This is a genomic window from Bacillus sp. OTU530 (assembly GCF_038440375.1).
Window position 1 is genome coordinate 57,672 of sequence record NZ_JASATP010000018.1, and the last position, 55,233, is coordinate 112,904.

Sequence of the window (55,233 nt, forward strand, 5' to 3'; positions counted from 1 at the left end):
TTGGAGGTGGAATGTAGTATGAATCAAGTTGAAACATCCTTAAATACAGGAGCACGCTCTCAAACACAAAAGAAAAAGATAAGGAAAAGATGGGAGTCTCCAATAGCCGGTTATCTTTTTATTTCTCCATGGTTAATAGGATTTTTGCTTTTGACACTCTGGCCAATGATTCAATCTGTATACTATTCCTTTACAGATTACTCCTTGTTAGAAGCCCCACATTGGGTAGGAGCTGCTAACTATGAAAAAATTTTTAATGAAGACAAACTATTTTTTAAATCGTTAGGTGTAACGTTATGGTTTGTTGCCTTGTCGGTTCCGTTAAAATTAGCATTTGCCTTGCTTGTAGCTATGTTTCTCAATCAAAAAATAAAAGGACTATCTATCTACCGGACAGCAATATACTTTCCTTCATTAATAGGATCCAGTATAGCGGTTGCGATTCTATGGGGCAATATCTTTGGAGGAGACGGATTAATTAATCATATTCTCAGTTTTATAGGTGTAACAGGTCCCAATTGGATTGGCAGTCCTAAAACAGCATTAGGAACATTGGTTCTTTTAGTGATTTGGCAATTTGGTTCTTCTATGGTTATTTTTTTAGCTGGACTAAAGCAAATCTCAACTGAATTGTATGAAGCCGCATCAGTAGATGGTGCCTCTAAAGTCAGACAGTTTTTCTCAATTACACTACCAATGCTCTCTCCGGTAATTCTCTTTAATCTCGTATTACAAGTGATCGGTTCTTTCCAAATGTTTACGCAAGCCTTCGTTATTACGAAAGGGGGGCCGGTTAACTCTACTTACATGTTTGCCCTCTATCTCTACGAAAAAGCGTTTGCGAGAATGGAAATGGGATATGCTTCAGCATTGGCATGGATTCTGTTAATCATTATCGGTATTGTAACCGCTATCATTTTTGCTTCATCTAGGTATTGGGTATTCTATGCGGAAGGGGGACGAAAAGGATGAAGAGTTATCTGAAAACAAGACAGATAGGGAAACATATATCATTAGCCATTTTTAGTTTTGTGATGATGTATCCTATATTTTGGTGGATAGGAGCTGCGTTCAAATCAAATAAAGAGTTAAGCTCTGCTAGTCTATTTCCGGCACATCCGACATGGAGTAACTTTACCGATGGCTGGAATGCGATCTCTGGATTTTCCTTTACTCATTTTTATATAAACACCTTTGAACTGATTTTAGGTGTTTTGTTTACAAGCATTATTTCTTCTAGTTTAGTCGCCTTTGGGTTTGCTCGGTTGGATTTTCCGTTACGTAACTTCTGGTTTTCGATTGTTCTGGTTACGTTAATGCTGCCGAGTCAGGTTACTTTAATCCCACAATACGCAATGTTTAATGCGTTTGGTTGGGTAGACACATACTTGCCTTTTATCGTTCCTCACTCCTTAGCGGGGGGAATTGGCGGTTCATTCTTTATCTTCCTTCTTGTTCAGTTTATTCGAGGCATTCCGCAAGAATTGGATGAAGCTGCAAAAATCGATGGCTGTTCGTGGTTCGGCATTTATTATCGCGTCATCCTTCCTTTATTGAAGCCGCCGCTTGTAACGGTAGCAATCTATTGCTTCTTATGGAATTGGGACGACTTTTTCGGACATCTCCTCTATATCAATTCCATTGACAAATATACAGTTGGATTGGCTTTGAAAATGTTTGTTGACGCGAATTCTTCTACTCCTTGGGGGCAAGTATTTGCGATGTCGCTTGTTTCCGTTATCCCTGCTGCTATCATCTTCTTTATCGCACAACGCCATATTGTGGAAGGGGTTGCAACGAGCGGCGTAAAAGGATAAAATTTTCAATAACTGGAAGGCTGCGGCTTCGCAGCTTTCTTTTGTGTTTATAGGGAAAGGTGAAAAAGATGATGCAAAACCCTTTTAAATATTATCGTATAGGCTCTCTATTTTTTGGAAGTTTTGCTGGTTTAATTATTATTTTATTCGGTATCGTAATTTGGATCAGCTATCATTATTCTGTAAAGGAAATGGTAAATAAAACATCTTATTATCAAGAGAGTATATTAAATGGATTAAATAAACAAATGGCAATCCAAGCTAGAGATATTGAAGAGATTTCATTAGCTGCTTCCCGAAATAACGGTATTCAAAAATATATTACAGGGATAGATGATGAATATACTCGTTTCCGCACGGCCATGGATATGACATCAGACTTATCCAATCTGGCCTATAGCATCCCCATTATCTATTCTGTTCAGATGTATCTAGATAATCCTCCGGCCTCTGAAATGCAAGGACCAATAACCTATAGTGATCTTCAAAACTTGCAAAATGAAAAATGGTATACATCTGTAATAGATTCCGATTTTTCATGGATTGGACAGCATACAATTACAACCTTTAGAGGGGATATTTCTGTGGTCAGCTTTGCGAGAAAGATTTATGATACGAATGGTGAATTCAAAGCCCTGCTCGTATTTAATATAAAAGCTGCAGATTTAGAAGCCCTTATTCAAGGTGAAGATCAAGCTAGCAATCGGATCCTCTTGGATTCAGGAGGAAGGCCCATTATTTCGACTGGTAATCTATCAGTAAAGGAATATTCGCAACTGATCGAAAAAATCGGTCTACTGTCTGGGAAGGTAGATAACCAATGGTCTATGAAGTATACCGATTCCTTCATCGTGTGGTCAAAACCATTTAATTCAGATTGGCTGATACTGCAGATTACACCATGGAATGACCTTACGAAGGAAAGCCGAATGATGGCAACGATCCTTCTCTCTATTGGAATAATCGCAATTGTAATCGCTCTCTTAATTACGCTATATCTATCAAAACAGTTTACAAAACCTATCCTTATTTTAACGAAGGGGATGAATGATTATCCTGCAACATTTCGGGAGGAACAGCTGCCATCTGACTATCATAATGAATTCGGATTATTGTTTCAAGGATACCGTCGGCTGATGAATCGGATTGAGGAGTTGTATCGTTCTTTAGAAGAGCAGCATCGCCGCCAACGGAAAGCAGAGATTTTAGCCCTGCAAGCGATGATTAATCCCCATTTTCTATACAACACCTTAGATCAAGTAAATTGGATGGCGATTGAGGCCGGTCAGGAACAGATAAGCCGTGTGTTGGAACTCATGGGAAAAATGTTTCGGATTGGGTTATCCAATGGTGAAAGTGTGATTCGAATTGAGGAGGAACTCACTCATTTGGAGTGCTATATGGAAATCCAACAAATCCGTTGGGGGGAAGGATTAACATTTACAACCGAGATACCCCATCATATTAAGGAATATTATATTCCTAAATTAACGTTCCAGCCCTTTGTTGAAAATGCCCTTATGCATGGATTTCACGGAAGAAGTACCGGTTCGATCAACATTGCGGCTTACGAGATCGAAGACGATCTGCTCTTTACCGTTTCAGATAATGGCGTAGGGATTCGAGCTGATGCGGAGATGAATAAGAAAAGAAAAACAGGCGGTTATGGAATGAGGAATGTAAGGGAGCGTATGGAATCATATTTTGGGCATCCGTATGGTATAGAGGTCGATAGTGAAGAAGGAAAGGGCACTGCTATATCCATTCGAATTCCAAAGCTGAGGGAAAAAAGTATCTAGGAGGGGGAATAGTCATGTGTAAGATTGTAATCATTGATGACGAGCGCCAAGTTCTTCAGGGGATGAAACGAGTCATACCTTGGGAAGAGCTTGAGGCAGAATGGGCCGGGGAAGCGATGGATGGAGAACAAGGGTTGGAATTGATTCGCGAGACACAGCCGGATATTGTCCTGACTGATATTTATATGCCGGTCATGAATGGACTAGAGATGATTGAGAAATTGCGACATGAAAATTTTCAAGGGAAAATTATCATTTTAAGCGGCTATTCTGATTTTGAATATGCCAGACATGCCCTTCGTCTCAATGTTCATGACTATCTCTCCAAGCCGGTTACTGTCCAGACAATCAGGGAAGTGCTACAATCCGCCATTTCCAAAGTAGAACAGGAAAATATGAAAAGGTATGAGCTTGCAGAGTTGGAAAAGAAGCTTATGCTCTATGAGCCATTTGTGGTGAAGGAATGGCTGAAGTCAGTAGCGACTGGTGTAGGAAATTTATCTCTTGAGAATATGAAGGAAATTACAAGTTATAAGCGCAAATGGGAGAACAATAAGCACGCCGTTATCGGTTTGCAAATTATAAAAAATGCAGCTGAGTCTGATGCTAGACTTACTGATTCCAATGGGACAAGGTTTTCTGTCCAGCGGATTGTTCATGAGTTGCTTCAGGAGGAAAGGCTGGAGTCCGAAATAATTGAACTTCACAGCCACCAAATTATTTTATGGCTTCATTTGGACCATAGCTTGACCTGTGAGAAGGCCATTTTACATTTACGAACATTTGGAAAGAAGATGATTCAACGTATGGAAGCGGAACTTGAACTTACCATTTCCGTTGGGATTGGGACAGTAAAGAACCATTGGCAGGAAATAGCGGATTCTACAGAGGAAGCCTTCTATGCATTATCAACCCAGGGTTCTGTTGCACTTTCGGGATTCAATCTGTTTGAATTTAAAAATAGAGGTGAGGATGCAGACGGGTTGAAGAATCGAGATCAGCTAATTCGCCCGATTCAATTTTATCAACAGCTCGTAGAAGCGATCCGTCATTCACAGGAGAAGGCAGCCTATGAAACAATTCAGGAGTATATAGACCGAATGCAAATGCAAGGAGTAATCTCGCCATCTTTGCTGCATCGTTTAGGTACGGAGATATGGGGGATTCTATCATACTCGCTATATGATGTTGGTATTTTCCTAGATGAGATCTTTCCAGAAATTAATCTTAAAAAAGAGATGGCAGTGATTCAAACACCGGAGGATTTTAAAAAATGGCTCATGAATAAAATTGAAGAGATTTGCGGAAATCGGCAATGGAATGAAAATTTAAAGCATAAGCAAGCTGTTGACTTTATGATTCAATATATTCATGAACACTTTAGTGAGAATATTACTTTGAACGATTTAGCGAATCAAGTCTATATTTCAAGAAATTATCTGAGCCAGATATTTAAAAAAGCAACAGGAGTCTCTTTTAATCAGTATCTTACGCAAGTTCGGATGGAGAAAGCGAAGGCTATGATATTGGAGGGAAAATACTTAATTTACGAAATCGCAGAAAAAGTAGGATTCAAGAATGTTCCTTATTTTAGTACTTTATTTAAAAAGCATACGGGTTTAAATCCAACTGAGTTAGTGAAATGAAAGCGTGTTCAACTTTGGTGATTATTGAAAGGAATTGTGCATTCTTCTTATATCTCACTCGATGAAAGCGTTTTATAATTTGGATAGATTCATTAATTTTCATTAGGGGGAGTCAGTAGATGAAAACAAAAAGCTCTTGGAAAAAATGGGGGGCCACTCTTGCAGCGCTATCTATGTCTATGACATTGCTCACGGCTTGTGGATCCAGCTCGTCAACAAAGGAACAAGCTTCTGCGGGTGGTAAGTCTGATGCTGTGAAATTAAGAGTTGTTTGGTGGGGAGCGCAAACTCGACATGATGCAACGAAAAAGGTATTAGAGCTTTATACAAAAAAACATCCAAATGTGACTTTTGTGTCTGAGTTTTCAGGCTGGGATGGTTATTGGGATAAACTGGCTACCCAAGCGGCGGGCAAAAATGCGCCGGATATTATCCAGATGGATGCGCAATATTTACAGGAATATGCGGGACGCAATCAATTGGCGGATTTATCATCTGGAATTGAAGTAAGTGACTTGGACAAAAACTTAGTGAATACAGGTAAATATAAGAATAAATTGTATGCGGTTCCATTAGGTAATAATGCAACTGGACTGGTTGTCAATAAACAAGCTTTGGAAAAGCTAGGAATTACGCCTCCTAAATCAGATTGGACATGGGATGACTTGTTCCAAATGGCAAGAGAAATTCAGACAAAGCTTCCTAAAGGGAAATATGCTCTTGCCGATTTCAGTGCTTCTCTTCTTGGTTCCCGTACTTTATATGAGGAATATCAGCTAGGACAAGGAAAGGGCCATTTAACTTCATCGAACGGCAAGGCTAATATTGACAAAGAGACTTGGTTGAAATGGAATAAGATTTTTTCTGACTTAAGAAAAGAGGGAGTTGTTCCTCCAGCTGAAGTAAGTGTTTCAGAAAAACAGTATGATCCAAAGCAAGATTTACTACTAAACGGAACTGTTTTAATAAAAGCAGCATTTGCGGCAGAGTATCCTTCCTATGAAGGTGTCACTCCAGGAGCTTATGACCTTGTGAAGGTACCAGACGGAAAGCAAGCAAGCGGATATTTGAAGCCATCCATGTTTTGGTCTGTTAGCTCTCAATCCAAAAATGTAGCGGAAGCCAAAAAGGTTATTGATTTCTTTATTAATGATAAAGAAGCTGGAGAAATCTTAGGAACTACACGAGGAATCCCTGTTTCTACAAAGGTGCTCGATGAGCTGACACCAAAATTCTCCCAAGCGGATCTAAAACAAGTAGATTTGATTAAAGCAACAGCACCGGATGCAAATCCATTCAATGGAGGACCAACAGGATTTGGAAATTTTGATAAAGAATTTACTAATGTGGAGCAAGAATACATCTTTGGACGGGAAAGTGCAAACCAAGCTTATCAAGATATATTGAACAAATGGGACGAAACGATAAAAGAGTAACAGAAGAAAGGGATCACCATGATAAGCTAAGTAGTTTAATTAGCAGACCAAATCGTATGTGATTTGGTCTTTGCTAATCTTTGTGATACCAATGAATATTACTTTTACGTATTTAAAGTGAAAGATGCAGGTTAGGTGAGGAAGTAATTAAAATGTCCTGCGCAATATTAAAATTATTTTACAAGAATTTTTTAGTGATAATACGCATTTGTAATACTACACATAATACGAGGAGGTTCATTATGGCATTTCAAGAAATAAGTTTCCAATCATTTAATCAAAAGGACACAATAAAAGCCTGGATTTACACCCCAATTCGTAAACCACGCGGGATTGTTCAGCTTGTACATGGTTTTGGTGAGCATTCGCGTCGATATCTGCATATGATATTAAAGCTGAATGAGGCAGGTTTTGTGGTTGCAGCAGACGATCATGTGGGACATGGAAAGACAGCGTATGATTCAGGTAACTGGAGTGATTGGGGCGATAAAGGTTATATGACAATGGCAGAAGATGAACATACGCTTCGTAAAATTGTGCAGGAACAATACCCCGATGTACCTTATTTTATGTATGGACATAGTATGGGATCCATGATTGTCAGGTGTTATGCCGCTGCCTATGGAGAAGGTATTGATGGTTTGATTTTATGCGGTACCTCGGGTGTGCTTCCAAAAGCAAATGCACTTGTCCCTGTTTTGAAAAAGCTGGTAGACGAAGGTAAGGGGGAGGAAATTGACTCTGCTTATCTAGAGGAGCTTTTGAGTTGGATGACAGAGCGTTGTGAAAATCCTACCACGGCAAATGACTGGATTTGTGGTGACCCTGACGTAGTTGCAGATCATGCAAACGATCCATTTAATAACTTTACAACACCGCCAAACATCCGTTCATTATACTATCTTGTTGTAATGATGGGAACTATTATTGGAACACAGTGGGCAGAAAAATTGCCAACATCAATTCCTGTTTACAATATTGCCGGAGATCAGGATCCAGTTGGTCAGTATGGAGAAGGTATTTATGCTGTATCTAATTGGTTAGCGGAAACAGGGCATAAGGTAAAAACAAAAGTTTATCCGGGATATAGGCATGAAATACATAACTATCGGGATATTAGGGATGAAGTTGAGGATGGAATGATAGATTTTATGAATGATATTATTGAGAAAAAATAGATCATTCTGCACTTTAGTCAAATTATTAAACGATTTATTAATTTTGTGAAAAATAACTAGAGCGACATTGAAACTGTAATTCAGTTTCAATGTCGCTTTTTTCTTACACTGTAAGAAAGTATAAATTTCCAGCTAGAAGAAAATTCGACGTAGTCGGAAATTTTAGGAACACAGTATAAGTGCAACTACGCCTCTGTCTAGGGCTCGCCAATCGGCGAGTTTTCTTTATGTTGTGTCGGAGTAGTAAGTTATTCTGCATTTGTAAAAAGGTAGTGGATTCAATGTATAATAAGGCACTTTATCTGTAAATTTTGAAAGAATTTATACATCCTTCGTATATACCCTTGTTTGTAAGCGCTTTATAATTGAGGTAAATCACTACATGCGAAGGTGTTGCAAAGATGAAAAGAGTCTTGCTGATGGGAATTTTGTTCGTCTGCCTGCTGATTGTTTTGGTTGGTTGTCAGGAAAAGAAGGATAAACCTTTAACAATTTTAGTTTTCTCTAGCGTTCTTCCAACAGAGGAAGCTAGATTGAAGGCAGATATAAATAGTGTATTTGAAAATGGCAGCCATGTTGATTTGCAGCTTTATCCCTTTACCATGGAAAAATGGGCGGCAGAGCTTTCCTCTAGGAATGGCGATATTTATGTAGCTAATGAAGAGACTATCACCCAAATGTTAAACAAAAAAGGGTTAACACCTTTGGACTCTGTTTACGAAGGAAAGGAACTTCCCAATAGTACAAAGTCGTATCAGGTAACCAATCAGGAGTCTGGAGAGGTTCATCTGTATGCTGTTCCGATTCGAAAGAATTTTTACCCCAAAAATGCAGAACGCACAAACAGCAAATTGCTGGCGATTCTTCCCGAGTTCAGCGGAAATAAGGAGAATGCCTTTCGAGTATTGAAGTATTTAGCTGATGAAAATTAGAAAGTAAGTATAAAGGAGGGACTTCTATGGAGCTTTCTGGATTTTATGGATTGATTTATAAAGCATGTGTTTGGATCATGAGATTGGCGTATGTAAACATTTTATGGATTGCGTTTACACTTCTAGGCTTAGTGATATTTGGGCTAGGCCCAGCTACTTCTGCTATGTTTTCTATTTCCCGTAAGTGGATAATGGGTGAAGAGAGTGTCCCGATATTTCGTACATTCCTAGCTCAATTTCGTGCCGATTTCAGAAAGATATTTTATGTATCGGCAATTCTCTTCTCTGTTGGTACCCTTTTAGTTGCAAACTTAATGTTTTTTACAAAAGGTGATGTACTGCTTTTGCAAATAGCCAAAGTCCTCACTGTTAATGTAGCAATCGTATACGGAATCATTTTAATATATATATTCCCAGTATTTTGCCATTTTGAGTTGAAGACACTCCAATATTTGAAGCAATCCTTTTTTATAGGCTTTTTGCATCCTGCATTTACTCTTTTCCTAGTGTTAGGGCTGCTAGGAATGGGATTTGTTTTTCTAAAAGTTCCGGGGTTAATGTTGTTTTTCAGTGGTAGCAGTTTTTCATTGTGGTTAACGTGGGGAGCTCACAAGGCTTTCAGAAAACTAGAGAGCAAGAAGGATCGTTTACGTGTGGCAGCACCATCTAAGCGTACTGCTTCATAATTTTGAAAGGGGTTACATTTATTAAGGATTTCGCTAGCATTTCATGAATGTCGATACTAAAAAGATGGGGGAAGGAAAGATGAAAACATTTTTGGACAAGGATTTTCTATTAACGAATTCTACAGGAGAAAAACTCTACCATAGCATCATGAAGGAGCTGCCGATTTTTGATTATCACTGTCATTTAAATCCGAAAGAAATATGGGACAATCAATCATTTGAAAACATAACGCAGCTTTGGCTGGCTGGTGATCACTATAAATGGCGTGCAATGCGTATCCATGGGGTGAGTGAGGAGTTTATCACAGGTGATGCCAGCGATTGGGAGAAATTTGAGGCATGGGCAGAAACCGTTCCGCATTTATTTGGAAATCCGTTATATCACTGGACGCACATGGAACTGAAAACTTTTTTTGGGATTGATCAGTTATTATCTCCAGAAACGGCTCACGCCATATGGGAGGAATGCAATGAAAAATTGCAAACACCAGATTTTAAGCCGCGGCGTTTTATTGAAAGATCGAATGTGCAATTTGTTGGAACAACAGATGATCCAGTTGATACGCTTGAATATCATCAATTATTACAGAACGATCCAACGTTTCATGTAGAAATTGTTCCAACATTCCGTCCAGATGGTGCCCTGTTTATTGAGAAACCGACCTTTCAAAATTGGCTCAAAAAATTAGAGAATGTTTCAAACATATCCATTCACTCTTTTAGTACATTACTCGAGGCATTACGGCAAAGAGTTGATGTTTTTACTGAGCATGGATGTTGTGCTTCTGACCATGATATTCCGCAAATGGTTTTTAAAGAGAGTACAAAGGATGATGTAGAAGAGATCTTTAAGAAACGTTTACGTCATGAAGAACTCACAGGCGAAGAGATTATGAGTTATCGATCCTATCTTCTTGTTGAATTAGGAAGAATGTATGCAGAAAAGCAATGGGTTATGCAATTGCATATGGGCGCGTTAAGAAATAATAACACTCTTATGCAGAGTTTAATAGGATCTGATGGTGGTTTCGATTCAATCGGAGATAACCTCATGGCTGAAGGATTGTCACGTTTCTTAGATGCTTTGGATAAGACTCGATCCTTACCGAGAACAGTACTATATAACTTAAATCCTCGTGACAATTATGTCTTGGGAACGATGATGGGAAACTTTTTTGAGGAGGGTATTCCAGGAAAAGTTCAGTTTGGTTCGGGCTGGTGGTTTAATGACCAAATGGACGGAATGGTTAGACAGACGAAGGACTTAGCAAACCTAGGAGCTCTGAGTCACTTTATTGGAATGACAACAGATTCACGCAGTCTTCTATCTTATATACGTCATGAATATTTCCGAAGAATTGTATGTAATATCCTTGGTGAGTGGGTTGAAGGTGGGCAGGTACCAAATAACAAATTAGTTCTGGAACAAATGGTTAAAAATATCGGTTTTTACAATGCAAAACAATATTTTCAAGAACGCTAAGAAAGGCTTATAGGAGGAGTGAAGAGAGCGCATGGGTATTCTACAAGATTTATTACGAGGTATTCCAGTACCAAAAATGGCAACAGTAAAGGTGAAGTTTGACGATACAAAAATTGATAAGCTTGAACAAGCCTTACTGGACAAGCTGCAGCAAGAGCATATTCAAAAGAAAATCCAGCCGGGGATGGAAATCGCGATAGCGGTAGGAAGCAGAGGACTTGATCGTCTTGTGGAAATTACCGCGGCAACAGTGCGCTTTCTGCAAGAATTGGGAGCCAAGCCTTTCATTGTGCCAAGCATGGGAAGCCACGGCGGTGCAACTGCTGAAGGTCAGCGTGAAGTATTAGCTCATCTTGGCGTGACTGAAGAAAGTGTGAATTGTGAGATTCGTTCTTCGATGGAGGTCGTGAAAATCGGGGAATTACCGAATGGACTGCCTGTCTATGTTGATCAATTTGCTTTTAAAGCAGACGGTATTGTCGTAATCAATCGTGTGAAACCGCATACTGCATTTCGGGGACCTGTTGAAAGTGGCATTATGAAAATGATCAGTATTGGTTTAGGAAAGCAAAAGGGTGCGGAAGCATGTCACCAATTAGGATTTAAGTATATGGCAGAAAATGTACCAGCGATGGCTAAAAAAATCATAGAAAAAACGCCGATCTTATTCGGAGTAGCGACGATAGAAAATGCTTTTGATAAAGTTGCACGGATTGAGGTACTGGCGGTAGAGGAAATTGAGGAAAAAGAAGTAGAACTGCAAAAACTAGCAAAACAATTATTGCCAAAACTGTACTTTGAACAATTGGATGTCCTTGTAATTGATCAGATCGGTAAAAATATTAGCGGTGATGGGATGGACCCTAATATTACGGGACGTTATCCAACACCGTATGCGCAAGGAGGACCAGATGTCAATAAGATGGCGGTGTTAGATTTAACACATGAAACAGAAGGAAATGCTAACGGCGTGGGAACAGCTGATTTTACAACGCAGCGTTTGGTAGACAAAATGGATTTAGAATTCACGTATGCAAACGGCTTAACTTCAACGGTTTGTGCTCCAACAAAAATTGCGACCACCTTAGCTAATGATAAAGAGGCAATTCAGGCATCTATTAAAACGTGTAATATCTTAGATTTTACAAAAGTAAAAATGGTTCGCATAAAAAACACATTAGAAATTAGTGAAATCGAGGTATCGGAAGCTTTACTTGAGGATGTGGTCAATCATCCGTATATGGAGCTTATATCCGATTTATATGAGCTACCATTCAATGAAAAAGGAAACTTATTTTGAGTGAAAAAGGGGGAGTAGGAGCATGAAACAGTTATTTGATTTATCTGGGAAAACAGCAGTTGCCATTGGGGGAAATAGTGTACTGGGGTCCTCAATTGTTAAAGGACTAGCAACACATGGGGCGAACATTGCAATCGTCGGGCGCAACTTGGAAAAGGCACAGGCGGTAGCTGGGGAAATAGAAGAAAATGGGGGAACTGCAAAGGCTTTTCAAGCCGATGTCAGCTCGCGTGATTCTTTAATCGGAGTGGCTAGTGAAATTGAACAATGGTCTGGTGGATGGGATATCCTTCTAAATGCACCAGGTAAAAATAGTACAACGCCTTTTTTTGAGCTTGAAATGGAAGAATGGGATGACATCATGGACGTGAACTTAAAAGGAATTGTACTCACTTGTCAGATTTTCGCGAAGAAAATGATTGAGCAAGAGCGAAAAGGAAGCATTATTAATATTTCATCCGTTTCTTCTACAACACCATTATCAAAAGTATTTACATATTCTGTATCAAAGGCTGGTCTTAATAGCGTGACGCAATATTTAGCACGTGAATTTGCCCCAAATGGAATTCGTGTAAACGCAATTATTCCAGGCTTTTTCCCTGCTGAACAAAACCGTAAAATCCTAAGCGCCGAAAGAGTCGAGTCTATTATGAACCATACACCTATGAAGCGTTTTGGTGCACCTGAGGAACTCCAAGGGGCAGCTGTTTGGTTAGCTTCAGAAGAGGCCTCCAGCTTTGTGACAGGGACTCTTATTCGCGTAGACGGCGGATTTGGAGGCATGACTATTTAACTGCAGGTTAAAAAGGAGAATTGAAATAAATAAGCTAACAGTAATTGCAACTAGGGATGGATATAGATTACTAGTAAAGAGGGGATGACACGATGTTGACAGAGAAATATGAAAAGCTAACGTCTATTCTCGGAGAAATGGGTTCTGTTGTTGTAGCATTCTCTGGGGGAGTAGATAGCACATTTTTATTAAAGGCAGCTGTTGACACGTTAGGAGCCGACCGTGTACTTGCCGTAACAGCTGATTCCGAAACTTATCCAACAAGTGAACTGGAGGAAGCAAAGCTACTGGCCGAAAAAATGGGAGCCAAGCATCAGGTGATTGAAACATCGGAACTAGCGATTCCTGGTTATACAGAAAACAATAAGAATCGATGCTACTTTTGTAAGAGCAGCTTATTCGATCATCTAATCCCGATTATGGAAGAAAAAGAGTTTCGGAATGTAGTATACGGAGTTATTGCTGATGATTTAAATGAACATCGGCCGGGCATGCAGGCCGCGAAGGAAAAAGGAATCCGCGGACCTTTGCAAGAAGCGAATTTGTTTAAGAAGGAAATTCGAGAGCTTTCACGTGAGTTAGATTTACCGACATGGGATAAACCTTCATTTGCATGCCTTTCCTCTAGGATTGCCTATGGGGAGTTGATTACGCAAGAGAAGCTGACTAAAGTTGAAAAGGCAGAAGGGTACTTAAAAGGCCTTCAGATTCGACAAGTACGGGTTCGAACACATCAAGATATTGCGAGAATTGAAGTAGAGTCAAATGATATGAAGGTTGTTTTAGAGTATCATGATGCTATTACAAAACAGCTTCAAAGCTATGGATATAAATATATTACCTTAGATTTAATTGGCTATCAGAGCGGCAGTATGAATAAGGTTTTATCGTAATAGTGTGGGGAAGACATTTACGGCAACCCAAAAAGAATGCATGTAAGTGGTGGATTAGCCAGATCCGTTCTTTGGCTGCAGATGTTGGCCGATATATGGAAGCAGAAATTTATATTTCAGAAAGCCATCACAGCGCTGCATGGGGAGGGCATGGAAAGCTTTAGTCGGTATTAGCAAAGTGAGCTCCTTTGAGGAAATTAAAGGAAACTATCCCACTGGGACAGGCTGTTATTCCAAATAAAGAACGCAGCGTAATCTGCAAAGAAATTTACGAGCGGTATGAACAATGAGCAAAGGATTTATCTAAGTATTTTTAGATAAGAAGGTGGGGAAGCCAAATGTTAGAGGATATTTTGGAGCAGGTTCAAAAAGGAACGTTGAGTATAGCGGAGGCAAAGGAACAATTAGCTACATTTGAGAATTTAGGTTTCGCAAAGGTTGATCATCATCGAAAAAAACGGCAGGGCTTCCCTGAAGTTGTGTTTGGTGAGGGAAAGACCGCAGAACAAATCATTTCTATTAGTCAGTCATTACGCTCTCGAAACAGCCAAGTGCTCATTACACGAATCTCAAAAGAGAAGGCTGAAATCGTGAAAAGGGCCTGTCTAGAATTTATCTACCATGAGACGGCACAAATCCTATTTTGGAGAGAAAACACTGCCAGCGAAGACACTTCACAAGGATATATTGCTGTCGTTTGTGCTGGAACCTCTGATTTAAAAGTAGCTGAAGAGGCTGCAATTACTGCTGAAGTATTAGGGAGCAAGGTAAAACGCATTTATGATGTAGGAGTTGCTGGGATTCACCGGTTGCTCAGTCATCTTGATGATATACAGCAAGCTACCGTCATCGTGGTAGTTGCCGGTATGGAAGGGGCACTTCCAAGTGTAGTTGGCGGGCTTGTCTCTGCTCCGGTAATTGCCGTTCCAACAAGTGTTGGATATGGTGCCAATTTTCAAGGGCTATCCGCTTTACTTACAATGTTAAATTCCTGTGCTTCAGGAATCAGTGTAGTCAATATCGATAATGGTTTTGGCGGAGGCTATAACGCCGCACTTATCCATCAACTTGCGCAAAAAGGAGCAAAAACGTATGAAAACACTATATTTTGATTGTTTTTCAGGAATTAGCGGGGATATGGTAATTGGAGCTCTTATCGATGCTGGTGCAGACCCGAACGTGCTCGTAGAAGAATTAAAAAAGCTTAATATTGAAGATGAGTATGAATTGAAGTGGAACAAGGTTGTGAAAAATGGGATAACCAGTACAAAATTTGATGTAGTGTTACTAGGGGAAAGTCATCATCATGGGCATCACCATGACCATGATCAAGGACATCATCATAGCCATGACCACGAGCACGGCCATCACCATGGGCATAACCACGAGCACGGCCATCACCATGGGCATAACCACGAGCACGGTCATCATCATGCCCATAGCCATGACCACGAGCATGGCCATCACCATGGGCATAGCCATGACCACGAGCACGGCCATCATCATGCACATAGCCATGAGCACGAACACGGTCATCATCATGAGCATAGCCATAACCACGAGCACAGTCATCACCACCATCATCGTGCGTATCAGGATATCGTAAAGCTTATTGAAACAGCTGGTTTTTCCGATCAAGTAAAGGATACAGCTTTAAAGATTTTTAAAAAAATTGGTGAAGCAGAAGGACATATTCATGGAATTTCACTAGAACACGTTCATTTTCATGAAGTCGGTGCCGTAGATTCGATTATTGATATCGTTGGAGCAGCTATTCTCATTCACCAATTAAATATATCCACAGTGAAATCAGCGCCAATTCCGGTAGGGACAGGGAAAATTCGTATTGATCATGGTATCTATCCAGTACCTGCACCTGCTACTTTAGAGATTTTGAAGAATGTACCGATTGAGCAATCCGATATTCGCTTTGAGCTTACTACTCCAACGGGGGCAGCGATTGTATCGGTGCTTGCGGAAGAATTTTGCGCTATTCCATCAATGAGAGTGAAGTCAATTGGATATGGTGCTGGGACAAAAACCTTTAAAAATCATCCTAATGTGCTTCGTGTCATCATTGGGGAATAATTATCACATTGTACGAGAGGGAGTATGCTAGATGGTTTCTCAACCGCCTCCAAATCAAGAACATCTCGATGATCAAATGATCAAAATGGAAGTAAACCTTGATGATGTTTCAGGAGAATGGCTTGGTTATGTAATGGATTTACTTTTCGAGTCTGGGGCAAATGATGTCTTCTATACCCCCATTTATATGAAAAAGAATAGACCAGGGGTTTTACTGCAGTTGCTTTGCTCTCGTGAAAAGCTAGCTAAGATGGAAGAAATACTATTCAAAGAGACTACTACACTCGGAGTCCGTTATTATCCGTTGACTGTTCACAGATTGGAAAGAGTGTTTAAAAAGGTTACAACAGAATGGGGAACGGTGACCGTGAAGGAGGGGATGCTCGCTGGACAAGTCGTGCAAAGAGCACCCGAGTTTGAGGAATGTAAACATATTGCCCGCCTTTATAATGTTCCTTTGAAAAAAGTGTATGAACAGGTCTGGAAGGCATTGGAATAAGAACAGGATTCTTGTTTCTGAAAAATAAAAAGGTGAGGAGGTGACTGATCTTAGCTTTATATCAGTACTATTGTTAGGGTTTATTTTAGGAATTAAGCATTCAATTGAACTAGATTGATACTTATTGCATGAAGGTCATCTTTTAGTCACGCTCTACGCTGACTGCCAAACAGTTTTATCCTGCGAATCCCTCCGTTTCTCTCCTTTTTGAACAAAAACAATCAATCATCTTACAAAAACACTTTTGTTAATTTTTTACCATAAAAATACAAATAAATAAATAATTTAACTAAAAATTTAAAATTTTCTAAAAATATATTTACAAAATTAGGAAAATGGATATATAATAAAATTCACAATAATGATCAATTTCTAACAAATGTAAACAATCCATTTTAGTGTGAGAGGGATTGAACATTATGATTCCAGAAAAAAGGCAGGATGCGATCCTAGGATTGCTGAAGTTGAGGAAGATGATCAGCGTAGAAGAGATTGCAAAAGAGCTGAATATCTCAGAAATGACGGCTCGCAGGGATTTAACCCGCATGGAAGAGAGCGGCCATCAGATTGTGAAGGTTCGGGGAGGCGCTAAGTTATTAGAAGATCCAGATGAAGCAGGTACAAACTACTTAAATAACCGATTTTATCAACAATGCCTGACATGCCGAAGAGAAAAAGAGGCGATTGGGAAAATGGCCGCCTCCTTAGTACAAGAGAATGAAACGATTTTAATTGATGCAGGTTCCACGACCTTCCACTTTGTAGGGTATTTAGGGGGAAAAGCTGTGACTGCAATTGTAACCGCTACCAATATTGCAGAAAAGTTGGAAGGGCAGGAAAGGGTCACAACCATTTTAACAGGGGGCATTTTCCGCTCAAAGACGACAACACTGATTAATCCGCTTCTGGCTCAAAGTTTGACACAAGTATATGCAGACAAGGTGTTTATGGGAGTTACCGGCATTTCGATGAGTCATGGTTTTATGTGCCATGATTTTTTGGAGGCGGATGTCAAAAAATTGCTTCTTCAGTCTGGCAAGGAGATTTATTGGCTCGCTGATTCTTCCAAGCTGAATAAAATGGGAACGATTCAAATTGCGGATTGGCAGCCGCATGATTATTTGATTACAGATGATGGTATCGAGGCTGACATAAAGGAGGAGCTTACATCCAAATGTCGTCTTCTTATTGCTACAAGGAGGTGAAGTACGAGTGAAAACAAATATAATCATTGGCCAGTCAGGAGGGCCGACACCAGTCATTAATATGACGTTAAGGGGAGTGGTAGAGGAAGCGTACTATGCAGAGAGTATCGATCAAATATATGGAATGAGACACGGCCTTGAAGGGATTCTTGGAAAAGGAATGATTTCCTTACACGAAAAAATGGAAGCGGTTACAAATTGGTCTGAACAGCCGGGAGCAATCCTTGGTGGATCAAGGTACGCACCGGATGAGACAGATTTCGAAAAGATTCTGTGTTTTCTTGAAGAAAAGAATATCGGGATTTTTTGTTATATTGGGGGAAACGGTTCTTCCCGTACAGTAGCAGAACTGCATCGCCGTGCGAAGAAAGCCGGCAAATCAATCCGCTTTGTCCATATTCCGAAAACGATTGACAATGATTTGTCTGGAACGGATCATACTCCCGGTTATGGGAGTGGGGCCAAGTTTTTATCCGAGACAGTCAAATGGATCGGCACAGACATGGCTTCCATGAGAACATACGACAAGATAGAAGTAATGGAAGTGATGGGAGGGAACTCAGGCTGGCTTGCTGCATCGAGTGCCTTGTATAAAGAGCATCAAGACGACTACCCGCAGCTTGTGTATTTACCGGATCAATCTATTCAGCTTACCAATATTTTAATCGATATTGAAAGAGTTTATGAACGAACAGGAAGCGTCATGGTGATCATTCCGGATCATCTTCATATTGCAGGTCTCTCTCTACATACACACGATCCTACCGGAAGGAGATATAACGGAGGCATTGGCTTTAGACTTGTTCAGCAAATCCAGGATTATCTTGGATTGAAGACGAGATTTACGGCTCCTTCGACCTTGTTTCGTACAAGTATCAATCTCGTTTCTGGCACGGATCGTTTAGAAGCGTACCAGCTCGGCAGACAGGCTGTCCGCTATGCTCTTGCCGGGTATTCCGGGGGAATGGTCGGACTGAACCGTTTGTCCAATGAACCGTATGAATGCACGATTCAATGGGTCGATCTATTGGAACATACAAGCCTCGAAAAACCGCTGCCTTCGCATTATTGGAATCGAGAGAAACATATGCCAACAAGGCAGTTTATTGAATACGCTTTTCCGCTTATTGATAGTGAGATTCCGCATTCCATTTCTTTATAACATCTAACTCAAGAATAAAGAGGGTAAAAGGAGTCGATGCTGCTCTACATGTTGCTGACGCAAATGTTCCCGATGGTATTGCTCAGCATCCCATATTTTTTATTAATTATCCGCACAGGGATGTATAACACTTACGGCGCCTTAATTTTGGCTTACACTTCATTTGCTCTCCCGTTTTTCCATTATTATGATTCGAGATTTTATTTCGACCATTCCTCGGGAGTTGGATGAGGCGGTAAAAATGGATGGCTGCGGGCCGCTGAGGATCTTTTTCAATATTATTATCCCGTCAAGCCATCCTGGCTTAATTGCGACAGGCGTGTATACGTTTATCCTCGCTTGGAATGAATTTTTGTTTGCAGTCGTTCTCACGAATACGATTGATGCGCGTCCGTTGACCATTGGAATCGGCACATTGATTGGTGAGTATTCGACCGAATGGAACCAACTGATGGCTTTATCTTTTATGGCAAGTGTTCCGCTCATTCTCGTATTCCTATTCCTTCAGAAGTATTTCCTTCAGGGACTCACGGCAGGAAGCGTAAAGTAGGCAACTCTTCTTCGCATAAGGAACAGTAAGTGTTGCCGTAGTACAGAATAGAAATGAATTCATTGTCCATGGTGAGAAGCTGGATGTTGGATGTAAAGAAATCAGCCCTATGCAAAAGAACCAGTGTAATTCTACTGGTTGTAAACAAACTCAATTAAATTTTCTTGGTGTCCCATAATACTTACTTGGGCAGATACAGGTGAACCCATCATTCTTAATTTTTCATAAGGATCTTTAGAGCTATTAATCTCTGTATAACGGTCATTAATCACTTTCACAAACTCCTCAAGCGTTCCTCTTACTTCCACTGGGGTATTTTTTGATTTTTGATCAGAAGTTTCTAAGTTAATTGACATTTCTACAACATATAACTTTTCTTCTGCTTTTAAGTCAATCCACTTATCCATTGTGAGTGTTTTCCAATTTTTTACCACCCCAGGCTTTTCTTCTTCCTTATCAAAAACCAACATATTATAACCATCTTTTGTTACATAGCCATCTATGCTCCAGATACCAATTTTTGATTTTTTTGTAACTTCTTCTAACTTTTGTAATGGAGATATGAGTTTTTTATTTATTGATTTTTTATCAGTTCGAGCAAAACCTTTGCTTACTGTCAATGCATTAAACAAGGTATCTCCAATCCATACTTGAGCTTCTAACTGTTTTTGTTTATTTCTTTTTTTACCAATATCAAGTTTAACACTTTTACCTTCAAGGGTTTCCTTTGCAAACTGTGCAGCTTCTATAGATTGAAATTGTTGTTTTCCGTTTTTATCAGTAATTTCCGGAGTATCAATTGTCATTAATTGTATAGTTTCTTCTTTACCCTTAATTAAAACCTTTATTGTATCTCCATCTTGAGCACTTATAACTTTTCCCGTTTTTAGTTTTTTAGGTTTTGTAAATGAGATACCCGAAACTTTATATATAGATTTTTTTGTCTTTTCTTTTACATGACTTACTTCTTTTGTAGCTAGTTCTTTCCCTAACACTTCATTAGAATTAAAAGCAACAAGCCCGAAAATTGTTAGTCCAAATAAAGTTGGCATAATTATTTTTTTCATCTTAAATACTCCTATAAGTTTTTTATATACAAAATTATTATATCATTAATTAAAATTACACATTAAAAAATCCAAAATTTTCCTTTAAAATACAAAAGAATCTCCTGTTTAGAAGGCAAAAAAGCAAGCGATGCTTTTAATAAGATAAAGAAAACTGGATGTTATATTTTTTATCAAGACAAAGAAATTGTATTAATACTTGAGACCGCAGGAAGTTTAAGGACGATAGACATAGTAAAGAAAAGTGACGATTATATAGATGATGTTTATGTAGTTGATACAGGTTTTAAATGGACATATGTTTGTACTCACGAAGAAAATTTTGGTCCCTATTTTTTCAGTTAGAGTAGGAAGTGCAACTTTTTATTGAACTAACAGGGGTTTTAGTGAAACAGGGAATTAATGATAAAATTTGATAGCAACCATAAGTTGTCGTGATTAAAAGCAAAATCATGTCGTGATAAAAAGGAGTGGAAACCCCACTCCTTTTCTTATTCCTTGTAATTGTTTAACAACATGTCTTTATTATTAATTCAAACCTCGAACTTCATTTCTCTTGTCTTTCAGTAAAAAGAGAATTACTGGTTCTTTTGCATTGTGCTAGTATGGGAGCAATCTCTAGGTGGAATTCTCAATGGGTTAAGGTAGTCAAGGTGGTTAGTTTAATGCAGGGATATTCCGGAAAAAGGGGATAGTGAAGTCTGTGAGGAGCTTCCGAGAGAGTAGCGTGGAAGTGGTGCAGCTGCTGAAAAAAGGACGATTTCAACAAGGGGGAGTCTGTCCAAAGCAAGATTGAATTCATATATAAATGATTTGGAGTAGTATCATAATTCTCAGCTGAAAAGGGTATTGAGATTCTGTGTCTCTAACAAATCATATTTGCACCAGAACTGCTATGACTAGCTAGAGGTCATTTTGTTCTAAGCAAAGACAATCGAGACAAATAGCCATGTTTAGTAGCTGCGCTAAAATAGTCGGTTCAGGACTATATTCATTATTATAATAAAAAGAGCGTATTCCAAAAAAGTTAGATTATCTCTTTTAGGTTGTTTTTCCAAGTTTTAGCTCGTCGAATTAGCTCACTTTCTATGGGCAAGCTAGAGCATATATAAGGTTCAATCCCATGATAAATGATGGGGTAATTTCTACTTTGCTCTGTTGATGTTTTCAAAAGTCATTCTCATTTCCATAGTAAGAAATAGGGAATATACATAAACAGCTTCTAATAAGCATAGGGTATTTTTCTTTAGATTTGCTAGATGTAATTTCATATCGGTTATCCTCCTTGTGTTGTGGCTAGTAGTGATACAAGTATCATACTATTGATTTTCCGAACGATGTGAGTTTATGTCAGGTTTTCTTTCATGATTCTTTCGCATCTCTTGCGGAGCAGATTAGATATTGGGAATAATTTTTCAGGATGTCGGATTCGTAACGGCATTTTGTGTCTAGAGGAATTGTTATTTAGGGTGAAGGAATGCCACTTTTTATATTCTTATACCTATCAATCCCTAGCTAGCCAGAGTGTAACAAAATCATGTGAGGATAGGGAAAGAGGGAAAAAGAATTAGATATGACAGTATAAATACAAGGAGATAAGTTACGAGGTCAAAAAATATGCCACATATTTATTCCTGCTAAAGTTAATTCGTGAATGAAGCAATATCTCAAGATAGGGCTTATAGCAGGTAGGGAAAGTAGCAAATAAGAGTGATCGATAACCCTTTTTATACCAAATTGGGAATTTTTCTACAGGGGGTCTTTTTAAAGACTAAAATGATTCTTGTTAATCTGAAAGAGTAATGCGAAATGAAGATCATGATCCATGATGTTGCGATAGAAAAAATTAAAAAGGCCACATGAGTAAACAACGTATTCTCCCTTTCTCCGGAGGCTGTTATGTGAAACACAGCAACTCCATCTAAGGGGAAGATGAGGGGGGAATGTGCATACAAGTTACTTTCGGCACCCTATGTAACACTACCGTCAAAAAAAATGGTCTGAATATAAAACTTTTAAAAAAAATCATTGAAATATAATGAAGTATGAGCTAAGATTAAATCAACTTAGGGTAATCGATAACCTTGATTACCGTATCAAAGAATATTAAGATTTCAACTGTAAGGAAGCTGCACTTCAACAGATAAGGGCAACTTTAAAAAAATAGTGACCAAAGAAGGTTACTGTGTTGTTTGCACGGAGGATATCGTGTTTGTAAATTTGTTGAATTTGTAAGCGTTGTCCATCTAATTATGAAATCAATAGAAAATGAAAGCAAGAAAAAAACTAAAAAAGCGAAAGCAATATTAATAGGAGATGAGTAGTTATGAGTAATCAGGATATTTTATGGGGAATCGCTCCAATCGGTTGGCGTAATGATGATATACCAGAGATTGGTGCAGAGAATACATTATCTCACCTGCTGGGCGACATTGTAGTAGCGGGTTTCCAGGGAACCGAAGTGGGTGGCTTTTTCCCAGAAGCAAAAGTGTTAAATAAAGAACTCAAACTTCGTAACTTAAAAATAGCAGGTCAATGGTTCAGCGCTTTTATCATTCGAGATGGAATTGAAGAGGTATCCACAGCGTTCCATAAGTATTGTCAATACTTGCAAGATGTCAATGCTGCAGTGGCGGTTGTATCTGAGCAAACATACAGTGTGCAGGGGACTGATAAAAATGTTTTTTCTGAAAAACCTTGCTTCACGGATGCTGAATGGAAAACTTTATGCGAAGGTTTAAATGAACTAGGAAAGATTGCAGAACAATACGGTTTAAAATTAGTGTTCCACCATCATATGGGAACAGGTGTCCAAACATTGGCAGAAATTGACCGCCTCATGGAAAACACGGATTCGAACCATGTGCATCTGTTATATGATACAGGTCATATCTACGTTTCTGACGGTGACTATATGACTCTATTAAACAAGCATATGGATCGCATTAAACATGTTCACTTTAAAGATACGAGAAGAAACGTGATGGAAGATTGCAAGAAGCAAGGCAAATCGTTCATGCAGTCCTTCTTAAGCGGCATGTTTACAGTACCGGGCGATGGCTGCATTGATTTTACAGAGCCGTATAAGAAATTGCTTGAGTGCGATTACAAAGGATGGATTGTAATTGAAGCTGAGCAGGATCCATCTGTCGCTCATCCATTGGAGTATGCATTGCTAACTCGGAAATATATAGATGAAAACCTGCTTATCCTTTCCAAAAGCGATAAGGCAGTAACTATTAAATAAAATTAGTGTAAGGGTAATAATAACACATGTGTACAAAACAAGGCCTCGCTATATGAGGGCGAGGCCTTCGTTACACTGTAAGAGCGTCTATTATGAATGACAGTAGAGTGTTCCCTCCAATAGAAAAAATGACAAGGTTTTCGAAAAATACCAAATTTCTGATCATTATACCATAAATGAGATGTAGAAATCGGTATAATATGCTTAAGGGAGGGAATGAAAGCGTTTACTAAAGCGGTATCATTTGCAAGATGACATTAGAAGCAAAAGTGAGCTTAACTTGTTCCTCGTTTGTTGTTGAGGTGGTAGACTTTGGAATCGAGAATTGATGGATAATAAAAATTTGTATTCGTTTTATGCATTTGTCTAGGAACTTTTAAATTGGGTAATGTGAAAAATAATAGAAGGGAAAGAATGATAATGATTTTGAAGAAGGCGCTAGAATTAACTAAGAGCATCGAGGACTATCGTTTGGATATGGACGAATTAGCGAAGAAGAAGGGTTTTTCTAATCCGGATGTAATAACAATCAGCCAGAAATTAGATCAGAAAATGTTAGCAGTTCAAAAAATTCTATATACAATTTGCACTCCGCAAACAGGTACACTTGATTATCAGAGTCACAAACATGGTTGAGACTTGTGAGTATTGCTTCTGATAATTTGATCGGAATTAGCAGTATTCATTTTTAACAAAGATTCCAGATTTATGAAGCTTCACTAAACAGAAGCAGACTATGATTTGATGAGATGAAGTAAAAAAGTATGTTTTGTGAAATTCTACAATTGCATAAAATACTCAATGTATTATGTTTAGAGTATTTATAATTACTACAAGTGATGGTATATGCAATGGTAGTTGCGCTCGTGGTGTCACCCGTAACGAATTATATACTTCGAAGTTATATTTACTCATGTATGCTCTGTTTTGGTGGAACCGAGACTGAATGAAGGTTTTACATTATCTTTTTTGCTATAGAGATAAAAAGCTTATACTGAAGTATAAAAATTAAAAAAGAATCTTAATTAGGTCTATGCGAGCCCTACAATACTAGTGAAATAATCAGAAAAGCGTTATGGAAAAAGTTTGCTTAGTAAAGGAGCTATATTAGGTGAGGTATGATTGAAAACAAATATAATCATTGGCCAGTCGGGAGGGCCGACATCAGTCATTAATATGACATCAAGAGGGGTGGGAGAGGAAGCGCACCATACAGAGAGTATCGATCAAATATATGAAATGAGACATGGCCTTGAAGGGATTCTTGGAAAAGGAAGGATTTCCTTATATAAAAAATGGAAGCGATTACAAATTAATCTGAACATCCGGGAGCAATCCTTGGTGGATCAAGGTACTCACCGGATGAGACAGATTTCGTATGTATATCGGTACGCGTTCCGTACGCTTGATTTTGGATATGCTTCAGCGATGGCGATCTTTATGCTGCTTGTGAGGGTGCTTGTATCCGTCGTTTATTTACGAGCATCCTTCGCGCAAAGGCCAGTATGATAAGTGTTTAAAAGAGTTTCACTACCCAACATGGGTGCAATCTCTGGGATGAAGGTAGCAGTAACAGTTAGCTTAACGCAAGACTGTCGGAATCTAGTGGATATCTTATAAGGTGGAAACAGTGAAGTATGTGAGGACTTTCAGAAACGATGGAGTGGAAGGGATGTATATGCTGAAAAAAGGAAAACTTCAACATTGAAAGATAGTTCGTACATAAATGAATCTAATGACTCTAAGTAATCTTTTGAATTTCAATTACCGTAATTGTTTTACAAAATTAAAATACTATAAAAAAGGCTCTTATCACAACGTCAGAATTTTTGAAGTGTATTCCGGTTGATGAACTACCATATTTAAAACTTGTGGTACTCATAGGTGAAAATGTAAAAGAAGAAGGTCTTTATACAGACTTTAAGAAGCGAATGGAAACCGCTAGTGATCAGCTGACTGTTGAATGGGTTGACTAGGAAGATGTGCAAGCAGGAAATACCAGGGGATAGTCCAAAAACATGCCGGGATTAACTATGCAGTGACGGAGTCGGTTTGAACCAGTTTTTTGATGTGACAAATAGTAGCGGGAAATTAAAAAAGAACCTGGACAGCTTTACCTGGTTCTTTTATATTGCACAAAAAAAGACACGACGATATAATTAGATTACGACTGAGTTTATTTAAATAGGCATAATTGTATCATTTTACAATTTAATTGTACCACACCGGTAAGCTCTTGTCAAATGTTTTTTCCCAATTTAATGGTTAGGAGAGATATTGAATGAGTTCTTTGGTTCTCAGTTTTCAGGAAATGGATAAAACACAGCTTTTGCTCGTTGGTGGAAAAGGGTTAAATTTAGGGGAATTATCAAAAATTCAAGGAATACAAGTACCAGAAGGATTTTGTGTTACGACAGTGGGATATCAAAAAGCCATCGAACAAAACGAAACGTTTCAAGCGTTGTTGGATCAACTAACACTGCTAAAAGTAGAGGATCGAGATCAAATTGGTGAAATCAGCAGGAAGATTCGACAAATCATTATGGAAGTAAAAATTCCTTCCGACGTTGTGAAAGCAGTTACTCACTATCTCTCCCAGTTTGGCGAGGAGCATGCTTATGCAGTACGTTCTAGTGCGACCGCTGAAGATTTACCACATGCCTCTTTTGCTGGTCAACAAGACACCTATTTAAATATCATCGGCAAAGAAGCAATCTTGCAGCATATCAGCAAATGCTGGGCTTCCTTATTTACGGATCGCGCGGTAATCTACCGTATGCAAAATGGATTTGACCACAGTCAAGTTTATTTATCCGTTATCGTTCAAAGGATGGTTTTCCCGCATGCTTCAGGGATATTATTTACCGCTGATCCGATTACATCTAACCGAAAGCTGCTATCAATCGATGCCAGTTTTGGACTTGGAGAAGCATTGGTCTCTGGCTTGGTATCTGCCGATTGCTATAAGGTGAAAGAGAATAAAATCGTCGATCAGATGATAGCAACCAAAAAATTAGCTATCTATGGACGAAACGAAGGCGGAACAGAGACACACGACATCGCTCCTGATCAGCAAGAGAAGCAAACACTTACTGACCAACAAATTTTACAACTGGCACGCATCGGACGACAAATCGAAACTTATTTTAGCTGTCCGCAAGATATTGAATGGTGTTTGGTTGATGATACGTTTTATATTGTCCAGAGTCGGCCAATCACTACTCTTTTCCCCATCCCTGAAGCGAATGATCAAGAAAACCACGTGTATATATCTGTCGGCCATCAGCAAATGATGACAGATGCTATGAAACCATTGGGATTGTCTTTTTTCCTGTTAACGACTCCTGCACCCATGCGGAAAGCCGGTGGAAGGTTGTTTGTTGATGTCACACATCAACTGGCTTCACCCGTCAGTAGAAACAATTTATTAAATGCGATGGGTCAACACGATCCGCTCCTCAAAGACGCACTTATGAACATCATTGAGCGTGGAGATTTTATAAAATCGTTACCAAATGATACTACAGCACCGAATCCCACGAGAGGCAATGCCGATATGTTGGCACAAATCGAAAACAATCCATCAATCGTTTCTGATTTGATTCAGCGTAGTCAAACATCCATAGAAGAGTTAAAACAAAACATCCAAACGAAGTCAGGTTCAGATTTATTTGGCTTTATTCTTGAAGATATTCAGGAATTAAAGAAGATTTTATTTGACCCACAAAGTTCAGCTGTATTTATGGCTGCTATAAATGCTTCAACATGGATCAATGAAAAAATGAACGAGTGGTTAGGTGAAAAAAACGCGGCAGACACGCTTTCTCAATCGGTACCAAACAATATTACTTCGGAAATGGGTTTAGCACTATTGGATGTCGCCGATGTGATTCGTCCTTATCCAGAAGTAATTGATTATTTACAACATGTAAAAGATGATAACTTTTTGAATGAACTGGTTAAGTTTGGTGGTGGACAGGAAGCTAGAGACGCAATAATAGCTTTTCTCAACAAATACGGAATGCGATGTGCCGGAGAAATCGATATCACGAAAACTCGATGGAGTGAAAAACCAATTACACTTGTCCCTATGATTCTTGGTAACATCAAAAACTTTGAACCGAATACCAGCAAGCGGAAATTTGAGCAAGGGCAGCGTGTTGCTTTGAAAAAGGAACAAGAGTTATTAGACCGATTGAAACAATTACCAGATGGTGAACAAAAAGCCAAAGAAACCAAACGTATGATTGACCGAATCCGGAATTTCATCGGTTATCGTGAATATCCAAAATACGGCATGATTCATCGCTACTTCGTTTATAAGCAAGCTTTACTGAAAGAAGCCGAACAACTCGCACAAGTGGGCGTTATTCTTGAAAAAGAAGATATATACTATCTCACTTTTGAAGAACTTCTTGATGTTGTACGGACCAATAAATTGGATTACCAGATCATTAACAAGCGAAGAGACGAGTACAAATTATATGAAAAACTGACTCCCCCGCGTGTGATCACATCTGATGGTGAAACACCCTCAGGTAAGTACAAACGAGAAAATCTCCCAGCTGAAGCTCTTGTGGGTCTGCCTGTTTCTTCCGGAATTATAGAGGGACGGGCGCGTGTAATCTTAAATATGGAAGATGCTGATCTAGAAGATGGAGATATATTAGTCACATCCTTTACTGACCCTAGCTGGACACCGTTGTTTGTATCCATAAAAGGCCTAGTAACCGAAGTTGGTGGACTGATGACCCATGGAGCAGTTATCGCACGTGAATATGGCTTACCAGCAGTTGTTGGAGTGGAAAATGCCACCAAACTGATAAAAGACGGGCAACGAATTCGCGTGCATGGAACAGAAGGTTATATTGAGATATTGTAACAGCTGAATATTTTGTACCCACCGGAGCCTATACGGAAGGGCTTGAGGGGAGAATCACCCCTCAAGGTTTTGGTTTTTGCTATAATAACCACTATGTAGCTTTAATTTTTAATAAATAGGGAAGCGGAGTGAGATATGGAAAATAACGTTTTTGAACAGATGGCAAAAAGATATGATACAGAAGAAAGAATCGAATTAGCCAAAGTTATAGTTAAGGAAGTAAGACCAGAATTACGAAATAGTAAATCAAAATCTTTAATAGATTATGGGAGTGGTACTGGTCTAATTGGTTTAGAATTATCAGATTTAGTACATTCTATTTTGTTGGTAGATTCATCAGAACAAATGTTGGAGGTTGCGAAAGCTAAAATTTCTCACAAAGGAATTACCAACTCAAAAGTCCTTTATTCAGATTTTACTCAAGAAACTCCTGAACTTAAGGCAGACATAGTTTTAATGTCACTGGTCCTTCTTCATATTCCGGATACTAAAAAAATTTTACAAGAATTGTTCAACATTTTAAATAATGGTGGCAAGCTAATTATTATTGATTTTGACAAAAACGATAAAATAAATCATCCGAAAGTTCATAACGGTTTTTCGCATGAAGAACTGAAAAAAAGATTATCTGAAGTTGGATTTAAATCAATTGAAATTAAGACATTCTATCATGGTAATAGTATTTTTATGAATCAGGATGCCTCAATGTTTATATCCAGTAGTATAAAGTGAGTCCTTGTCTTTTATTTCTTCGTTCACATAATCTCTAAAAAAGAACCATTCATATCAAGGGTTTTGGCCTTTGACATTGTGAAATGTCATTGGTCTAGTTTATTCCCTGTTGATGTGACTGGTTCTTTTGACATTTTTGGTTAGTTAACTTTCTGTTCTTGAGCGTTTCTTGGTGTTATTTTTATTTTTTGAATTAAGGTTTAGAAACGAGATTTCGCAGAGCGAAAATCGAATTTCTTCTTTTCTTGATATGTTTTGTAGCATATAACCTTTTATATGGGATCTTGACGCATGCCTATTTTTAGGAAAGAGAAACATAGGGCTTATACAGCAGCCTATGATATGGCTAGTTATACTGGCTGTAGTTACATAACTAATGCTTAGCTTGATAGGCATGCGGCAGGGGAGATTCATAATGAATGGAAGGTTGTTTAAATGGAACTGTACATGAATTGTATTTCCGTAAACAGGGGATAATGATACAAATTTACTTTATATAGGCGATGGTAAGATGAGAATTTTTCGCAATAAACCAAGAAACAATTTGTATGAGCCTCAAAAACAAGTAAAGGACATTCAAAATAAAAAGATAAGCATAACCTTATCAGAAAATCTTGTAGATTTGTATACCCTTTTTACCCATACTCCTGATTTAATTGTACGGCACTTGGATATTCAGAAGAGTGGTGAGAAAGCGATTCTGATTTACCTTGCAGGTCTAACTAATTCAGACGCCATCCATGACCACATCCTTCGTCCGTTAATATACGGAGATGAAGATAAGGGGAATCCAAATTTACCAGTATCGATTGGTCATGTAGAATCATCCAATCATTGGAAAGGGTTGGAGAACAGTATTCTGCAAGGTAAAAGTGTACTGTTAGTCGAAGGACGAGACAACGCAATGATCTTTGACACCCAGGGGTGGCCACAAAGAGCGATTGAAGATCCACAGCTCGAAGCCTCTTTAAAGGGTGCGCATCAAGGATTTGGAGAAACAGGCAGTAAAAATATCGCGTTAATCCGCCGCTATATCCCTAGCCGTGAGCTAAAGATCAAAGAGGCTACAGTTGGACGCCGAGGAAAGTGTAAGGTTTCAATTCTGTACTTAGAAGATGTTGCACATCCAGAGGTATTGCAAGAGCTGGAGGATCGTATCCGCCAATTAGATGTCGACACGATTCTTAATGCAGGAGAGTTAGAGGAATTTATTGAGGATAATTCTTATTCTCCATTTCCGCAATTTATCTCAACGGAACGACCGGATGCAGCTGCTTCTCATATTTTGCAAGGAAGATTTGCTGTTATGGTGGATGGGTCACCCGCAGTATTGATTGCCCCGGTAACGCTTATAGCTTTTTTTCAAAATACGGATGACTATAGCTCACGTCTGCTAACTGCTAATTTTATACGGTTACTGAGGTTGCTTGCTTTTTTCATGGCTATTTTTTTGCCCGCACTTTATATATCGTTGATTTCGTTTAATTATGAGTTAATTCCTGTCAAATTGTTGCTCAACATTGGAAAATACCGGGCTGAGGTGCCTTTTCCGCCGCTAATTGAAGCGCTTATTATGGAGATTGCTCTTGAAATGCTGCGCGAAGCAGGGATACGCCTTCCTGCTCCTATCGGGCAGACTGTAGGGATTGTAGGGGCTATTGTGATCGGTCAAGCTGCTGTACAAGCTGGGATTGTCAGCAACATGATGATTATAGTTGTCGCCTCTACCGCTATTGCTTCTTTTATTATACCTAATCATGATATGAGCGCAGCCATTCGGTTATTGCGGTTTCCGATGATGTTGATAGCGTCTTTGTTTGGGATTGTAGGTATTGTGGTTGGTTTGATTACTTTGATTGGGCATCTTATTTCTTTGGAATCGCTGGGCACCCCATATAGTAGTCCATTTGCTCCAGCCCATTTTTCCGACTGGAAGGATGGTTTTTTTCGTGTTCCACTCTGGAAAATGAAGCATCGTCCTGTGAGCACAAGAGCGATTCAAGCAAAGAAGCAAGGCTCCAATCACCCTCAGGGGGATGACAAGTGAAAAAGTATGCTTACAATGAAATTACCCTAGTGCAATATATTTTTTTAATACATGGCGCGCAAGTGGGAATCGGTGTACTGCAGCTCCCGCGAATCTTGGCAGAAAAGGCAGGTACGGATGGTTGGATTCCTATTATCTTTGGTTGGCTGTTATCTGTTATCTCAAGCCTAATCATTGTTCAAGTAATGAAGAAATATCCAGAGGGAACTCTATTTGATTTGTTAACAAATTATTTTGGAACATGGGTAGGAAAAGCCATTGCTCTTTGTATGTCTCTGTATTTCGCTATGAAGGCATTTTCTGTTATTCAACGTTCAATTCTCTTTATTCAAGTATGGATTGTACCAGGAGTAGCTGGTTATGTGCTCATGATTTTATTCGCTATCCCTATTTATACTATTGCTCGTAATGGGATTCGCATCATCGGCCGGTATGCAGAGATCGTTTTTTTTCTTATATTATGGATGCCTCTCTTTTACTGGTTTGCTTTGCGGGAAAGCCATCACTGGATTTACCTTCTCCCTTTGTTCAAAGATATGGAGAAAGCACTATTGGCTACTCAATCTACTACATACTCTTTTTTGGGTTTCGAAATTGTGTTTTTACTATACCCATTTTTAGAAAAGAAGCAAAAAGCTTCCATCGGTGTTATCATCGCCAGTTCATTATCAATGCTTGTATATTTATTTGTGACTCTTGCTAGTTTTATCTTTTTTAGTCCGGACGAAATTACTCTATTTAACGAACCCACATTGAGCATATTAAAAGTAGTGGAATTTCGATTTATAGAGCGAATGGAGATTATTTTTCTTGCGTTTTATTTGTTAGTGCTTTCTAGGGCCTGGATGATTCATATGTATAGTGCTGTTTTCTGTACAAGTTGGCTGTTCGGGAAACAGGATCACAGCAAACATTTGCTCTTATTATTACTGGTGATGGTGATGATCATGTATTTTGTCACTCCTACTTTTAATCTAAATGACCAATCGCAAGGACTGGTAGCGAAAATTGCATTTCCCTTCGTATATGCTGCTCCTTTATTTTTATGGATTTATGTAAGTATCCATGAACGTATTCGCGGAAGGGTTACCAAATGAAGTGGTGGATTGGACTTTTGCTGTTGCTATTTTCTCTAATCATCCTTCCATCAGGAATTGTACAACAACCATACTTGGAGGATATAGCGTTTACCCTAGCATTTGGTATGGATTTGAATAAAGAAAACGAGTTGGTATTTTATGAAACCAGTCCTGTATTCGGTAAAGAGTTGAAAGAAAAAACAGAAAGATTTGATGTCAAGGCAAAAACGATCCGGCAGTCTAGAAACGAATTCGACGAGCGCAGCGCTAGTATGTTCGTTGATTCAAAACTTCAGGTCCTGCTTATCGGGAAACGATTGCTTCAAAATCCTAATTGGCTTTCCTTATTGGATGTTTTTTATCGTGACTCTAAGGCTACAGTCAATCCTAGAATTATGATCGTAGATGGTCCTGTCTCAGAGATCATGCACTTTAATCCTAAAGACAAACCCATCACCTCGATATATTTAAGGTCTCTAGTCGATACTTCACATGCAAGAGGGGAATCTGTAAAAACAACGCTGCAGAATCTGCATCAGCAGATGTTTGAAAAAGGCATCACTCCCTCCATCCCCAACATTAAAATGGGGAAAGAGGTTATATTGACTGGCAGTACACTGCTAAACGAGAAAGGAACGTACAGTACTTCACTTAACTCTCAGGAAACAACCTTGTTACAAATACTGCATGGGGACAAGTCCGATTTCTACCTCACCCTTCCTGTTGTAAAAGGGAAAGAGGAAAATGCAATCGAAAGAAACATGTTAAGTTTTAATGCTCATAACGTCAAAGTGAAGATTGACCCTGGATATAGTCATGATAAATTCAGATTTGATATTCATGTTAATATGTACATCGAATTAATGGAACGTCTCTTTCCATTTGATATGAGAAAGAATACTGACAAACTAGAACAGCTGGTAGAAGAACAACTGAAAATGCAGCTTGGCGATTTCATAAAGAAGATCCAAAAAAATAAAATTGATCCAATTGGCTTAGGGATATATGCCAGAGCCTATCAAAACAGATATTATGAGCAAGTGCAGAATCATTGGGGCAAAGCGCTAGAAGAAGCAACTATCAATATTTCTGTAGATGTAACAACACGATCCATGGGGTCTATCAAATAACCAAAGAAAAAGGCGTTTACATTCTTTCAAGGAAGAAAAGAATGTAAACGCCTTTTTATAACACTGTAAGAAAGAAATTTCTAGCTGGAAGACCATTCGACGTAGCGAGAAATTTTAGGAATACAGTATAAGTGCAACTATGCTTCTGTCTTTGCTTAAAGGCAGGGCTCGCCAATCAGCGAGTTTTCTTTATGAAGGTGCATTATTTGTAAGCAATTTTATCCCTCTACAGTTATTTATGAGAATTCAGCTCAATTTTTTATTCTGAAGAACAACGAATTTCTTAGGTTGATAGATATAGGGAGGGTCCCCTAAAAGAGGGGATAGAAGCTATGTCCAAGGTTGCAAATAAGATAAGAAAATGGTCTTTTCTCATTATGAAATATGTAAACGCTTAAATTTTTTAAAAATAATTTTGTGTGTTTTTGTCTCTTTTTGTAGATAGCCTTATAAGATGAGTTCAGATTCATTGATTCAAAGTGAGAGTGTTGATAAGGGGGATGTACATGAAAAAGTTTGGCTTAGCTACACAAATTTTTGTTGCACTTGTACTAGGTATTATTGTTGGAGCTGTTTTTTATGGAAACCAAACAGCAATTGCTTATATTGTACCAATTGGTGATATTTTCATTCATGCAATTAAAATGATTGTTATGCCGATTGTAATAGCTGCACTGGTTGTTGCGGTAGCGAGTGTAGGTGATATGAAAAAGTTAGGGAAGCTCGGCGGCAAAACGCTTCTTTATTTTGAAATCGTTACCACGATTGCACTTGGGCTCGGATTGCTGGCTGCAAACCTATTTCATCCAGGTTCTGGTGTAGATATAACTCACCTGGCAAAAGGGGATATCTCAGCATACGAGCAAACGGCAACCGCCACACAAAAGAATGGTTTTGCGGAAACAATCGTTCATATCGTTCCAAAAAACGTCTTTGAATCAATGGCACAAGGCGATCTACTACCGATCATTTTCTTTTCCGTTTTATTCGGCTTAGGAGTTGCGGCGACTGGAGACAAAGGGAAGCCAGTGCTTCATTTCTTTGAAGGTGTGCTAGAAGCAATGTTTTGGGTAACAAATCAAGTGATGAAAGCTGCACCGTTTGGAGTATTCGCGCTAATTGCGGTGACAGTTGCCAAATTCGGAGTGGGTACGTTACTTCCGCTTGGAAAGCTAATATTAGTTGTGTATGGAACTGTAGTATTTTTTGCTGTTGTGGTGTTGGGGATAAACGCGAAATTGACAGGAACGAATATTTTCACACTTATAAAAATTTTGAAGGAAGAACTTATTCTTTCTTTTACAACTGCCAGCTCTGAGGCAGTGCTTCCGAACATTATGAAAAAGATGGAGCAATTTGGTTGTTCGAAGGCGGTTGTTTCTTTCGTTATTCCGACAGGCTACACATTCAACCTGACGGGCTCAGCGATTTATCAATCACTTGCCGCGCTGTTTGTTGCGCAAATGTACCATGTTCATATGTCACTGACAGCGCAAATCACATTATTATTTGTGCTCATGCTAACTTCCAAAGGTATGGCAGGGGTCCCGGGCGCTTCTTTCGTTGTTGTACTGGCAACACTCGGTTCTATGGGACTGCCGTTAGAGGGAGTCGCTTTAATTGCTGGTATCGACCGTATTTTAGATATGGTTCGCACCTCTGTGAACGTATTAGGAAATGCATTAGCAGCGATTTCAATGGCGAAATGGGAGGGTGAATTTGATACAGACAAAGCACAACGTTATGTGGATTCCGTTAAAGACTCAAAGGCTGCATAAGAAACTAGGAGAAGAATTCGAATGATGTTTTTCTGACTGTGATTCACATTGCGGCATGAAATATGTTAGAGAAATTATGGGACACAATAGAATATATGCAAGGCATATTTGGATAAAAAGCAAAGGAATTTGACTATGTCAATGACATGCAATGACATGGGTCGCGTGCACCTGCAGAACGCTGTACCAATTCGTTTAGGAGAAGGATTTGAAGTGTATTCCCGCGTGCTTGCCCGTGATATAAGAGGCATCAAACAACCACGTCAGCATTTGGGAGGGCGAATTTGATACAGACAGAGCACGACGTTATGTGGATTCCGTTAAAGACGCAAAAGTTGTATAAGAAATAGGAGGAGAATTCGATGGAAGTAACTGGAAAAAAACTGAATATGCGGATTGAAAAGGATTTCTTAGGAGAAAAAGAGGTGCCAGTGGATGCTTATTATGGCATTCAAACATTGCGTGCTGTTGAGAACTTTCCGATCACAGGATATACCATTCATGAAGAACTCATTAAGGCTTTAGCCATTGTCAAAAAGGCGGCGGCTCTTGCCAATATGGAAACAGAGCGTCTGTACGAAGGGACAGGTAAGGCGATTGTGCAGGCTGCTCAAGAAATCATTGACGGCAAATGGCACGATCATTTCATTGTCGATCCAATTCAAGGAGGCGCAGGAACATCGATAAACATGAATGCGAATGAGGTCATTGCCAACCGCGCGCTTGAGTTGATCGGAAAAGAAAGAGGAGACTATTTCCATATCAGTCCAAACAGTCATGTGAACATGTCCCAGTCTACAAATGATGCTTTTCCGACTGCGATTCACATTGCAACATTGAATATGTTAGAGAAATTATTGAGCACAATAGAGTATATGCAAGACGTATTTGAACAAAAAGCAAAGGAATTTGACCATGTTATCAAAATGGGACGCACGCACCTGCAGGATGCTGTACCAATTCGTTTAGGTCAAGAGTTCGAAGCGTATTCCCGCGTGCTTGTCCGTGATATAAAGCGTATCAAACAATCACGCCAGCATTTATATGAGGTGAATATGGGCGCAACGGCAGTGGGAACTGGTTTGAATGCAGATCCTCGCTACATTGAACACGTAGTCGAGTACCTTGCTGACATTAGCGGCTTGCCCCTTGTTGGAGCAGAGCATCTTGTAGATGCAACACAAAATACAGACGCTTACACGGAAGTATCGGCTGCACTGAAAGTATGCATGATGAACATGTCCAAAATTGCCAATGACTTGCGATTGATGGCTTCTGGTCCTCGCGCCGGACTGGGCGAGATTGCATTACCTGCCCGTCAGCCGGGCTCATCCATTATGCCTGGGAAAGTCAACCCGGTCATGCCTGAGGTTATTAATCAAGTAGCGTTCCAAGTAATTGGAAATGATCATACAATTTGCCTTGCATCTGAAGCAGGACAGCTGGAATTGAATGTTATGGAGCCTGTTCTCGTGTTTAATTTGCTTCAATCCATTAGTATTATGAATCAAGCATTCCGTGCGTTTACAGACTATTGCCTAAAGGGAATCAGGGCAAATGAAGAAAGAATGAAGGAATATGTGGAAAAGAGCGCGGGCCTTATTACAGCGGTGAATCCTCATATCGGTTATGAGGTTGCTGCACGCATAGCGAGAGAGGCGATCTTGAACGGGAAGCCGATTCGCGAACTATGCTTGCAATATGATGTATTATCGGAAGAAGAACTCAATTTAATTTTGGATCCTTACGAAATGACACACCCAGGTATTGCAGGTGCAGTTCTTTTCGAAAGACAGTAAACTGGCACATGTTAAGAAAAAGGGGCGTAGCAGCCCTTTTTTTCTTGATATAAGGGACATGTCTAGCTTCACCGGTTAGGTGTTGCTATCTAAGAATCTCCGTCACAAAAAGGAAAGCGCCTTTTACTCCGGCCACCCCTACGCTGCCATAAAAGGCGGGCCTTGTCCGCTTTTCTTACTGGATATGTACAGAGGGATCAACAGCAGAATTTTAATTGAAAAAGGAAGGGATTATATGTGTAAATTCACGGTTACTCCGAATGGGGAAGTAGAAACTGCTTTGCGCGGCGCGGAATTGTTAGCTGTCCCTTTGTTGAACAAAGGGGTTGCATTCACGCAGGAGGAGAGAGAGGAGCTGGGTTTAACAGGATTATTGCCGCCGGCGGTGCTGACGCTTGATGAGCAGGCGCGCCGCGCTTATGAACAATTCTCCTCGCAGCCGAGCGATTTGCATAAAAATGTAACGATATCGGCGCTCCATGACCGAAACGAAGTCTTATTTTACCGTGTGCTGACGGATCATTTGTCTGAAATGCTTCCCATTGTTTATACACCGACGGTCGGGCTGGCGATCCAGCGCTACAGCAACGAATACCGTCGGCCGCGCGGCGTATATTTATCCATCAATGATGTAAGCGGTATGGAACAGGCATTTAAAAATTTCAGCTCGAGTGTAGAAGATATCGATTTAATCGTCATTACTGACGGGGAAGGGATTTTAGGAATCGGCGACTGGGGCGTTGGTGGTATTAATATCGCAATCGGCAAATTGGCCGTTTATACTGCAGCAGCTGGAATCGATCCTGGTCGTGTGATGCCTGTCATTTTAGATGTGGGCACAGATTGTGAAGAACTTCTAAACAATCCGTTCTATATTGGGAATCGCCATCCGCGTGTTCGGGACGAGCGGTATGATGCGTTCATCGAGCAGTTTGTAAGCACGGCGTCAAGAATGTTTCCTCACGCCTTGTTGCATTGGGAGGATTTTAGCTCCAAAAATGCACGAAACATTTTAGAGAAGTATCGGGATAAGGTTTGCACATTCAATGATGATATACAAGGTACAGGAGCCGTATCGCTTGCTGCTGTTCTGGCAGCAGTGCAGGCTTCCGGTATTCCGCTGCGTGAACATCGCGTTGTCGTATTCGGTGCAGGTACGGCTGGTATCGGAATTGCCGATCAGGTACGCGATGCGATGGTGCGCGAAGGGCTTTCATGGGAAGAGGCGAATCGCAGATTTTGGTGCATTGACCGGAACGGTTTGCTGGCAGATGATATGAACGGCTTGTATGACTTCCAGCGTCCGTATGCACGTCCTGCCGAAGAGGGCAACGTGGGAGCTGGCTTGGCTGAAGTCGTTCGTCAAGTGCATCCGACCATTTTAATCGGAACTTCAACTGTTGCGGGAGCGTTCACCGAAGATATTGTGAAAGAAATGGCAGCACACGTTGAAAGGCCGGTAATTTTACCTATGTCCAATCCAACACCGTTGGCGGAGGCAAAGCCTGCTGATTTAATTCAGTGGACAGAGGGACGAGCTCTAGTGGCAACAGGAAGTCCGTTCCCCCCCGTAACATATAACAAAACAGTGTATGTAATCGGACAATCGAATAACGCTCTTATCTTCCCAGGGCTTGGGCTTGGAACGAACGTGTCCCGTGCCAGTATCATTACTGACGGCATGTTTGTGGCGGCGGCGAAAGCGGTGACAAGCATGATTGATGTAAGCAAGCCGGGGGCGCCGTTACTTCCGCAAATCGAGAATCTTCGCGCCGTTTCAGAAATCGTTGCGATAGAAGTGGCAAAAGCGGCAGTTGCCGATGGTGTGGCACGAATGAAACATGCCGATATAAAGCAAGCGGTTCGAAACGCAATGTGGGAGCCGGTCTATCGGCCTATAAAAGCGGCAAAAGAAACAGTTATAGGATAAATCAAATCGTGAAAATGTTTAGATATCGTTCTCATTCAGGGGGAAATGAAATGGAAAAGCTTCAAGAAAGCATGTATAAGTTAATCGTTGAGACCTCTACGAACCTGCCAAAGGACGTCCGTCGTGCCATTCAGCGTGCAAGGGAGAAGGAAAGTGCAGGTACTCGTTCGGCAATGGCACTTCATACCATTACAAATAATATTAAGATGGCGGATGATAATATTTCGCCTATTTGTCAGGATACAGGAATGCCAACATTTAAAATAAAAACACCGGTTGGCGTAAATCAGCTCGTTATTAAAGAAGCAATTCATGCGGCGATTGAGCAAGCGACAAAGGATGGAAAGCTTCGTCCGAATTCTGTTGATTCCCTATTTGGAAACAACAGCGGCAACAACCTTGGTGCTGGTACTCCGGTTGTAAAATTCGAGCAATGGGAAAAGGATTATATTGATGCCCGTTTAATCCTAAAGGGAGGCGGCTGTGAGAATAAAAACATCCAGTACAGTCTTCCCTGTGAGCTAGAGGGTCTTGGCAAAGCTGGCCGTGACCTAGACGGCATTCGGAAATGCTTAATGCACGCGGTATACCAAGCACAAGGACAAGGCTGCAGTGCAGGGGTAATTGGTGTTGGGATCGGCGGCGACCGTACATCCGGCTATGAGCTTGCTAAAGAGCAGCTATTCCGTTCATTAGACGATGAAAATCAAATTCCAGAGCTGCGCCAATTAGAAGAATACGTGATGGAAAATGCGAATAAGCTAGGCATCGGAACAATGGGCTTTGGCGGCGAAACAACATTGCTTGGCTGTAAAGTTGGCGTTTACAACCGTCTTCCTGCCAGCTTCTACGTATCTGTTGCGTATAACTGCTGGGCATACCGCCGCCTAGGTGTTACCCTTAGCCCAGCAACAGGCGAAATCGCCCAGTGGTTATATCAGGAAGGTGATGACACCCTTCAGCCAGCGGCGGCAGAAGCAGCAGACGTACAGGAGCAGCGTGAAATCGTACTGCAGGCACCAATCACAGAAGAACAAATTCGCGAGCTTCGCGTTGGTGATGTTGTTACGATTAACGGCATGATGTACACAGGACGTGATGCAATTCATAAGCATTTAACAGATAATGATTGTCCGGTTGACCTGAATGGACAAGTGATTTACCATTGCGGTCCGGTTGTGATGAAGGATAGCGAGGGCAAATATCACATTAAAGCCGCTGGTCCGACAACAAGTATTCGCGAGGAGCCATATCAAGGCGACATTATGAAGAAATTTGGCATCCGCGCTGTTATCGGAAAAGGCGGTATGGGAGCGAAAACCCTTGCTGCACTTCAGGAGCATGGCGGCGTATACTTAAACGCAATCGGCGGTGCAGCGCAATATTATGCAGAATGTATTAAAGAGGTAGAAGGTGTGGACTTCCTTGAGTTCGGTATTCCAGAAGCAATGTGGCACCTGCGCGTAGATGGCTTTAAAGCAGTTGTAACAATGGACTCCCACGGCAATAGCCTTCATGCGGATGTGGATAAAACATCTTTAGAAAGATTGGCACAGTTTAAAGAACCTGTATTTAAATAAGGGGATGAAAACAAAGTGTACGATTATCCTATGAAGGGGAAGTTCTTTGCAGTTGTCTCTAATGGGATAGCCGTGCTCGGTCTTGGAGATATCGGGCCAAAAGTTGCTATATCGCGGACGGTGTGGTCCAGGTTACATTTTATATGTACTCAGGCTGTCCGCGATGCAAGATGGGGACTAGTCTATTGCTCTTTAAAGGCTGTGAATAAAGTGTATAGATACTTCATTAACATGAGGATTCTGGTACGAAAATAGCTTAGTGGGAGTATAGGAGTGAAGGGATATTGAAAAAAAGATGGATTGTTCCATTAGTTTTCACAGTTATTCTAATAGCCATGATAAGCTTAGTAGCTCAGTTTCTTAAAGGAAACGATAAGCCTAAAGTTATAATTGTTTTAAAAAGACTAGATATAGAGTATTGGAAAGCTTTTGAGGCAGGAGCCAAAAAAGCGTTTCGTGATTTTGATATAGATGGTACAGTAACTGCTCCAGCTTCTATATACCCCATTACCAATCAAGCTAATCTATTAAAAAAAGTTCTAAAACAACATCCAGATGCACTAATTGTAGCTCCCACTCACATCCAGGTTGCCAATCCTGTATTGATGGAGTACAAAAAACAACACATTCCCGTATTTCTTACAGCCACAGATGTTGAGTGGGAATACCAAGCCTCGTATATTGGAACGGATAACTTTACATTGGGTAAGACGGCGGGAGAATTATTAGGTTCTATGCTGCAACCAGGGGATCAAGTAGCTATCCTTCTTGGGAAGATCGATGATCAAGCCATGATTGATCAAAAAAATGGTGCAAAGAAAATTTTAGAGGATGCTGGAATAATGATTGTCGCAGAACCAGTAGGGTATGACAGGTTAGGGAATCCAAAACCGGTACTAGAAAATGTTTTGCAAGATTATCCAAATCTTAAAGGTGTAGTTGCTACTAGTGATAGACTAGCCCTAGAGGCGTTAAAAGTAGTAGAGGAAAAAGAGTTAAAGATCTCGATCGTCGGAACAGATGGCCTTACGGACATGGTAGAATCCGTTAAAAAGGGAGAATTAAGTGCTACAGTAGCGCATAATCCTTATGATATGGGCTATCTGAGTGTGGAACAAGCATATAAAGCAATTAAGGGGGACACCATTGGAAAGAGAGTTGATAGTGGTATTGAAATCATAACGCACGATAATGCGCAAGAGAGATTAGATTTTCTAAAAAAAATATTACACTGAAAATAAGTTTTTAACATTACCTTTAGTCAAAAAATAACCTCTAATCTTTGCTTAACGAAAGGTCAGAAGTTATTTTTTACAGGTTGTGGAGAAAGGCAATTTTGATAAAAAGAATTATCCTAAATAGTAGAAGATTTATTTGTATATAAAAACCCCTTTTAGCCGTCTAAAGGGGCTTTTATATCCTATTTTTTCTCGTTGATAACGAATAAAACACCACTGAGAATTAAGATGGAGCCGAGCCAAAACATTATACTTTCCTACAGTATAAACAAGCAATGCCCTCCAGAACACTTAAATAGAGGAAGTTCAATTCCCTTGCTGTTCATGAATAATAGAACGCCATTTTAAATCGCCACGATCTAAGCCGTGAATTAATATTTCTGCTGTTCCCATGTTTGTTGCAAGTGGAATAGCATATACATCACAGAGACGAATTAGAGCTGAAATATCTGGTTCGTGGGGTTGCGCAGTTAGGGGGTCGCGAAAGAAAATAACCATATCCATTTTATTTTGCGCAATTAATGCTCCAATTTCTTGGTCACCGCCTAGCGGGCCTGATTGAAAACGATGAACCTCTAATCCCGTTCCCTCCATAATTTTTATCCCCGTGGTTCCTGTTGCATAAAGCTCATGTTTTACCAAAATGTGTTGGTAAGCGATTGTGAAATGAACCATATCATTTTTCTTTTTATCATGTGCAATCAATGCTATTTTCATCTTTTATTTTCCCCTACCTGTTAAGTTATTTGGGCAGACTTCGCTTAGTTTTAGTAATTGTTGATAACGAGGCATTCTTGTTTGTTAAGAAGGAATGGCAAATGTCATCTTTTGTGATAATATCATTTTCCTATCTCAATCCTGGAAAATTCCCACTAATTTTTGGGGGAGATGAGGAGGTGAAGGAACTCTTAGTTAAATTCGCTTTAGAGTAGAATGCCAAACAGTTGATGACTAGGTCTATATCCATGTACTACCGCATGATGGTAGTGTAAGCAATGTCCGTCTATTACTCACACTACCATCATTTCTATCAAATTACTACGAAAATGTAGTTTATTCAGTTGGTATTATTTACCTGTTATCAAAACAATATCAGGCTGATCGTGCTTCTGCTGGAAAGAATTTTGTATCTTCACACTAATGCATATTGAGCCAATTATCTAGCCTTTTTGCGCTAAAACCCGCTGGAAGATAGATGCAGACAAAAGAGACATTGTGAAATCGATTTATTAAAAGTTGAACGAATGGATTTGAACAAAAAGTAAGTTAAGCAGTATTGGGGTAGGGGCTTCAGGTCTGTTAATTTTAAAAATGCTTCTATTAATGTAGTAGTTCATTTAGAAGGTCTTTTTGAAATGGAAAACATTAATCTGTAAGTGTAGAATCATACAAGCCATGGAAAATAAAGAAAATGCCACGGATATATATATTGAACAGATTTCACAAAAAGGCAAAAAAACTTTTTAGCTAGAGTGCGACATGTGAATTATTATAATTTCAATCACCGTATTTAAATTTTTAATTAATAAAAAAACATATAAAAATATAGAATTCTCCTTTTATGTACTAATTAAAAATTCTTTCAACCGGTATCCTCGATAATGAGTGCGTCGTTCATGAATGAGGTATCTTCTTCAAATGTTAAGAACAGAACAAATTTGGCTCCCGCCATAGGAGAGGGGGTTTGATTCCCATTTAGCAGTCCACGTGGAACTATTGAATTTATTTTTTGATGAAACTATACTTCAGGCATAAATTCGTTATATCGAATGTAGTTCGCATATGTGAATTATAAATATAAAGGAGTCATTGAAGCGGCTTTGAAGTTATCTAACCAACTGGGATATACTGCGAAAAGATTGTATGTTGTAACTAATTGAGATTCTAAAAAGAATCCATAACAAAATAGGGAGGTATTCCATTGACGAGAAAGCTAGAAAATTTAAAAACGATTTATGAAAGCGGTGTTGTGCTTATTATTCGCTCTGAAAGCGAAGAGGAAGCCTTGGCTGTTGCCGAAGCTGCCATTCAAGGCGGAATTAAAGCTTTAGAGATTACGATGAGCGTACCCAACGCTTTAAATGTAATTCAAACTCTAGCAAATCAATATAGTAACAAAGGGATTTTAGTTGGAGCTGGTACGGTATTGGACGGAGAGACGGCTAGGGCTGCTATTCTAGCTGGTGCGGAACTATTAGTCAGTCCGCAGCTTAATGCAGATATGGTTAAGGTTGCCAACCGCTACCAAGCGGTTACTATTAGCGGGGCTTTTACGCCAAAGGAAGTAATCGAGACTTTAGAGGCTGGAGCAGACATTGTGAAGCTATTCCCAGTTGAAGTGGTAGGTCCCAAGTATGTAGCGTCGATTATGGCCCCAGTTCCACAAGCGCCTATTGTGCCGACAGGCGGCGTTACCCCTCAGAATGTTCATGAATGGCTGCAGGCAGGCTGTATAGGTGTTGGTGTGGGAAGCTTTATTACAAAAGCGGCACGAAAGGATAGCGATTATCAAAAGGTTACTTCGGCTGCAAAAGAATTTCTTCAAGCTGTTGCCAATGCGCGATATACCTTGTAGTTTGTAAAGAGAAGTGTTCCCAGCACTTCTCTTTATTATATAGGATTCCAGCTGTCTGCCACACCCAGAGTGGGGGCAAAAACCCCTTATGCTCTTCTGTCTTTCTGAAAAAATAGAACCCAAATTTTTTCCTAAATGTACGTAACATGTCTTAATTAATAGTTTAAATAAAACAGTTATTCGCTTTCATGATCATTGTTTCCGTTACCATGAATCGATAGCTAATTTGCTAAAAAAGCATAAGAACTATAAAGTGTAGTCAATACACTAAGGAGGTAATTCTAATGAAAAAACTTTTAAATTTAGTCGCTTCGGCAATGGAAGAGTATGGAAAGTTAATGGATGCATACGGAATTACCCAGATTCGCAGTAAATAAAATTTTTAACTTAAGCCATCAAAAACGAGGAGTAAATAATCATGATTTCTTCGTATCATAAGATTCACTAGCCGACTCATGAAAATAAAAAGGTGAGGCGGCTTTTTGTTGTGAAAAAAGTCTTCGCATTTGTTTAAACCCGAGAGCTTTTGAATATAGCAGAGCGGTTATTAGGTTACATTTGATTTTGAGCTGTCTTTTTTCTTAAAACCATTACGAATCATGGACACAAGTAACATGAACAAAGGAATGATTACCATGAAAGGCAGGTGAAGAGAATACATCATAGTTTCTAAACCTTCTTCAATATGTTCCGCAAAATTTGAGGCAATCGCCATGGATAAAAGGAGGGAAATAACTCCCATTGGCAACATTATTTGTTGATGATTTTTCAACTTAAATAAATCGATTATTCCGATTATCGCCCCATAAAGAAGGATGGATGCTTTGAAAAACATTGTAATCAGAAGGGTAAAGACAACAACAGCATCTAGTCGTTGGATAAACTCGAAAAGGTCAACCGTCCTAATGGTTGATAACAATGGAAAAGTAGTTCTTTCTACCTCCTCGACGCTAAGAACAGCGATATCTAAACTTGTTGTATAACTTAGGAAAAAAGCGCTTGAAATGATGGCAGACAGCCACACTTTTTTCACTGATTCTGGTCGATCCAGATAAGGAAGCAGCATGGTAAAGACAAGCATTTGTCCGAAAGGGAAAAACGTAGTTATCGGAAATGCTGTCGTTACGATGGGTTTCCATCCATTCTCCAGAAACGGCTGCAAATTAGAAAGATTGATATTCCCTGAAAGATATACGAAAAGATTTCCTATTAGCCCCAAAGAGATCAAAATAACTATGAATACCTCTGCTGTTCTCCCCAATACTTCAATTCCTAGATAAAGTACATAACAAATGGTAAGAATCATCAAGATATTGATTGCTAATAATGGTGTTTGTGGCAATGTCGATGAAAGCAGCAAATCACCGAAGTCACGTAAAATCCGGGCAGCATTGTACAAAAAGTATATGGTGTATGACAAGCCAATTATCCACCCAACATATTTGCCAAATATTTTTCTTGTGTATCCAGTCAAAGGTAAGTTGGGGTATTGGCGAAATAAAGCGTAATAGATGAAAAATAAAGCTATTCCGCCACACAAACCTAGAAGAATCGCAAGCCAGGCATCTTTTCTGGCAGTTACCCCATAGCTTACAACCAGTGCGCTTCCAAGTTCGAACATAAACATCATGGAAAATAGTTGAATAACGCTTATTTTAGCTTTCTCCATCGCCTAGAGCCTTCACCCCTTACCGATTCCATTGTTTAATCCGTATCCTTGTATGGTTCATCTAATCATTTATCCTGCCCTACTTTCTTATTTTGAATACTTTTAGGAGATAAGGGACGTAAAATCTATACTTATATACGTCAAGTTGATATAATCCGTCTTCTTGGAGAGTGACCTGTTTTCTTAGCTTGATAGGCATGTATCAGAACCTCATACCTACTACCTACGTAAAGAAAACTCGCTGATTGGCGAGCCCTGCCTTTGGCGAAGACAGAGGCGTGGCCCTACTTATACTGTATTCCTAAAATTTCCGACTACGTTGAATTGACTTCCAGCTGGAAATGTATACTTTCCTACAGTGGAACAAAAACAAACCGATTGATATATCAATCAGTTTGTTTTACCTACACATCTTCTCTTTTAGAAAGTCAATAAAAACAGATTTTGGTCTGCCTTTTAAATAGATAAAATCAATACTAATATTGATTTTCACTGGAGGTGCCATTTCCACTCGGATCAATTCTCCATTTTCTAATTCTTGTTTGACACAATGTTCAGGCAAGAAGCTAATGCCCATCCCTTGTATCACCAAATTTTTTGCTGTTTCCATATTATCTACTTCTAAAGATATAGTCGGACTGACATCATTACTTGAAAATAGCCGATGAATCATGAGCCAATCCATTGATCCATAATCAAAAAAGATAAGGGGTTGTTTACTTACATGTTCTATTGTCACGTTTTCTTCTTTTAACAATATATGATTTCGAGGCACAAAAAGGCCAATAGGGTCATTATAAAGACGAATTGATTCTACTTGAGGATGTGTTTCTGTTCGTACGATGCCAAAGTCAACCTCTTTATTAATAACCTTCTGTAAGATGTCTTGTGAATGGCCTGTTACAATTTTTATTTTAACATCCTTAAATTCAGATTTGAAATCAGGTAAAATTTCAGGAAGGATATTATTAGATATTGATAAGGCACTGCCAATTACCAAGTCATATGGGATTGCTGCTTGCTGCAACCCATACCTTGCTTCCTGATAAGCCTGCAAAATTTTTTGTGCATGTGGAAAAAAATACTCTCCTTTTTCAGTTAAGGAAATCTTATTACCATTTCGATGAAAAAGCTTTATATTAATTTCACGTTCAAGTGATTGGATACGTGCTGTTACAGAAGGTTGGGTTAAATAAAGAGCTTCGGCGGCTTTATTGAAACTACCAAGTTGACAAACATATATAAAAGCTTCAATATTTTCAATATTCATGTCTAAACGCTCCTTACTTTAACTCTCTATTATCATTTACTATAACATGTACACGTAGATCGTATGCATCAAAAATTGGTAAAGTAAGGGTGCGACAATTCTGCCGCATTCCCAACTTCTACATTACACACTTATTACTTCTTTTTCTGTTCCATTAGCTATTTTAATCACCATTTTAGCTACAATTTCTGTTGGATCAATAATGCAAGTATATTCGGATGATTTCAATACAAGTGGAACCTCTGTGCAACCTGCTATAATAGCCTCTGCTCCGTTCTCTTTCAATTTATCAGCAACCGTTGAAAGATATAAACATCCTGTTTCTAAATTTCCACCTTTAATGGCATATATTCCTTCCATCGCTTTTTCTTGCATTTCTTTATCAGGCTCAATGACATCAATCTTGTAACTTTGACAACTGTTTTGGTAGAGCTGCGTCTTAATTGTCCCATCCGTAGCTAACAAACCTACTTTTCTAAAATTATTTTCTTGCACAAAACGAGCCGTTTCTAAAGGCATATGCAAGATCGGAGTATTAACAGACCTTTTCGCTGCTTCATAGAAAAAATGAGCGGTATTACACGCAATAACAAGAAAATCTGCACCAGCGTTTTGCAATCGCTGCGCTGATTGGACAATGTATGGGGTCGGATCTATTCCTTTTCCCAAAATAGCCGTTGTCCGATCAGGTATTTGAGAATAGTTGTCTGCAATGATATGGATATGATCTTGATCCTTCATTGCAGGTGTATAAGAAATAATTTTATTCATTAAATCAACAGTTGCCAAAGGTCCCATGCCACCAATAATTCCAACCACTTTTTGCATTTTGTTCACCACTTTTAAACATATTTTGAAAGCCAAATCCTAATAAAGTTCCTAGTACTTCAGTAAATGTGCTTTGACTGATTGATTTAATTATAAGTTCCTTTTTAAGGGATGAATTATAGAAAGAATCTATACAACAATAGAAACTATGTATTGATAACTAGTGTATAAGGGGATTTTGCTATCGAAGATTACGATCTAACAAGTGATAAACAGGTATAGGTGCTGGTTGATAACTGGTATACGAGTAGAGAGCTTATCGGTATGCGTAACTAAAAAGGAAAGTTCTTTCTTTTTTGTCGTTAAATTAAAGAGATAAACAAATGAATCCAATGGTATTCTAAAGGATTCCAGACGATTGATTGTCTTCAAAATATAGATTTGTAAAGGTTTTAAATATATTTATGTAATTTTTTAAAAGTTATTGACAATTAGTATGTTTGAGGATAAACTCATAAACAAGAAAGTACTTTCCTTTAGAAAACGGATACATTTTAAGGTGGATGATGATTTATACTTGGGATAATTTCTTAAGTGTTTGATATTAAAGGATTTATCGCAAGTGTATATTTCAGATCAATCTTCTTTTAGGGAAACTACTTTCTTTTTGTTAAAGTATGGGTGAATAGAAGAATAGTTAACGAGATTGTGAAAGCGCTATAAAACCCGATGCTTACGAAATGGAATGATAAAGTAAAACAACACAGGCTTAACAATGAAAAATAATGAATCAGGAGGAAGCAAAATGAGTAGAGAGTATGGTCTATGTTTATGGTCTTTTGGAGACATTTCTGTTGAAGAAAAATGTAAGATAGCGAAAGAGATTGGGGTAGACGGTGTAGAAGTCCAAGGAGACCTCACACAAGATCCGAGGGAATTAGCAAATTTATTGTCCAAGTATGAGTTGAAGGTCTTATCTGTTACACCTGATAATGTGGATATTTCTAGTGCAAATGAAGATACAAGATTACAAGCAGTACAATACTTTTTAGATTTATTAAGCTGGGCGAGCGCTTTAGGTGCAAATAGAATCTGTTTACATGGAGATGTAGGTAAAACAGCTGGGTGTGGGGATCTTGCGAAGGATTGGCAGCTTCTTGTAGAGAGTTCGAAAACAGTGATGGAGAAAGCGGAGGCTCTACATATCGAAGTAGTATTCGAAGTGTTAAATCGCTATGAGAATCATCAGATTGTCACAGGTAAAGAGGCTTTAAGCCTAATCGATGCTGTAAATAGTCCGAATTTGCTTGTTTTGTTAGATGCATATCATATGAATATAGAAGAAGCGGATCCTATCGAGGCGTTAAGAAACGTAGGAAGTAAGTTAGGTGTGTATCATGTAGCTGATTCCAATCGCCAAGCCGTTGGAAATGGTCATTCAAATATAAAAGGCCAGATCGAGGCGTTACACGAAATAGGTTATACGGGTCCAATCATTATGGAGATGGTGGCTGAAGGACCAAATCCTTTTACAGCAGTGAAAGGAGAAGATTATCTTGAGGTTCTTACGAATTATTACAAAACTTCATTAGAAAAGCTAAAAGCATGGGATCATTCAAATGTAGAAGTGTAATAGGTCACGAAAAACGATGGGCAAAATAATGTAAGGGGCGTGTGAAAAGATGATATGCCCCTTAAGCATCACTCAAAACCTAATAAAAAAATTGTATTAGCTTAAAATGGCAACATAGTGATATTCCCTCTCACGTTTGTGGATTGCATAGTAATAGATTAGGGAGGATGTTTTGTAGGAGAATGATTCTTCTTAATAACGTTACCTTTCTATAACTAGATATCAGAAAATGAGATGTATTAGTTGCTAAGGGAAGAGAGAGGGAAGAGATGAAACCAACGATAACAATATATGATGTAGCAGAGAAAGCTGGTGTATCGATTTCAACAGTTTCCAAGGTATTGAATGAGACAGGGAGTATTGCGGAAAAAACGAGACAAAAGGTTAGGGAAACGATGAGAGATCTGAACTACCAGCCTAGTGTTGCAGCGTCTGTTAAAAAACGTATCCAAACGATCGGGCTTCTCATACCTAGTATTGCGAATCCGTTTATGGCAGAAGTGGCAAGAAGTATTGAGGATCATGTGAAAAAATTTGGCTTCAGTCTGATGGTTTGCAGTACAGATAATAATTTAGAAAATGAGATTGAGTATATTTCGATACTTAAGCAAAAGTATGTAGATGGTATTATCATTGCCACGGGACTTAAGAATCATAAGATAATAAGAGAGTTAATGAACGCTGAGCTTCCCGTCGTTTTACTTTCGCGGGATATACCCTCTCTTGCTATTGATACGGTATTGGTAGACGATTTTTTAGGAGGGTATGAGGCTACACAGTACTTAATGGATTTAGGGCACCGAAAAATCGCAATGGTTACTGAGAGTATGAATTTGTCGGTAGTTAGGGCGAGGGTTCAGGGATATAGACAGGCGCTTGAGGAAGCAGGATTAGAATATGATGAGAATTTGGTTCTTCTGAATAATAGTACATTTGACGCTGGGAAACACGCGACACAAGAACTTCTAGATGTATCTGAACCGCCGACAGCTATTTTTGCATCAACTGAGTTTTTGGCAATTGGGGCAGTCAAAAGTGCGCGGGAACTGGGGCTACATGTTCCTGAAGATCTTTCAATTGTTGGATTTGATGATACGATCCTGGCTACCGTCTGTGACCCGCCATTAACGACAATAGCGCAACCTATTCAGGAAATGGGTAAGAGAGTGGTCGAACTATTAGTTGACGAGATCGAAAGACCGAAGGAGATTAAGCAGCGAATCGTTTTATCCCCAAAGCTAGTTGTTCGAGAATCCACCTCTCGTAATAAGATGGACAAGTAAGCTTGGTCTTATTACGGGAGAAACCCTTCCTAATATTAAGGGACGTTGGATACGATAATACAGCTACTGCTAAGCTTTTTCGAGAGGAATGTAATCGATGATATTTAGAAGATTTCATTAAAACTGCCAAGGGAAAAAACAGCTGTTGTTAGATATTCAAATGAGATTTCTGCTTGTCCGAAAGGGAGGTGGTGTTGAAGTAGTTATATACTATTTTGGTAGGATTTTAATGTAAGCGCTTCATAATAGGTGTTAGATATTTATAAGGGGGATTTATAATGGGAATTAAGAACAAATTGATGCTTCTGGTCTCTTTAATTGTTGTATTCGCTTCATTCATGACTGCTTGTTCTTCATCAAACTCCGCTTCAGGTTCTGATGGCGATAAGAAAAAAATTGTTATTGGTGCAGCTATGCCGCTATTTGATGATAAATTTATGTCCTATCTACAGGATTCTATGAAAAAGGTTGCAAAGGAGAAAGATGTTGAGTTAAAGATGGTCGATGCAAAAAATGACTCTAGTAAGCAGCTTGCTCAAGTAGAAACATTCATTACACAGGGTGTAGATGTTCTTTTAGTTGCTGCTCCAGATCCAAGTGCGATTCAACCGGTAGTCGATGCGGCAAAGGATGCGAATATCCCACTCGTTCTCGTGAATCGTATGCCAAGTGAAAAGCTCGTTAAGCAGGTTTACGCATATGTAGGCTCTGAGTCTATCCAAGCTGGAACAATGCAAATGGAAAAGGCTGCTGAAATGCTTGGTGGCAAAGGGAACGTTGCAATCATTCATGGTCAATTAGGTGATGAGGCAGAAATCTATCGAACAAAGGGCAACAAAAACGTAATTTCCAAAAACCCTGAAATGAAAGTTGTTCGTGAAGGAACAGCAAACTGGCAACGTGCTGAGGCTATGAAATTAACAGAAAACTGGATTCAATCTGGTCAGAAGTTTGATGCTATTGTAGCCAATAATGATGAAATGGCGCTTGGTGCAATGATGGCATTAGAAGCTGCTGGTAAATTAAATGATGTACTAGTTGCTGGTATTGATGGTACGCCAGATGCATTGGAGTACATTAAATCCGGAAAATTGAAAGCGTCCGCTTTCCAAAACCCAATGGAGCAAGGCAGTAAGGCAATCGAGACAGCTATTAAAGCTGCGAATGGCGAGAAATTAGGCGACAAATATGTATGGGTGCCATTTGAGGTCATTACAAAAGACAATGTTGACACGTATATTACGAAATGGGAAGGTGCGGGAAATTAAATAACTCATACCCGATAAGGGGCTGCTCGTGTTATTAAGTAAAACAGGAGCCCCTTATGCCTATTACGTTACTGGTTAGGGGGAGCATAACGTGGATCAGGAATACATTCTAGAACTAAGTAACATCACAAAAGAATTTCCAGGTGTAAAAGCTTTGGATAATATCCAACTGAAGGTACGAAAAGGAACAGTTCATGCCTTAATGGGTGAGAATGGCGCTGGGAAATCGACGCTTATGAAAATTATCTTCGGTGTGTATACACCAGACAAAGGCACCATTAAGTTTAAAGGGCAGGAAGTGCAAATTAATGGCCCTAAGGATGCTTTAAGCAAAGGGATTTCGATGATTCATCAGGAATTAAGCCCTGTTCCGGACATGACGATTGCGGAAAATATTTATCTCGGCCGTGAGCCTATGTATGGTAAAACGGGCTGGGTTAATAAGAAGAAAATGGTAGCGGATACAGAAAAGTTGTTTGAGTCCCTACAGATTGATTTGAATCCCCGAACCAAAATGCGAGAGCTGAGCGTTGCGAATATGCAAATGGTAGAGATTGCAACGGCAATTTCTTACAATGCGGATTTAATTATTATGGATGAGCCAACCTCAGCAATTACGGATAAGGAAGTTGATCATCTGTTCAGCATTATTGATTCCTTGGTGCAAAAAGGTGTTTCCATTATCTACATTTCTCACAAAATGGATGAAATCTTTAAGATTTGCGACGATATTACGGTATTCCGTGATGGGCAGTATGTAGGAGCTAAGCCAGCAAGCGAATTGAATCAAGATACATTGATTCAAATGATGGTAGGCCGTGAAATTAAAGCGGTATTCCATAAGGAGCCATCTGAAATTACAGACGTTGTCCTAGCAGTAAAAAACCTGTCTAGAGAAGGCAAGTTCCAAAACGTCAACTTTGAGGTACGCAAAGGGGAAATCCTTGGAGTCGCGGGACTGATGGGCTCTGGAAGAACAGAGATTATGGAAAGTATTTTTGGAATTGATCCGCCAACCTCTGGTGAGATTTATATGCATGGTAAGCAGGTGAAAATCAATTCGCCGAAAGAAGCAATCCGTCATAAAATCGGCTTATTAACAGAGGACAGAAAGCTGACGGGTGCATTCCTGCCACTGTCGATCCGGGAAAACATGATTATGTCTAACATCGACAATCTATCAACTTTTGGTTATCTAAATAACGGTTTAGTGAAAAAAGCATGCAACGAGCAGGTAGAAAAATTAAGAGTAAAAACACCGCATTTAAATCAGCTTATTATGAACCTAAGCGGAGGGAACCAGCAAAAGGTATTGATTGCCCGTTGGCTGCTCAATGATCCAGATGTGCTGATTTTAGATGAACCAACACGCGGCGTAGACGTTGGTGCAAAGGCTGAGATTCATAAAGTGATGTCCAAGCTTGCGCAGGAGGGAAAAGCAATCATTATGATTTCCTCCGAGCTGCCTGAGGTGCTAGGAATGAGTGATAGAGTCATTGTGATGCATGAAGGAATTCAAAAGGGTGAGCTCAGCAGAGAAGAAGCGAACCAGGAAAGAATTCTAGAGGTTGCCTATCAATAGGGAAGCTAAAAATGTAACCGCACTCATAGTTTGTTCTTACCATTTCCCGCTGCATTAAATAGCTTCACAGCTGGGAATAGATACATTCTTGAAAGTATAAAACCCCCTTGAAGGAGGAATAGAAATGAAAACGCAAGAGAGTGCTGTAAGCAACCCGACGGTGCTTGCAAATTCGGTTAACAGAAAGAAGCAAATATCTGCAATATTGAATAAGTACGGAATTGTATTCATCTTTATTGCAATGTGTATTTTAATGTCAATTCTATCGCCTGCTTTTTTGAATGTGAATAACATTATTAACGTTGTACGGCAAATTTCTTTTATCGGTATCGTGGCAATGGGCATGACAATGGTCATCATTACAACGGGGATCGACTTATCTCCTGGTTCTGTTATTGCCCTTGTATCTGTAGTCGCTGCAAGTTATGCACATCCGGGTGAATATCCATTATTCGTTCCACTTGCAATTGGTATGGCGATTGGAGCAGCTGCTGGATTCATTAACGGTGCGATTTCTGCAAAAGGAAAAATTCCTCCGTTCATCGCAACATTAGGAATGATGACAGCGGCGAGGGGTTTAGCGCTTCTATATTCAGACGGAAGACCTATTGGTAACTTATCAGAGTCCTTCATGTTTATCGGAAAAGGTACAGTCGCTGGGATTCCTTTCCCAATCCTGATCTTCATCGTAATGGGTATTATTTCACATATCATGTTAAGCCAAATGAGATTTGGTAAGTACACATACGCAATCGGTGGAAATGAACAAGCTGCACGTATTTGCGGAATTCCAGTCGATCGCTACAAAATTATGATTTTCACCTACGCAGGTCTTTTAGCAGCTATTGCAGGTTTGATGTTAACAGCGCGTATTTCTGCAGGACAGCCAAGTCTCGGTTTAATGTATGAATTAGATGCAATTGCTGCTGCGGTTATCGGTGGAACAAGCTTAAATGGCGGAATTGGTACGATTCCAGGAACAATGATTGGTGCTTTGATTATCGGGGTTCTAAACAATGGACTTGATTTAATGAACGTCTCTTCTTACTGGCAGCAGATTTTAAAGGGAGCGATCATCGTAGCAGCAGTACTTCTTGACTCTCGTAAAAACAAAAAATCTTAAAAAGTTGTAGGCGAACACTACGAAAAAATCTATTTTATAGGTTGAAAAGTGGCAGGGGGGGGGCCAGGGGGGGGCCGGGGGCGGGG

At 39.5% G+C, this 55,233-nt stretch carries 43 protein-coding genes and 2 pseudogenes; 40 read left to right on the top strand and 5 right to left on the bottom strand.

Features of this window, described 5'->3' with window-relative positions:
• Nucleotides 1-18: 18 nt before the first annotated feature.
• From AAHB12_RS14925 to AAHB12_RS15010, 18 genes are all read left to right on the top strand, one after another.
• The gene (locus AAHB12_RS14925) at nucleotides 19-972 is read left to right on the top strand and encodes a carbohydrate ABC transporter permease (RefSeq protein ID WP_342045814.1); all 954 of its coding nucleotides are present in this window, start codon (nucleotides 19-21) and stop codon (nucleotides 970-972) included.
• Nucleotides 969-1,817, top strand: a complete 849-nt coding sequence (locus AAHB12_RS14930) for a carbohydrate ABC transporter permease (RefSeq protein WP_129728976.1) — start codon at nucleotides 969-971, stop codon at nucleotides 1,815-1,817. Before AAHB12_RS14925 ends, AAHB12_RS14930 begins: the two co-directional genes overlap by 4 nt.
• Nucleotides 1,818-1,885: 68 nt before the next feature.
• Complete coding sequence (locus AAHB12_RS14935; protein ID WP_342045815.1) at nucleotides 1,886-3,616, top strand: sensor histidine kinase; 1,731 nt, start codon at nucleotides 1,886-1,888, stop codon at nucleotides 3,614-3,616.
• Nucleotides 3,617-3,630: 14 nt separating this feature from the next.
• Nucleotides 3,631-5,262 (top strand): response regulator transcription factor, encoded by a 1,632-nt coding sequence (locus tag AAHB12_RS14940; RefSeq protein WP_129728978.1) that lies wholly within the window; start codon nucleotides 3,631-3,633, stop codon nucleotides 5,260-5,262.
• 119 nt (nucleotides 5,263-5,381) lie between these two features.
• Nucleotides 5,382-6,698 carry an ABC transporter substrate-binding protein gene (locus tag AAHB12_RS14945; RefSeq protein ID WP_342045816.1) on the top strand — a complete coding sequence of 439 codons (1,317 nt, stop codon included), beginning with the start codon at nucleotides 5,382-5,384 and terminating at the stop codon, nucleotides 6,696-6,698.
• Nucleotides 6,699-6,940: 242 nt separating this feature from the next.
• Complete coding sequence (locus AAHB12_RS14950) at nucleotides 6,941-7,876, top strand: alpha/beta fold hydrolase (protein WP_342045817.1); 936 nt, start codon at nucleotides 6,941-6,943, stop codon at nucleotides 7,874-7,876.
• A gap of 401 nt (nucleotides 7,877-8,277) precedes the next feature.
• Nucleotides 8,278-8,808, top strand: a complete 531-nt coding sequence (locus AAHB12_RS14955; protein WP_129728981.1) for a hypothetical protein — start codon at nucleotides 8,278-8,280, stop codon at nucleotides 8,806-8,808.
• 26 nt (nucleotides 8,809-8,834) lie between these two features.
• Entirely contained in the window at nucleotides 8,835-9,494 is a 660-nt protein-coding gene (locus AAHB12_RS14960; RefSeq protein ID WP_129728982.1) for a YesL family protein, read from the top strand.
• 79 nt (nucleotides 9,495-9,573) lie between these two features.
• Nucleotides 9,574-10,977: a glucuronate isomerase gene (gene uxaC / locus AAHB12_RS14965; protein ID WP_342045818.1), complete on the top strand. Its 1,404-nt coding sequence runs from the start codon at nucleotides 9,574-9,576 to the stop codon at nucleotides 10,975-10,977.
• Between the two features lie 31 nt (nucleotides 10,978-11,008).
• Entirely contained in the window at nucleotides 11,009-12,277 is a 1,269-nt protein-coding gene (locus tag AAHB12_RS14970) for a lactate racemase domain-containing protein (RefSeq protein ID WP_342045819.1), read from the top strand.
• Between the two features lie 22 nt (nucleotides 12,278-12,299).
• Nucleotides 12,300-13,070 (top strand): SDR family oxidoreductase, encoded by a 771-nt coding sequence (locus tag AAHB12_RS14975; protein ID WP_342045820.1) that lies wholly within the window; start codon nucleotides 12,300-12,302, stop codon nucleotides 13,068-13,070.
• A 92-nt stretch (nucleotides 13,071-13,162) separates the two neighbouring features.
• The gene (gene larE / locus AAHB12_RS14980; protein WP_342045821.1) at nucleotides 13,163-13,963 is read left to right on the top strand and encodes an ATP-dependent sacrificial sulfur transferase LarE; all 801 of its coding nucleotides are present in this window, start codon (nucleotides 13,163-13,165) and stop codon (nucleotides 13,961-13,963) included.
• Nucleotides 13,964-14,301: 338 nt separating this feature from the next.
• On the top strand, nucleotides 14,302-15,075 hold the full coding sequence (larB, locus tag AAHB12_RS14985) for a nickel pincer cofactor biosynthesis protein LarB (protein ID WP_342045822.1): 774 nt from the start codon (nucleotides 14,302-14,304) through the stop codon (nucleotides 15,073-15,075).
• On the top strand, nucleotides 15,056-16,051 hold the full coding sequence (locus AAHB12_RS14990) for a LarC family nickel insertion protein (protein ID WP_342045823.1): 996 nt from the start codon (nucleotides 15,056-15,058) through the stop codon (nucleotides 16,049-16,051). Before larB ends, AAHB12_RS14990 begins: the two co-directional genes overlap by 20 nt.
• Before the next feature lie 31 nt (nucleotides 16,052-16,082).
• Nucleotides 16,083-16,550 (top strand): nickel insertion protein, encoded by a 468-nt coding sequence (gene larC / locus AAHB12_RS14995; RefSeq protein ID WP_342045824.1) that lies wholly within the window; start codon nucleotides 16,083-16,085, stop codon nucleotides 16,548-16,550.
• A gap of 419 nt (nucleotides 16,551-16,969) precedes the next feature.
• Entirely contained in the window at nucleotides 16,970-17,755 is a 786-nt protein-coding gene (locus tag AAHB12_RS15000; protein WP_129728990.1) for a DeoR/GlpR family DNA-binding transcription regulator, read from the top strand.
• 7 nt (nucleotides 17,756-17,762) lie between these two features.
• A complete protein-coding gene (locus tag AAHB12_RS15005; RefSeq protein WP_342045825.1) occupies nucleotides 17,763-18,917 on the top strand; it encodes a diphosphate--fructose-6-phosphate 1-phosphotransferase in 1,155 nt (384 codons plus the stop codon).
• A 187-nt stretch (nucleotides 18,918-19,104) separates the two neighbouring features.
• On the top strand, nucleotides 19,105-19,467 hold the full coding sequence (locus AAHB12_RS15010) for a carbohydrate ABC transporter permease (protein WP_342045850.1): 363 nt from the start codon (nucleotides 19,105-19,107) through the stop codon (nucleotides 19,465-19,467).
• A gap of 131 nt (nucleotides 19,468-19,598) precedes the next feature.
• Here AAHB12_RS15010 and AAHB12_RS15015 read toward each other — a convergent pair whose 3' ends face one another.
• Entirely contained in the window at nucleotides 19,599-20,534 is a 936-nt protein-coding gene (locus AAHB12_RS15015) for a thermonuclease family protein (protein ID WP_342045826.1), read from the bottom strand.
• A gap of 99 nt (nucleotides 20,535-20,633) precedes the next feature.
• Between AAHB12_RS15015 and AAHB12_RS31795 the strand changes: the two genes are divergently transcribed.
• From AAHB12_RS31795 to AAHB12_RS15085, 16 genes and pseudogenes are all read left to right on the top strand, one after another.
• On the top strand, nucleotides 20,634-20,879 hold the full coding sequence (locus AAHB12_RS31795) for a DUF4275 family protein (protein ID WP_446715565.1): 246 nt from the start codon (nucleotides 20,634-20,636) through the stop codon (nucleotides 20,877-20,879).
• A 1,981-nt stretch (nucleotides 20,880-22,860) separates the two neighbouring features.
• Nucleotides 22,861-23,781, top strand: coding sequence for a myo-inosose-2 dehydratase (gene iolE, locus AAHB12_RS15020; protein WP_129728993.1), 921 nt, complete (start codon nucleotides 22,861-22,863; stop codon nucleotides 23,779-23,781).
• Nucleotides 23,782-24,195: 414 nt separating this feature from the next.
• Nucleotides 24,196-24,417, top strand: a complete 222-nt coding sequence (locus AAHB12_RS15025; protein WP_342045827.1) for an aspartyl-phosphate phosphatase Spo0E family protein — start codon at nucleotides 24,196-24,198, stop codon at nucleotides 24,415-24,417.
• Between the two features lie 486 nt (nucleotides 24,418-24,903).
• Nucleotides 24,904-25,290: a hypothetical protein gene (locus AAHB12_RS15030; protein ID WP_342045828.1), complete on the top strand. Its 387-nt coding sequence runs from the start codon at nucleotides 24,904-24,906 to the stop codon at nucleotides 25,288-25,290.
• 772 nt (nucleotides 25,291-26,062) lie between these two features.
• Nucleotides 26,063-28,663 carry a phosphoenolpyruvate synthase gene (ppsA, locus tag AAHB12_RS15035; protein WP_342045829.1) on the top strand — a complete coding sequence of 867 codons (2,601 nt, stop codon included), beginning with the start codon at nucleotides 26,063-26,065 and terminating at the stop codon, nucleotides 28,661-28,663.
• Nucleotides 28,664-28,798: 135 nt separating this feature from the next.
• Nucleotides 28,799-29,395: a class I SAM-dependent DNA methyltransferase gene (locus AAHB12_RS15040; protein WP_342045830.1), complete on the top strand. Its 597-nt coding sequence runs from the start codon at nucleotides 28,799-28,801 to the stop codon at nucleotides 29,393-29,395.
• Nucleotides 29,396-29,906: 511 nt separating this feature from the next.
• A complete protein-coding gene (locus AAHB12_RS15045; RefSeq protein WP_342045831.1) occupies nucleotides 29,907-31,442 on the top strand; it encodes a spore germination protein in 1,536 nt (511 codons plus the stop codon).
• Nucleotides 31,439-32,539, top strand: coding sequence for a GerAB/ArcD/ProY family transporter (locus tag AAHB12_RS15050; RefSeq protein WP_342045832.1), 1,101 nt, complete (start codon nucleotides 31,439-31,441; stop codon nucleotides 32,537-32,539). Before AAHB12_RS15045 ends, AAHB12_RS15050 begins: the two co-directional genes overlap by 4 nt.
• Nucleotides 32,536-33,651 (top strand): Ger(x)C family spore germination protein, encoded by a 1,116-nt coding sequence (locus tag AAHB12_RS15055; protein WP_342045833.1) that lies wholly within the window; start codon nucleotides 32,536-32,538, stop codon nucleotides 33,649-33,651. The genes AAHB12_RS15050 and AAHB12_RS15055 overlap by 4 nt, the downstream gene beginning before the upstream one ends.
• A 506-nt stretch (nucleotides 33,652-34,157) precedes the next feature.
• Nucleotides 34,158-35,429, top strand: a complete 1,272-nt coding sequence (locus AAHB12_RS15060; protein WP_342045834.1) for a cation:dicarboxylate symporter family transporter — start codon at nucleotides 34,158-34,160, stop codon at nucleotides 35,427-35,429.
• Between the two features lie 11 nt (nucleotides 35,430-35,440).
• A pseudogene (locus tag AAHB12_RS15065) lies at nucleotides 35,441-35,702 on the top strand (lyase family protein); the annotation flags it as partial.
• A gap of 89 nt (nucleotides 35,703-35,791) precedes the next feature.
• The gene (aspA, locus tag AAHB12_RS15070) at nucleotides 35,792-37,228 is read left to right on the top strand and encodes an aspartate ammonia-lyase (RefSeq protein WP_342045835.1); all 1,437 of its coding nucleotides are present in this window, start codon (nucleotides 35,792-35,794) and stop codon (nucleotides 37,226-37,228) included.
• 235 nt (nucleotides 37,229-37,463) lie between these two features.
• Nucleotides 37,464-39,158: an NAD-dependent malic enzyme gene (locus tag AAHB12_RS15075; RefSeq protein ID WP_342045836.1), complete on the top strand. Its 1,695-nt coding sequence runs from the start codon at nucleotides 37,464-37,466 to the stop codon at nucleotides 39,156-39,158.
• Between the two features lie 50 nt (nucleotides 39,159-39,208).
• Complete coding sequence (locus tag AAHB12_RS15080) at nucleotides 39,209-40,738, top strand: fumarate hydratase (RefSeq protein ID WP_342045837.1); 1,530 nt, start codon at nucleotides 39,209-39,211, stop codon at nucleotides 40,736-40,738.
• Between the two features lie 3 nt (nucleotides 40,739-40,741).
• Nucleotides 40,742-40,849, top strand: a pseudogene (locus AAHB12_RS31800) (hypothetical protein); the annotation flags it as partial.
• A gap of 173 nt (nucleotides 40,850-41,022) precedes the next feature.
• Nucleotides 41,023-41,973 (top strand): sugar ABC transporter substrate-binding protein, encoded by a 951-nt coding sequence (locus AAHB12_RS15085; protein ID WP_342045838.1) that lies wholly within the window; start codon nucleotides 41,023-41,025, stop codon nucleotides 41,971-41,973.
• A 309-nt stretch (nucleotides 41,974-42,282) separates the two neighbouring features.
• Here AAHB12_RS15085 and mgsA read toward each other — a convergent pair whose 3' ends face one another.
• Nucleotides 42,283-42,693 carry a methylglyoxal synthase gene (gene mgsA / locus AAHB12_RS15090; RefSeq protein ID WP_342045839.1) on the bottom strand — a complete coding sequence of 137 codons (411 nt, stop codon included), beginning with the start codon at nucleotides 42,691-42,693 and terminating at the stop codon, nucleotides 42,283-42,285.
• A gap of 1,204 nt (nucleotides 42,694-43,897) precedes the next feature.
• Here mgsA and AAHB12_RS15095 point away from each other — a divergent pair.
• Nucleotides 43,898-44,551 (top strand): bifunctional 2-keto-4-hydroxyglutarate aldolase/2-keto-3-deoxy-6-phosphogluconate aldolase, encoded by a 654-nt coding sequence (locus AAHB12_RS15095; RefSeq protein ID WP_342045840.1) that lies wholly within the window; start codon nucleotides 43,898-43,900, stop codon nucleotides 44,549-44,551.
• 547 nt (nucleotides 44,552-45,098) lie between these two features.
• On the opposite strand, the gene AAHB12_RS15100 is transcribed toward AAHB12_RS15095, so the two are convergent.
• From AAHB12_RS15100 to AAHB12_RS15110, 3 genes are all read right to left on the bottom strand, one after another.
• A complete protein-coding gene (locus tag AAHB12_RS15100) occupies nucleotides 45,099-46,220 on the bottom strand; it encodes a GerAB/ArcD/ProY family transporter (RefSeq protein ID WP_342045841.1) in 1,122 nt (373 codons plus the stop codon).
• A 400-nt stretch (nucleotides 46,221-46,620) separates the two neighbouring features.
• Nucleotides 46,621-47,490, bottom strand: a complete 870-nt coding sequence (locus AAHB12_RS15105) for a LysR family transcriptional regulator (RefSeq protein WP_342045842.1) — start codon at nucleotides 47,488-47,490, stop codon at nucleotides 46,621-46,623.
• Between the two features lie 123 nt (nucleotides 47,491-47,613).
• Entirely contained in the window at nucleotides 47,614-48,318 is a 705-nt protein-coding gene (locus AAHB12_RS15110) for an aspartate/glutamate racemase family protein (protein WP_342045843.1), read from the bottom strand.
• Nucleotides 48,319-49,063: 745 nt separating this feature from the next.
• Here AAHB12_RS15110 and AAHB12_RS15115 point away from each other — a divergent pair.
• The 5 genes from AAHB12_RS15115 to AAHB12_RS15135 all read left to right on the top strand — a co-directional run bounded on the left by AAHB12_RS15115 (nucleotide 49,064) and on the right by AAHB12_RS15135 (nucleotide 55,147).
• A complete protein-coding gene (locus AAHB12_RS15115; protein WP_342045844.1) occupies nucleotides 49,064-49,891 on the top strand; it encodes a sugar phosphate isomerase/epimerase family protein in 828 nt (275 codons plus the stop codon).
• A 269-nt stretch (nucleotides 49,892-50,160) separates the two neighbouring features.
• Complete coding sequence (locus tag AAHB12_RS15120; protein WP_342045845.1) at nucleotides 50,161-51,174, top strand: LacI family DNA-binding transcriptional regulator; 1,014 nt, start codon at nucleotides 50,161-50,163, stop codon at nucleotides 51,172-51,174.
• 278 nt (nucleotides 51,175-51,452) lie between these two features.
• On the top strand, nucleotides 51,453-52,442 hold the full coding sequence (locus AAHB12_RS15125; protein ID WP_342045846.1) for a sugar ABC transporter substrate-binding protein: 990 nt from the start codon (nucleotides 51,453-51,455) through the stop codon (nucleotides 52,440-52,442).
• A 91-nt stretch (nucleotides 52,443-52,533) separates the two neighbouring features.
• The gene (locus AAHB12_RS15130; RefSeq protein ID WP_342045847.1) at nucleotides 52,534-54,024 is read left to right on the top strand and encodes a sugar ABC transporter ATP-binding protein; all 1,491 of its coding nucleotides are present in this window, start codon (nucleotides 52,534-52,536) and stop codon (nucleotides 54,022-54,024) included.
• A gap of 124 nt (nucleotides 54,025-54,148) precedes the next feature.
• Nucleotides 54,149-55,147 (top strand): ABC transporter permease, encoded by a 999-nt coding sequence (locus AAHB12_RS15135; RefSeq protein WP_342045848.1) that lies wholly within the window; start codon nucleotides 54,149-54,151, stop codon nucleotides 55,145-55,147.
• The last annotated feature ends 86 nt before the right edge of the window (nucleotides 55,148-55,233 follow it).

Coding starts and splice junctions, on each gene's coding strand:
- AAHB12_RS14925 (WP_342045814.1), top strand. CDS start 19: ATGAATCAAGTTGAAACATCCTTAAATACAGGAGCACGCTCTCAAACA.
- AAHB12_RS14930 (WP_129728976.1), top strand. CDS start 969: ATGAAGAGTTATCTGAAAACAAGACAGATAGGGAAACATATATCATTA.
- AAHB12_RS14935 (WP_342045815.1), top strand. CDS start 1,886: ATGATGCAAAACCCTTTTAAATATTATCGTATAGGCTCTCTATTTTTT.
- AAHB12_RS14940 (WP_129728978.1), top strand. CDS start 3,631: ATGTGTAAGATTGTAATCATTGATGACGAGCGCCAAGTTCTTCAGGGG.
- AAHB12_RS14945 (WP_342045816.1), top strand. CDS start 5,382: ATGAAAACAAAAAGCTCTTGGAAAAAATGGGGGGCCACTCTTGCAGCG.
- AAHB12_RS14950 (WP_342045817.1), top strand. CDS start 6,941: ATGGCATTTCAAGAAATAAGTTTCCAATCATTTAATCAAAAGGACACA.
- AAHB12_RS14955 (WP_129728981.1), top strand. CDS start 8,278: ATGAAAAGAGTCTTGCTGATGGGAATTTTGTTCGTCTGCCTGCTGATT.
- AAHB12_RS14960 (WP_129728982.1), top strand. CDS start 8,835: ATGGAGCTTTCTGGATTTTATGGATTGATTTATAAAGCATGTGTTTGG.
- uxaC (WP_342045818.1), top strand. CDS start 9,574: ATGAAAACATTTTTGGACAAGGATTTTCTATTAACGAATTCTACAGGA.
- AAHB12_RS14970 (WP_342045819.1), top strand. CDS start 11,009: ATGGGTATTCTACAAGATTTATTACGAGGTATTCCAGTACCAAAAATG.
- AAHB12_RS14975 (WP_342045820.1), top strand. CDS start 12,300: ATGAAACAGTTATTTGATTTATCTGGGAAAACAGCAGTTGCCATTGGG.
- larE (WP_342045821.1), top strand. CDS start 13,163: ATGTTGACAGAGAAATATGAAAAGCTAACGTCTATTCTCGGAGAAATG.
- larB (WP_342045822.1), top strand. CDS start 14,302: ATGTTAGAGGATATTTTGGAGCAGGTTCAAAAAGGAACGTTGAGTATA.
- AAHB12_RS14990 (WP_342045823.1), top strand. CDS start 15,056: ATGAAAACACTATATTTTGATTGTTTTTCAGGAATTAGCGGGGATATG.
- larC (WP_342045824.1), top strand. CDS start 16,083: ATGGTTTCTCAACCGCCTCCAAATCAAGAACATCTCGATGATCAAATG.
- AAHB12_RS15000 (WP_129728990.1), top strand. CDS start 16,970: ATGATTCCAGAAAAAAGGCAGGATGCGATCCTAGGATTGCTGAAGTTG.
- AAHB12_RS15010 (WP_342045850.1), top strand. CDS start 19,105: ATGATTCGAGATTTTATTTCGACCATTCCTCGGGAGTTGGATGAGGCG.
- AAHB12_RS15015 (WP_342045826.1), bottom strand. CDS start 20,534: ATGAAAAAAATAATTATGCCAACTTTATTTGGACTAACAATTTTCGGG.
- iolE (WP_129728993.1), top strand. CDS start 22,861: ATGAGTAATCAGGATATTTTATGGGGAATCGCTCCAATCGGTTGGCGT.
- AAHB12_RS15025 (WP_342045827.1), top strand. CDS start 24,196: ATGATAATGATTTTGAAGAAGGCGCTAGAATTAACTAAGAGCATCGAG.
- ppsA (WP_342045829.1), top strand. CDS start 26,063: ATGAGTTCTTTGGTTCTCAGTTTTCAGGAAATGGATAAAACACAGCTT.
- AAHB12_RS15040 (WP_342045830.1), top strand. CDS start 28,799: ATGGAAAATAACGTTTTTGAACAGATGGCAAAAAGATATGATACAGAA.
- AAHB12_RS15045 (WP_342045831.1), top strand. CDS start 29,907: ATGAGAATTTTTCGCAATAAACCAAGAAACAATTTGTATGAGCCTCAA.
- AAHB12_RS15055 (WP_342045833.1), top strand. CDS start 32,536: ATGAAGTGGTGGATTGGACTTTTGCTGTTGCTATTTTCTCTAATCATC.
- AAHB12_RS15060 (WP_342045834.1), top strand. CDS start 34,158: ATGAAAAAGTTTGGCTTAGCTACACAAATTTTTGTTGCACTTGTACTA.
- aspA (WP_342045835.1), top strand. CDS start 35,792: ATGGAAGTAACTGGAAAAAAACTGAATATGCGGATTGAAAAGGATTTC.
- AAHB12_RS15075 (WP_342045836.1), top strand. CDS start 37,464: ATGTGTAAATTCACGGTTACTCCGAATGGGGAAGTAGAAACTGCTTTG.
- AAHB12_RS15080 (WP_342045837.1), top strand. CDS start 39,209: ATGGAAAAGCTTCAAGAAAGCATGTATAAGTTAATCGTTGAGACCTCT.
- mgsA (WP_342045839.1), bottom strand. CDS start 42,693: ATGAAAATAGCATTGATTGCACATGATAAAAAGAAAAATGATATGGTT.
- AAHB12_RS15100 (WP_342045841.1), bottom strand. CDS start 46,220: ATGGAGAAAGCTAAAATAAGCGTTATTCAACTATTTTCCATGATGTTT.
- AAHB12_RS15105 (WP_342045842.1), bottom strand. CDS start 47,490: ATGAATATTGAAAATATTGAAGCTTTTATATATGTTTGTCAACTTGGT.
- AAHB12_RS15110 (WP_342045843.1), bottom strand. CDS start 48,318: ATGCAAAAAGTGGTTGGAATTATTGGTGGCATGGGACCTTTGGCAACT.
- AAHB12_RS15115 (WP_342045844.1), top strand. CDS start 49,064: ATGAGTAGAGAGTATGGTCTATGTTTATGGTCTTTTGGAGACATTTCT.
- AAHB12_RS15120 (WP_342045845.1), top strand. CDS start 50,161: ATGAAACCAACGATAACAATATATGATGTAGCAGAGAAAGCTGGTGTA.
- AAHB12_RS15125 (WP_342045846.1), top strand. CDS start 51,453: ATGGGAATTAAGAACAAATTGATGCTTCTGGTCTCTTTAATTGTTGTA.
- AAHB12_RS15135 (WP_342045848.1), top strand. CDS start 54,149: ATGAAAACGCAAGAGAGTGCTGTAAGCAACCCGACGGTGCTTGCAAAT.